The following is a 57671-nucleotide window of genomic DNA, read 5'->3' as shown; positions in this document are numbered from 1 at the left end:
CGTGATCGCCAAGAAAGACGGCAGCGTCGTCGAAGTGAACATGGGCGAAGACGAAGGCGACCCCGTGTTCTGCGTCACCGACCTGCTGGTGCACCTGGCCCAGGACCAGCTGCAGAAGAAGGCCTCCGAGGTGATCGAAGGCGAAAACCTCGACATCCTTGCGGGCAGCCGTCCGGCGAAAGCCTCCGAAGCGGCCGAGAAAGCCGCGGACGCGCAGATCGACGAGCTGGAAAAGCTGACCGAAAAGGAGCCCGTCAAGGCGCTGCTGCTTTCGATCCTCGCCGATAAATACGACATGGAGGAAGCGGATTTCCTTTCCAGCGAGCTCGAAGTGGTTCCCGCGGGCGCGGCGCGCGACTGCGGCTTCGACCGCTCCATGGTGATCGGCTACGGCCACGACGACCGCGTGTGCGCCTACCCCAGCCTGATCGCCCAGCTCGAAGCGGGCGAGCTCGATAAGACCGGCGTATGCATCCTCGTCGACAAAGAGGAAATCGGCAGCGTCGGCGCCACCGGCATGACCTCGATGTTCTTCGAGAACACCGTCGCCGAGATCATGGACCTGGCCGGACAGGCGGGAGATTTGGCGCTGCGCCGCTGCCTAGCCAACTCCAGCATGCTCTCCAGCGACGTGTCCGCAGGCTTCGACCCGTCTTACGCGAGCGCCTTCGAGACCAAGAACGCCGCGTATCTGGGCCGCGGCGTGGTGTTCAACAAGTTCACGGGCAGCCGCGGCAAGAGCGGCTCCAACGACGCCAACGCCGAATACATGGCCAAGATCCGCGCCGTCATGGAGAAGGGCGAGGCGGCGTTCCAGACCGCAGAGCTGGGCAAGGTCGACATCGGAGGCGGCGGCACCATCGCCTACATCCTGGCCAAGTACGGCATGAACGTCATCGACTGCGGCGTCGCCGTGCTCAACATGCACGCGCCGTGGGAGGTCATCGACAAGGCCGACCTCTACGAGACGCTCAAGGCCTACCGCGCATTCTTGAAATACGCGTAAGCGACGCACGGCTGAAGCGTTCACGATCGCGTTCGGGGCGGAATTCGCACATGCGGGTTTCGCCCCTTTCTCATTCGCCGCACCGCGAAACGCGAACGAGCCTGCCGCCCTATCATGATTTCCCGATAAACCCCGCGACGCGCGCATGCGCAGAAAGGAACGTCGTGTCCACCATCCCCTCCCGCAAGCCGGGCGAACCCGCCAATCCTTCCGTCTCGGGCGGACAGGTGTTCAAGAAATTCATCGGCTATTACAGCAAGTACAAGTTCCTGTTCTGGTTCGATCTGGTATGCGCCACGCTTCTCGCCTGCATCGACCTGGCATTTCCCCAGCTGCTCAACTTCTTCACGCGCGATTTCTTCCTGCAGCCCGCACCCGTGGTGATGGGCGCGCTCGGCCTGATCTGCATCGGCATGATCGCCCTGTATCTGCTGCGTACGGGCTGCCAGTGGTTCATCGCCCGCTGGGGCCATGTCATGGGCGCGCGCATGGAGGCCGATATGCGTTCCGACCTGTTCGACCAGTACCAGCGCCTCAGCTTCTCGTATTACGATAAGAACAACACCGGCGAAATGATGAGCCGCCTGGTCACCGACCTGTTCGACGTATCGGAGCTCGCCCATCACGGCCCTGAGAACATCTTCATCTGCTCGCTGAAGATCGTCGGCTCGTTCGTGCTGCTGTTCTTCATAAACGTGCCGCTCACGCTGATCATGCTGGCCTGCACCGTGGTCATGGCGGCCTACGCCGCATGGACCAACTACCGCAAGCGCGTCATCTTCACCGAGAACCGCCGCACTATGGCAGGCGTCAATTCACGCATCCAGGACGCCCTGGGCGGCATGCGCGTGGTGAAATCGTTCGGCAACGAGATGCTCGAGGCCGAGAAATTCGCGCGCACCAACCGGATGTTCGTGGACACCAAAGAGCGCTCCTATAAGTTCATGGGTCGTTTTCATGCCGTGAACTCCCTGTTCACGGGCCTGCTGTATACCATCGTGGTGGTCGGCGGCGGCTACTTCATGGTGCAGGGGCAGATCCAGCCCACCGACCTGGCGATCTATGCCCTCTACATCGGCATCTTCCTCTCGCCGATCGAGCAGCTGATCAACTTCGCCGAGCAGTTCCAGAAAGGCTACGCTGGATTTCGCCGCTTCGCCGAAATCATGGCAATCGAGCCGGCCGTGCAAGACAGGCCCGAAGCGGTCGACCTGGAGAAGGCGGCAGACGCGGGCGTGCGCGGAGATATCCGCTATGACGACGTGACGTTTTCCTACGACGGCACGACCGACGTGCTAGACGGCTTCACCCTGCATGCGCCCGCAGGCAAGACCACGGCGCTCGTCGGCCCGAGCGGAGGCGGCAAAACCACCACGTGCTCTTTGCTGCCCCGCTTCTACGACGCATGCGGCGGGCGCGTGACGATCGACGGCGCCGACGTGCGCGACGTCACGTTGGCATCGCTGCGACGCACCGTGGGCATCGTTCAGCAGGACGTGTACTTGTTCGACGGCACCATTCGCGACAACATCCTCTACGGCAACCCTGCAGCGAGCGACGCCGAGGTGATCGAAGCGGCCAAACGGGCGAACATCCACGACGCTATCATGGAATTCGAAAACGGATACGATACCTACGTGGGCGAACGCGGCGCGCGTTTGTCGGGCGGACAGAAGCAGCGCATCTCGATCGCGCGCGTATTCCTGAAAAACCCGCCGATCCTGATCTTGGACGAAGCGACGAGCGCCCTCGACAACGAAAGCGAACGCCACGTGCAGGAATCGCTGGCGGAACTTTCGAAGGGCCGCACGACGCTCGTGATCGCGCACCGGCTTTCCACCATCCGCGGCGCCGACAAAATCGCCGTCGTAGACGACGGACGCGTAGTCGAAGAAGGCACGCATGACGAGTTGATCGCCCTCGGCGGCACCTACGCCCGCTACTGCGCAATGCAGTTCGGGGTGTAATCCGTTCCGAAAACCCGATGCTCCTGCACTGACAAGGCCCGGCATGCCGGGCCTTTCTCATACATGGACATGGAAGACCAGCGCTACCGGCGCGCTTCCTTGAGCGCGAACATGCGCAAGGCGCCCGGCTCGACGCTCAACGCAACAGGCAGCCGAGGGCCCTCGTCTCCGTCCACGCCGCACGATAGCTCGGCGTCCAGACAGGTTATTTCGAACGATTTCGCATGCAGATACAGCACCTCGCGGCTCTTTTCGAGCGTGCGGGCAAGGGCGTGCGGCGCCAGCGAGAACAATGCGGGAAGCGATGCGCTTTTCAGCGCGATCAAATGCAGCAGGCCGTCATCGAGACGCGTCGGCACGGAGGATGTGAATTCGTTGGCCAGCGCATTCGCCGAGAACGCGACGAACGACCCGATGTCTTCGACCGTCTCTTCGCCATCCGCCACGATACGCAAGCGATAGCGACGGTCGTTGCCCACGCGCAGCAGCTCGCTGACGACATAGGCCGACAACCCGAACCGCGTCTTGAAATCGGAAGACACCTGGCGAATGCCCTCGGGCAATGTGCCGCCCGTCACGGTATGGGCGAACGACGAGCCGTTGACGAATGCGGCGTCGAGGGCGACCGTTTTCGCGAAATCGAAAGCCTCGACCGCCTGCACGGGGTCGGAAGGAATCCCCAGCGTACGAACGAATCCGTTGCCGGTTCCCGCAGGAATCGGATTGAACGTCGGCATGCGGCCATAACGCCTCCGTCCCTCGAACAGGCCTTTCATTCCCAATCCGACGGTACCGTCGCCGCCCATGACGAACAGCGCATCGACGTGCGCGCATGATTCGCAAGACCAGGATTCGACGTCGGAAGCGCGGCGGGATATGCGGCATTCGACGCGATCGAACGCCTCTTCGAGAACGGGAAGGATGCGCCGGGCGGAAACGGCCCCATCGCGGCGGCCCGAGTCGGGATTCACTATCAGCAAAGCCTCCCCCATGCGCGCCCTCCCTTCCGCACGTCGAACCGCTCCTCGGCATACGGGTGCGGCGCTCGCGAATTTCCGTCATTGCGACCTTATCCGCTTCCGATGCCCGCAAGCAAGAAGAATCGGCCGAGGGAATCGAACGGAAACCGTTTCGACACCGATTTGACACCTCGCAAGCGAAAACCAGGGCGCGGATACGAAAAAGGCCCGTCGTTCGACGAGCCTTTCCCCAAAGCGAGCTTCAGCCTAGCAGCCGCATCCGCAGCTATTGCCGTGTCCGTAATCATGGCCGCAGCCGCAAGAAGCGGACGCGTTCTCCTGCGCGACGTTACCCGACGCTGCAAGCGCCGCCGCCACAGCGCGCTCCTCGTCGGTGGTCACCACATCGTAGGGCCATTCGGCAAGGCCGCCCGCATCGTAGACGTTCACGTAGCCGATAGCCTCCATATGCTCCGTCGCGCGGGCGCTGCGATCCCCGTTGTCGCAATACAGCACGATCGCCGAAGCGTCGTCGGAAAGCTCCATGCCGCGCACGTTGGCGATGGCGTCGAGGCCGCGCTCGCCGAGCGCCTCGTCATAGAGGCAATCGCAGATGTCCTCCGCGGCCATGCAGCCTGCACCGGGAATATGGCCGGCATCGTATTCTTCCTTCGAGCGCACATCGACCAGCAGCATATGCGGGTCGTTGGCGATTATCTCCTGCACTTCGGCAGCATCGAGTTTCATAAGGACTCCTTCGTTCATTCGTTTCGTAGAAACGCATTTTCGCTCGAAAGGCGCGGCTAACCGTGCATCAGCTCGACCAGGCGCGCACCTTGCACCGCGCCGTCTGCGATCGAGATCTTCGCCACGCTCGGCGCCGAACCGCCGCGCGGACGCGACACCGAACCGGGACACACCAGAAGGCTCGCAGGAAATGCCGCCTTCCCTTTCAGGATGCGCGGCACATGCGTATGGCCGTGCACGGCCACTTGAGGAATCGGATCGCCCGGCCGAAGCGCCGATGTGCACCCGCGCAACGCGCGCTGCAAGTCGTCGGGCGTATGCGTCACCAGAAAACGCACGCCCCCGATAACGGGCGTAGCGAACCGGTCGACCGACCGCCCGTATTCGCGGCAGTCGTTATTTCCCAGCACCGCCGTCACCGGCGCGAGCGTTTCGAGCTCGGCCAGGATACCGGGGCCGCAGATGTCGCCCGCATGCACGATGAAATCGCAATCGGCCAGCTCGGCGAAGGCGGCCGAGGGCAGCACGCCATGCGTATCGGACAAGACGCCCACGAGCATGCCTATTCCTCCTCGTCTTCCTCGTCGGACGCATCGATGATCGACGCAGGCGACAGCCAATCGATATACGGACGGCACAGCAAGCGCGCGTCCCGGTAGGCCTGCGCCATGGTGACGATGGTCTGCCCCTGGTAGTTGCCCGATTTCTGCAGCTCGACCACGAGCGCCACGTCAGGAGCGGGCGAATCGGTCAGAATCAACGGCAGCAGCAGGTTCATGCTGTTCGTGCGCGGGTAGTATGCGGGAACGGCGGTCTTGTAATTCCAGCGCACCTGGCGCTTGGCCACGTCGATCGCCGCGTTGATGCTCGTGCTCAGACGATTGAACAGACGCGTATCGTTCTCGATCACGGCGCGCAGCTTCTCGAAGCGCTCGCCGCGCGCGCCGTCGGAAAGCTCCTCGATGCCAGCCAGAATGCCCAGGCATTCCTGAGACGACGCCAACTCGTCGCGCAAGAAGTTCACCGGCAGCCTATGCACGTTGTCGACCACGATATGATGCACATCGCACACCACCTCGCGATCAAGGTCGAACAGCAGGTCCTCTTTGCGCTCGAGATAGCTGGCGGGCTGCGGAAGCGGATTGAGTTCGCGCACCAGGCGCTTGCCAAGCCTGCCCGTACCCGCCGTGCAGAAACCCGAGAACGACCACGGATAGCGCGCCTCTTCGGGCTTTTCGGGGTCGGACGGCTCGAAGCATGCGTAGATATCCTCGTAGTGCTTATCCACCAGACCCGTGTTGAATACGGCGAAATCCTCATCGGAAGAAAAGCCCACTTTGTCCTCGAGCGTCAGACGATAGAAGGTGTAGCGGATGTAGTTGTGCAGGATGTCGAACTTGCGCGTATTGGCGTCGAGTCCGGCACCGCTGAAGTCCCACGGCTCATCGAGGGCCAAGTCGGCCAGCGTCGCCAGAAATTCCTGCCACGTTCCCAGGTAGCCGAAGCGCTCGAGCGCCTTGCCGGGAATGACGCGGCGGGTGCGCCGGGCGTCAGGGCGAGACGAGGCGCTGGATTGGGCCTGCGCCGCTCTGCTTGTCGACACGGCCTTCGAAGAACGGCGACGCGACGAGGGCTGCGCGGCATCCTGCTTCTTGTCGTCCTTTTCCTCGGAAGACGCAGACGCCTTGCGGTCGGACTCGGCCGCCTTGGCGGCGGGAGTCTTTTTCGCCTGGTCGGAGGCGTTTGCCTTAGCGTTTTGCGAAGCGTCGTCGGCCGCTGCATCCTGGTCGTGATTGCCGCAGCCGCGCCCGGGCCTCGGCGCGCTGCCCGTCTGAGCGGAACGACGCACCGAGGTCTTGCCCGGCTTCTGCTCCTCGGCCTTTTCAGGCTGCTCATCTTTCGCCTGGTCAATATTAGTATCTATTTGATTGTTAGTACTATTTTTATCTTTATCTTTCTTATTCGCTTCTGCTTTATTTTTCTTATCTTGTTTCTTTTCAGCGTCAGCAGGCTCTTTTATATCGGCTTTCTTCGATTCACTATCGTTACCATTTGAATCATTAGTATCTTTTTGATTGTTAGATTTCTTTTTTTCTACTTGGCTATTTTGCAGCGCCTTATCCTTTTTAGAAACCCCATTCGTAGAATGGAAGGGGTCCTCGGACGGAGCCTGGCGGGCAGGCTCTTCGCCCTCCTCGCTTTCGGCAGACGCCGCTTCGTCGACGGCAGGCGCCTCGCTTTCGTACTCTTCGAGCTCGTGCAGGCAGAACATCGACTGGGATACGCCGCCGATTTCCTTGGTGGACAGGCTCACGAAATCGGACATCTCTTCGAGCATGGGCTTCAGCTTCAAAAAGCCGTAGTCCTCTCGGTTGATACCCTCGCGCACGAAGCACCACCCCAGGCTTGCCAGCGGATAGTCTTCGTCGAAATCGAACTTCTTCTTCAGCGCACGGTAGATGAACCGACGGTCGTCGTCGGACATGTGCGGCTTGGCAGATTTGCGGGCCATGCGGCCTCCTATCGTATGGAATGAACGGCGAAGCGCTCGCTCCGCCGGAATCGGACATGCGGCCATCATACGGAAAACGCGCGTCCCCGTTCGTCGATGCATCGAAAAAGCGGAGAGCCGTGCAACGGGCCCGCAACGAACAAGGCGCCGCGCATAGACATGCACGGCGCCTTGGCGGAAACATTCGTCGAGCGCGGCTATTTGTGATAGGGCTCGCCACGGCTGATCTTGAACGCTCGATATATCTGTTCGAGCAGCACGACGCGCGCGAGATTGTGCGGGAGCGTTATCTTGCCGAACGACAGGCATTCGTCGGCGAAGTCGTGCACGCTGCGGCTCACGCCGCCCGATCCGCCCACCACGAAGGTGATGTCGCTTATGCCCGAAAGCATCAGCGCATCCATACGTGCGGCGATTCCTTCGCTGGAAAGCTGCTTGCCGCCCACGTCGAGCAGGATGACATGCGAATGCTCAGGCAGCGCCTCGAGGATGCCCTTGCCTTCGGTTTTACGCGCGCCCTCTTCACCTCCGCATTTAGCAGGGTCGCGATCGGGAATCTCCTCGATGGTCACCTTGGCGTACGCCTTCAAGCGCTTCATATACTCGGCGCATGCCTCGACCCAGAATTTCTCTTTCAGCTTGCCAACGGCGATTACGTGGATTTTCACGACCCGGCCTCTCCTTTCGTGTTCGTGCGCACGATTCTATCCGATAGGCATGCGCTCCACAACGAGGAACGCCATGGTGTAGGGCGTCACGCGCGGCCAGCCGCTCAACGCCTCGTCGCGGCGAGGGTCGCCCTCGCGCAGGAGCTCCAGACGCAGACGGGCGCCGCGATAGCGCTCGGCCTTCGAGGCGCCCCGAGCGTCCACCTCCTCGTAGACGAGCACGCATTCGCCCGTGCGCTCGATGTTCTCGCGCGTCCGATTGGGCGCGAGCGTCATGACCACATGGTCGTCGTCGGCCATCATGGGAACGAACACGGCGGCATTGGGCGTGCCGTCCTCGTTCACCGTGGCCACCACGGCGGCGCCTGCCACGGCCGCCATCGAGTCGGCGAGACATTTGCCTTCGAGCGTGGTGAACTTGTCCGTTGCGGCATAGTGCTGAGACATGGCTGCCTTCCTTCCTACAATGCGTCGCGCAAAGCGGCGAGTTTCGCACGGACCGACGGGTCGAGCCGCTCGCCGACCGTGTTCTTCACGGCCACGCGGGGATGCTCGTCCAGGTCGTATTCGTGATGGTTCACTTCGACGGCGTGGCTGAAGCCGTTCGCGCTCATGCGGTCGACGCCGAAGCCGAACACGGTGTTCTGGATGGTGGCGTCGCTGGTCACCACCATGGTCTCGATACCGCGTTCGCGGGCATCGCGGCTCAGCTTCTCGATCACCTTGTCGGCGGAATCGCCCGCGCGCGAGAACATGATCCTCACGCCGCCGATTTTTTCGCAGGAGCCGTCGGAGAATTCGTTGCGGGCGCCGTCGAACACGATGACCGCCTCGCAATCGCGGCCGGCATAGGCCACCACATCGTCGATCAACGCCTCGCGCGCACGGTTGAACGCATCGTCGGCGTAGTCGGGATTCGGTCCCGCATCGCGCAGATGGCGGTAGCGGGAGCCGCTGCGCAGCACGTTGTAGCCGTCGACGATCAGCAGTTTCCTTCTCTGTTTTGCCATTTGTATACCTGGTTTCTTTTTGATACCTGGTATTTTTACGCCTGTGCCTTCACGTGGCACTGACGCATCCACTCGTACATGACGGCGGTCGCGGCCTGAGCCACGTTGAGCGAGCCGACCTTGCCCTCCTGGGGAAGCTTGGTCAAGAAGTCGCAGCTCTCCTGCGTCAGGCGCGACAGACCCTCGCCTTCGTTGCCCATGACCAGGACGATCTTGCCGTGCAGCGGCGCTTCCCACACCGTGTAGTGCGCCTGCTCGCTGGCGCCCGCGACCCAGAAGCCCGCTTCTTTGAGCTTCTCGAGCGTGGAGGCGATATTGGGAACCTGGGCGCACGGGATGTGGTTGATAGCGCCGGCGGAGCTCTTGTACGTGGCGGCCGTCACGTGCGCGCTGCGCTTGTTGGGGATGATCAGGCCCGACGCGCCGACGATTTCGACGGAGCGCGCGATGGCGCCCAGATTGCCGGCGTCGGTGATGTGGTCGAGCACCACGACGAGCGCGTTGCCGTCATGCTCTTCGGCATGCTGCTCGGCGGCGCGCAGGATGTCCTTGAAGCCCGCGTAGCGATACGGACGGGCCTCGGCCATGACGCCTTGGTGACTTCCGCGCGCGCTCAGCTCGTCGAGCTTGCGGCGCGTCACCGTTTTCACGGGCACGTCGAACTGACGGGCCTTGCGCAGAATGTCTTTGACCTGGCCGTCCTGCTGCAGGTTGTCGGCCATCAGCACGCATTTGACGGGCATCTGGGCGCGCAGCGCCTCGATGACCGGGCGTTTTCCCTCGATATAGTCTGCCATGATGTTCCTATCGCCTTATTCCCCTGAGCGGCCGGTGCGAGTTTTCGGCCGCGTATCTTTCAAGCGCCTCGAAGGACGCGAATTCGTAACGGTTGATTATCGCATGTCCCCATAAGGAAAGGGCCCGCAATGCGAACCCTTTCAAGAAACCCATGTCGAAACGCCGTGCGCGACATCGTGCGCCCGACCGCAATCGCGATCCTCCGGCCGCAATTGTCAGGCAGCGACCACGCAGTCACGAGCACGCGACCGCACAGCCGGTTAAACCGTACAACCAACCGCAGCCTTTCATCCGCGTCCATCCAGCCACGCCCGCAGCCTCCTAACCACGGCCGCCCAGCCACGCCCGCAGCCTTCCGGCCGCTACCGCCCGGCTTTACCGGGCGGAAACGAAATCACGCAGCAGACGCGCCGCGGCACGATAGAACACCCGCGACGAGATGCGCTCCACCTCGCACGCGAAATCGCACATCCACATCGCCGGGTGCTCGTCGAAAAACAGTTCGAACGCCGTCGCTGGCGAACCGCCGGGAAGATCGGCCAGGGCAACGCCGCATGATGCCGCGTCCACCGCCCCCGATTCCACGCTCGCAAGAAACTGCAGCAGCTCAAGCTCGGACGAAACATGGTCGAGCGATTCGTTCGTGCCCTGAGGACGACCCAGGCCGCATGCGGCGCAAAAGCGCTCGACGGCGATGGCGGGGGGGCTGACGAAAAGCAGCGGGGCCGCATGGGTGCGCGCCGCCGCCCAGACGCTTTCGTACGGACTTGCCGCAGGCGTCGGCGGACCGACGAACAGCCGCGTCGCCTCCTGGCGCAGCGCATGCAAAACGGCCTCGGGACCTTCGCCTGAATCCGCCCGCGTCAGCTCGCCGCACTCCGCATCGGCGGCAAACCCCCACGCACGGCGCAGCTCGTCCAGCGCATCGGCCCATTCGCCCGACGCGATCGGCATCACGGCGCCGCGATCGGGATAGCGAAATGAAAACGCAAGAAACTCGCAGGTCGTGGCAACAAGGCCCCAATCCGTCACAACATCATGCGACCCTGCGGCCCCACAAGAAACGCTTTGCATGTGTTTACCCCTTTCCCCCGTCATCGCTTCGACACAACGGCCTTCATCTTCGGCGCGAACAAGACGACATGTACCAAAGCAAGCGCCATGAACAACTGCGCCGAAAACGCATGGACAGGCGCCCAGAAGAAAAACCCTCCGGCATACAGGCCGAACGTCGGCAGCACGGCACCCGACACCATCAGGCCCGAAACCGCGCAAACCGCCAGATCGACGAAGATCGCCGCATTCAACACGAACGAAAAAGCCTTGCCCGCACGGCGTTTGCGAAATCCGTTCTGGAACAGCCTGGCGCCTTCCTCGTGGCGCGCCGCCACATGGACGATCACCGCAACCGCGAACACAAGCCCCGCCCATTCATGCACGCCATAGCCAGTCGAATCGGGAAACATCAGCGCGATCGCGCCCGCGGCAAGCACGACGTCGAAAACGAATGATCGCATACTCATCGATGTCACCTCGACTTTCTTACCATGACGATGGCGATGCACGCGAACATGGCGGGCACCAGAAGCCACACCATGAGGCTGACGCCCGATGCCCGGCGGTAGCCGTCGGAAAGGGCACTCCACGCGTGGCAATCGACTGACGCGCAGCCATCTTCCGGGCACTTCATCTCATGGATGCCGTCGGGTGCGGGCACGTTATCGAACCCGTGGCATTGCCCGGTGGCGCACCCCTGCACGACAGGGCATTCCGATTCGGCCGTAATGCCCGCAGGTGCGCTCACGGCGTCGAGCGCGACATCGGCCGCGAAAAACGACAGCAGGCACGCCGCCGCGAAAAGAGCCGCGTAAGCGAAGATTCGCCTCATCGCGCCATCACCTTCCCTTCAGACAGCCGAAATACAACCGACGAACCCGCGCGTCGCATGCGCTCACACAAAACGACACGCGGGTCTTTTCGCCTATTCGGCCGACTTCAACGGAAGATGCTTGATGCCCAGAAGCAGCATCAAAACGCCCAGGGCGAACACGCCGGCGACGACGCCGAATTCGATCGGCGCAGGCGCATACACGCTATTCGCATACAGGCTCGCAAACGAGCCGTACGCATCGTAGCCGCCAAGCGCCGCATGATCGGTCAAAACGGTGGGCATGTCGAGATTAGGAACCTGGAACCCGCCTACGATAAGCTGCACGCGCTTGCAGAAGATGCCGACGATGGCCAGCACGGACGCCACGATGAGCAGCGCATTGGAGCGCAGCTTAGGCGTGAAGCACACGACGGCACACGCGATGCACCCGATAACCTCGACCCAGAAAAAGGGGGCGAGCACGCCGCTCGTGAGCATCTCCACGATGCCCACGCCGCCTTCGGAAAGCGGATAACCCGTAGTCAGAAGGTCGCATCCGAAGAAATACAGGTCCACGCACACGAACGCGCCCAGAAGCTTCGCCATCTTGACGAGGTTGTCGTCGGCCACGTCGAAATAGCCCGCCGCACGCAGCGCGATGACGACGGCCAGCACCAGGGCGGTTCCGCACACCAGGGCGGAGCTCACGAACCACGGGGCCAGAAGGGCGGTATGCCAGAACTCGTGGGAGATGTTCAGTCCCAGAATCCAAGCCGTCACCGAATGGACCAACACCGCCACCACAAGCGCGACCACGCTGATGACGCGCAGGGCCACCGCGCGCATCTTGCCTTGCTCGAAGCGGATCTGCGCCCACAGATAGAAAAGCGAAAGCACCAGATACGTTCCGATGACCAGCACGTCCCACATCAGCGGACTGGTCAGGTTGGAGTACACGAACAGCTCCCACAGACGGATCGGCTGGCCGAGGTCGACCACCACCAGGCCGATCGCGCACACGGTGCAGCAGATCGAGGTCCACACGGCGACCTTGCTGATGCCGCCGAAGCCCTTGATGCCGAACGCCTTCGGCATGGAGCTGATGATCAGGCCGCCCGCGGACAGGCCGACGAAGAACATGAAGGACATGATGTAGAGACCCCACGAATCAAGGTCGCGCATGCCCGTCTGGATCATGCCGCCCGAAAGCTGGACCATCCACAGCGCGATGCCGGCGACAGTGATGACGGCGGACACGGCAATGGCAATATTGAGGGCCTTGCCCGCTTTGCAAGGCGCCCAGGTCTTGGCGGCGGATGCCGCCTGCTTGTTGTCAGACATTCTTTCCCCTCGCTTACACCAGGTAATACACGGACGGAGAGGTTCCGCTATCGGGAAGGAGCTGCATGTATTCGCGCTCCCTGATAAGCTTGGACACCTCGGAATCGGGATCGTCGAAATCGCCGAAATAGCGCACGCGTGCGGGGCACACCTCGATGCACGCGGGCTGGAGCCCCTGCGCAAGGCGATGCCAGCACATGGTGCATTTCTCCACCGTGTGCTTCTGATGCTTGGCAACGCTCACATCGCCCATATCCTGGCCGATCGCATACACGGGCTCTTCCCAGTTGAAGCTGCGCACGCCCGTGTAAGGGCAGGCGGCCATGCACATGCGGCAGCCGATGCACTTGTCGTAATCCTGGCGAACGGCGCCCGTGGCCTCGTCTTTATACGTCGCGCCCACAGGGCACACCTTCACACATGCGGGGTTGTCGCAATGCTGGCACGAAACGGCGATGTTTCCCATGGAAAGGTTGGGATAGGTTCCCTTCGGGGTGTCGCGGTTCTCGCCGCCTTCGGTCAGGATGCGATTCCACCACACGCCGTCGGGCAGGTTGTTCTCCACCTTGCATGCAACGGCGCACGCGTGGCAGCCGATGCACGACTTCTTATCGATGACATATCCGAGACGCATCGCTATTCACCCTCTTCGTTCCACACGCGGACCTCGCAAAGCACGTCCATGAAATTGTTGTTCACGCCGAACACGTCGTATTCGGTGGAGCTGAGCTCAGACCAGCCGCCCGCCTTGTGCTGGTAGCGCTGCCATCCCTTGGGATAGACCAGCGTGCCGGGACGAATGGCGTCGGAGAAGACCGCCCTGGCAACCGCCGTTCCGCGGTCGTTGTAACATTCCACGTAATCGCCGTCAGCGATACCGCGCGCAGCCGCATCAGCGGGGTTGATCCGCACGAACGGCTCGGAATCGAGCTCGCGCAGAAGCGGCGTGCTGTACCACTGGGAATGCACGCGATAGCGAGGACGCTCGCTCATGAGCACCAGCGGATACTTCTTGTACAAGTCGTTTTCGGGCCATGCCTCCAAAGGCGGGAACCAACGCGCCATGCGGTCGCGTTCCACCTCTTCGGGCGTCGGGGTCTTGCTGGAAAGCGCGCGCACCATGGGCATTTCGCGATAGAACTCGAAGCGGCCCGAAGCCGTGCCGAAGACGCCGTCCTTGTAGGCGATATGGGGCTCTTTTTCGGCGTCGCCCTCGATGAAGCGAATCTGCTTCTTCTCGCGCAGCGCATCCATGCTCACGCCGACCATCGCGCACGTGTCGCAGTCGAAAAGCTCCTCGAGGATTTCCTCGTTGGACAGGGTGAAAAATTCGCCCAGGCCGAGCTTTTCGGCCAGTTCGGTGATAATCTGGGTGTCGGGCTTGCTCTCGTACAAAGGTTCGATCGCCTTCTCGCTGTAGTTCAGCGAGAAGCACTGGCCTGCGTTGGCCACCTCTTCGAGCTCGAACCACTGCGCCACGGGAAGCACCATGTCGGCATAGCGGGCCGAATCGGTCATGACGGAATCGGCCACCACCACGTAATCGAGCGACGGGATGATGCCGTCGGTCCATGCGTGCGTGTCGGTGTGGGTGTTCAAGGGGTTGGCCGAATACATCCACAGCATCTTGATCTTGGCATCCTGGCCTGCAAATTTGCCGGTCTTGGCAACGTTGGCGAAATCGACGCTGGGAATGCTCAGGCCCGTGCTCGCGCCGGTCGGCGCCTTATAGGCGGCGTTGTCGCCCATGTGGATGCCCCAGTACGAACCGTACGAAGCGCCGGGCTTGCCGAGGTTGCCGACAAGCGCGCAAAGCGTCAGGCCCGCCATGGTGGTGTGGCCGCCGTTGTTGTATGCCTGCGGGCCGTAGCCCTCGTAATGAAACACCGGGCCGTCGATGCAGACGTCGGCCAGATACTCGATGTCTTCGACGGAAACCTCGCACAGCTCGCTCGCCTCTTCGAGGCTATGCGACATGATTTCTTCCTTCAACAGCTCGTATGCCGTGCGGCATGCCACGCCGCCAAGGTCGTACGAACCCTCGATCGCCACGTGCGTCGGATCGGACTCCGTCAAGGGAACGAGCGCGCCGTCGACGAGCACCATATAGGGGTCGTCCATGACCTCCTGGCCGGTCGTCGGGTCGATCACGCCGGTTGCAACGGGGGCGATGCCGGTGTCGCTGCGACGGACGAACATGCCCGTGTCGCTGCGCACCAAAAACGGCGCCACCGTATGGTCGCGAAGATAGACCTCATCCTGCGCGCCGCGCTCCACGATCACGCGCATGATGGCGTACTTCAAAAGCGTGTCGCTTCCCGGACGGACGGGAATCCACTTGTCGGATTTCGATGCGATCTGCGTGTACGTGGGATCGATGACGACGAGCTTGGTGCCGCCCTCCATCGCCTCTTTGATGTGATGCCAGTTCTGGACCTGCGCATCGGTGATGTTGGCGCCCCACACCATGATGGTCTTGGCGTTTTTGGCATCGGTGGGCTCGTTGCCCTCCCACATGGCCAGGCCCATCAACGGAGTGATGTAGAGGCCGGCAACCGCCTGCATGCCGTAGAAGCTGCCCATGTCCAAGCACGGCGCGATGCTGCTGGCATTGAGGATGTTCTGCAAACGGCCGTAGGCGCCCGTGATGCCCGCCGACTGATTGCCCGAAGCGGTCAAAAACGCGAGCGCGCCTTCGCCGTATTCGGCCTGGGTCTTCTTGATGTTCTCGGCGATTTCGGTCAGAGCCTCATCCCAGCTGATGCGCTCCCACTGACCCGCACCGCGCTCGGTTCCCTGCACGCGACGCATGGGATACTGAACACGCTCGGGGTCGTAGATGCGATGCACGTGCGAAAGGCCGCGCTGGCAGATGCGGCTGTAGCAATCCTCGTTGTACGGCGCGCGAGACGTCTTGACCACCTTGCCGTCGCGCACATGCACGTTCAGATGGCAGAAGCCGAAACAGTTCGGCCTGCATACTCCTCGAAAGATCGTTTCGCCCTCGTTGTTCGGCTGTCCCGCAACGAATTCCCCTGCAACCTGCGGCAGCCCCGGCTGCGATTGAGCGCATGACGTAAGCGAGACGGTCGCCGTCGTTCCGGCGGCAACCGCGGCCGTCGTCTTCAGAAAGCTTCTACGCGTGATTGTGCGAGAGCCCGCATTCTGTTCCGCTGCCAATGTTCCCCCTAACAAAAGATTCGAACCGTCCGCTTCAAAGGCGTTGCGTTGCGCATCGCGACGACCTTTCCCCTGCGGACGTCCTCCCTCACGCAAGCGGCGCTTGCGTCCTTGACAAGAACCAGCTGATTCTTTTGTCATAGGTTGTCATACATACAGGGGATATTCAAGGATTGAATAGGGCAATATATGACAATGATTATTCTATTTTGAGTATGATCGACGAAAAAACGCCTGAAGAAACGCGTCTTATCCTATTTCTTCGCGCCGTCGCCCACGAATCCGTCGGCAAAACTGCTCGGAAGCACGAGCGTGCCGCCCGATTCCTCCATGCCCTCGCACGCAAGATGCATGGTACGCAGGCGCATCGCAACGTCGTTGGCGTCGTAGCTTTCGGAGGCGTCGGCGAGCATGGCGGATATATCCTGCTCGGCCTCGGCCAGCACGATGCGTGCATTGCGTTTGCGCTCGGCAACGGCCTCGGCGGCCATGGCCTTTTGCAGCTCCTTCGGAATGACGATGTCGCGCACCTCCACGTCGATGATGTCGATGCCCCAAGGGGAAAGCTTCTGTTCGATGCGGTCTTTCAACTCGTCGTCGAGCTGCTCGCGCCGCGTTGCCAGCTCCGCGACGGAAATGCGGCCGATGGCCTCCCTCATCGAGGTCTGGGCCACCCACGAAACCGCCGTCACGTAGTCCTCCACCTCCACGGCCGCCTTCTCGGGGTCGAAGACCATCCAGAACAGGACCGCGTCGACATTCACCGGCACCAGGTCTTTCGTGAGCGTTTCCTCGGCGCCGAAATACACCGACGCCACGCGCTGGTCGATGCGCACCGTATAGAACTCGACGATGGGAATGGTGAACACGATGCCCGGCCCCGCAACCCTGTTGAACCGGCCGAAGCGCATGACCACGGCCTTCTCCCATTCCAAAACGATATGGATGGAATTAGACGCGAGAAGGCCCACGAAGCACGCAACGAGCAGCGCCGCCAGGCCGATGCGCCCCGCCACCAGCGCCCATGCCGACGCCACGATCGCGAAGGCGAGCGCGAAAACCGCGATGGAAAACACCGTTGCGCCATTGCGGGTGGTTCTCCTGCGTTCGATCTGCGGCATGGACGGCGTGCCGTCGAAACGAAGGGGGCCGCAAGCGCCCTTCTGCCTTGATTCCTTCTGCTTGCGAGCTTTTTTGCCCATCGTCTCCCCTATCCCCGCCTGATCGGCATGTTCAATACGGCATTGCCATTCGTTCGAGCGATCACGCGCCACGCGACGCATGGCCGCAGTCTGCGTCGTCGAAGCGGACGAACCGCACGCCTCCCTTGGCAGGTTCACCGCCTGCTTGCGCGTCCCGTTGCTCCTTGATGGTTTTCAGAATCTGCCGCTCGGCGTCGTCAAGCGTCATGCCCACCTCGAGGCAGCGCTTGAGGTATTCGCGCGCCAACCCTTCGGACACCGCAGAAACGGACACGTCGCAGCGTTCGCTCACATCGGCGACGAAGGCCCCTTGCCGGCGCTTCGACACGATATAGCCGTCCTCTTCGAGGCTGCCGTACACCTTGCTGACCGTGTTGTAGTTCACGCCCACCTCGGCCGCCAGGCCTCGCACCGTGGGAAGCTGGTCGTCCGTTTTATAGTATCCAGAAGTAATCAAGTATATGAAACGATTTTTCAGCTGCAGCCATACGGGAAGGCTGCTCTTCTCATTGACCTCGAAAAGCGCCATCTTCTGTCATTCCAATCGAATCCGAACCAAACGCCGACGCGTTTCCACGCGCATCTTCCTGCGGATACGCAAGCTGCATATCCTGCCATTGGGCGGCTTCCACGATGGACCATCTCAGGCACCATCCGCCGAGCAAAATCAAAACCCCCACGAAAACACAGGCAAGAGAACCTTCGAACCGAAGCGAGGGGAATCGCGACGCAAAGACCTCGCATGCAAAGGGAATCGCCAGCCCGCACACGACAAATCCCGCCCACCAGGCAGCACAGACGCTCCCATCCGCGAACAGAGACGCACACAGCTGCCACCACGGCCCGTCTTTTCCCGCAAGAGCATCGACGATGAAAAGACCCGCGAAAAGCGTCTCGCACGCGATGGCGCCCAGGTCGATGAGAAGCAGCCTGCGCACGAAGGGCCGCACGAACGCCGATTCGCCGACCACGGTGGCAACCACAAGGATGACGGCGCATCCGCACGATGCCGACGAGAAGAGAAACAGCGCAAGTATCCACCAGGAATGCCACAACTCGATCGCGGGGCCGACGCTCACAAGCAGCGCGCCCGTGTAGACCATGACGAACAACGCCGCGACCATCGTGACCGTTTCAAGAAGACGGATGGCTTTCCGAGGCCATGCCATACCGTCGAAAAACGCCGCGAAGCACAGCAGCGCACCCGACGCGAGTAAGACGGCCAACGAGAAAACCCCGAACGTGATAAACGATGCCGAAGGGGTGAAGAACAGCAAGGCCAAGCGGTCGATGCGCCCCAGGTCGAACACGAGGCAGGCCACGCCGAAAGCGACAAGGCCCTCCCCCGCAAGGAGGGAAAACGCCTTAACGCGGCGCAGCGAATCGCGCGCATTCGCAGCACTCGGCAAGCCTGCGTGACCCGCAAGAACATGGCCTTTCGCAAACACGTCAAGAAACGACACGAGGGAAAGCACCCCCGCGCCCGCGCCGCCGAAGAAAAGATATGCCACCACAAGATCGCTGAACAAAGAAACCCCGCAAACAGGAGCCGGACGCACTTCAACCCGGCCATCGACAGAGGCAGCATAGTACACAAAGCCGATTCCGACAACGTACGAGGAGAGGGCCCGAAAACGAGCCCTCCCAAGAAAACCTCTGTCGAAACACCGCGCGCGATGCCGTGCGACCGACAGCGATTGTAATCCTCCTGCCGCAGTTGACTGGCAGCGGCTACGCAGTCACGAGCACGCGACCGACCGCAACCTCTCGGCCACAACCACCCGGCCACGACCGCAAATCTCGGCCACGGCCTCCCGGCTACCGCCCAGCCACCGCTGCACGGCTTACCGAGCGGAAACGCTACGCGCGCTTGATGCGGGCGCCTGCGTTGGTATCCTCGACCACCAGGCCCAGATCATTCAGGCGATCGCGGATGGCGTCGGCCTTGGCCCAATCCTTCGCGGCACGGGCTTCGGCGCGGGCGGAAAGCAGCGCCTCGGCGGCGGCTGCGATGTCGTCGCCCTCGAATCCGACCAACTCGGCGGCAAGGCCCGTCAGTTCGGCGGGAAGGTCGAGCTCCCTTCGAAGGGGAACCTCGATGCCCAGAATGGCGAACGCGCCCATGATGGAAGCGGCGCACACCACGGCAGCCTCCTCGTCGACGGCGCCCGCCGCCTGTTCGAGGTAGGTATTGGCCTCGGTGACCAGATTGAAGTAGGCGGCCAGGGCGCCGGCCGTGTTGAAATCGTCGTTCATCTGCGCCTCGAACTCGGCCGATGCGGCCTCGGTAGAGGCGATGAGCTTTTGCGCGGCGTCGGCGTCGACTACGGCGCCTTCCTCGACGTGATTCGCGGCCCAACGCAGGTTCTCCACGGCTGTGGCGATGCGGGCCAGCGAATTCTCGGCGCCCTCGAGACGCTCGTAAGAGAAATCGAGCGGCGAACGATAATGCGTCTGCAGCATGAGCAGGCGCAGCGCAGGTGCGGAATGCTCGTCGAGCACTTCTTTGAGCGTGTAGAAATTGCCGAGCGACTTGCTCATCTTCTCGCCGTCGACGCGCAGCATGCCCGTATGCATCCACGTGTTGACGAAGGGGACGTGCCAGCAGCACGTGGCCTGTGCGCATTCGTTCTCATGATGCGGAAACGCCAGGTCGCCGCCGCCGCCGTGAATGTCGATCGGGGTGCCCAAGTAGCGATGGACCATGGCCGCGCATTCGGTATGCCAGCCGGGACGACCCTCGCCCCACGGGGACGGCCAGCTCGGCTCGCCGGGCTTGGCGGCCTTCCACAGCGCGAAGTCGAGCGGGTCGCGCTTGTCTTCGTTCTCCTCGATGCGGGCGCCCACCATGAGGTCGTCGATCTTGCGACCGGAAACCTCGCCGTAGTTCTCGTCGCTGCGCACCGCGAAGTACACGTCGCCGTTATCGACGGCGTAGGCGTGGCCCTGTTCGATCAGGCTCTTGATCATGGCGATCATGGGGCCGATTTCCTTCGTCGCACGCGGGCGGATATCGGGGTCCATCACATTGAAGCGGCGCATCTGCTCGATAAACGCGTCAGAGAACTCGGCCGCCACTTCCTCGGACGTGCGGCCCTGCTCGTTGGCGCGGTTGATGATCTTGTCATCGACGTCGGTCAGATTCTGGGCGAACGTGACCTCGTAGCCGCTCGCGATGAGCCAACGGCGAATGACGTCGAACGAAAGGAAGGTGCGAGCGTTGCCGATGTGAATCTGGTCATACACCGTAGGGCCGCACACATACATACGGACCTTGCCCTCTTCGATCGGCACGAACTCGCGCTTCTCGCGCACCTGGCTGTTATAGATACGAATCATAATTCCTCCCGGAAATAACGTGACGAGCATGCGTCATGCTCAAGCAGTCCTGAGCTCGCACGCTCGGCATAACCATGCCGAGCGGCTCGTGCGGAACTGCGCGTGACACATGCCCGTCGCGTCCAGAATCCACATGGCCCTCAATAAACGCATTCGGGCAGCCAATGCATTCCACACCTGCGCCCAACCAACGTAAACACCCGCACATTGTAGCAAGTTCGCCTCGATGCAAGACGATCGAAGACTCGGCAAGCCGACCTTCATCGCAAAGGCACGCGAAGGAGCGAACGCCGCTTGCAACGCCCCGACCCCGCAGGGCCGAGATGCGCCTTGCTACAGCGCCCGAAAGCTTGCAACGGATCAGGTGCGTATCCTACGCGCAGTTCCGCATAAGTCTAAAGCCGCATCAAGCGGCTTTAGACTTATGCGGAACTGTTTGAGCATGGGATATGCGCCCGACCATCCGGAAAATCTAACATCGCTGCAGCAAAGCGACGGCTTGCGCCGAAATACCTTCTTCGCGGCCTTCGAATCCAAGATGCTCGGTCGTGGTGGCCTTCACGCCCACCGAATCGAGAGGAACCCCCATGGCGCGGGCCAGATTCTCGCGCATCGCGTCGCGATGCGGAGAAAGCTTGGGCGCCTGGGCCGAGATGACGCTGTCCACGTCGACGATTTCGAAGCCGAGCGAGCGCACATGCTCGGCCACCTTGGACAGCAGCACGAGCGAATCGGCGCCCGCATACGCGGGGTCGGTATCGGGGAACAGCTTGCCGATATCGCCCGCACGCGCCGCGCCGAGCAGCGCGTCGGAAATGGCATGCGCCAGCACGTCGGCGTCGGAATGGCCCAAGAGACCCTGATGATGCGGAATATCGACGCCGCCCAGAATGAGCTTGCGGTCGGGCGCGAACGCATGGACGTCGAAGCCCAGGCCGATACGCGTTTGGGAAACGTTCGTCACGATGGTCCTCTCTTAGAAGGCGGAAGCCTACTTGCCGATAGCGAGGCCGGCCGAATCGACGGCGGCCGAAAGCATCCTGTAGTCTTCAGGAACGGTGAGCTTGATGTTGTCGCGCTTGCCTTCCACCACGAGGACCTTGCCGCCCAGACGCTCGATCAACGACGAGTCGTCGGTGCCCACGAATCCGTCTCGCAACGCGGAGGCGTGGGCGCGGCGATACACGCCGCTGCGGAACACCTGCGGCGTCTGCGCGTTCCAGAACACGCGGCGATCGGGCGTTCCCACGATGCACCCGCCTTCGACCACCTTCAAGGTATCGACGGCGGGCGTAGCCACGATGGCGCCGTCGGCATCGACCATGCCTTTCAGGGTATTGATAGTATGAGAGATCAGGTCGGGAGACACGAGCGGACGGGCGCCGTCGTGCAGGATGACGTACTCGTATTCCTCAGGCACCAGCTCGAGGCCCGAGAATGCGCTCTCCTGGCGCGAACCGCCCGAAGGGGCAAGAACGAGCGGCGTGACGAACGAGAACGGGTCGATCGCACGCTCCCGGTATTCGTCGGCGCGATCCGAAGGACACACTACCACGATCAACCCGATGTCCTCGACGGCGTCGAATGCCGCCACCGACCAGGCCAAAATGGGACGGCCTGCAATCTCGACGAGCTGCTTGCCGCCCTCATGGCCGAAGCGCTCGCCCGAGCCGCCGGCCAGGATGATAGCCGCCGTCTTGGGGCTTTTGCCCACCGTGCCGGCATAGCGCGAGGCGGAAGCCTCGGATGCATCGCCGCCGAGCGTCATGGCCGACGCGATGTCGACCAGAACGGAAGGCAGAAAGACCGGGTCTTCGGGATATGCCTTGCTATCGTTGAAATCGCCCATGATTCCCCTTCCGTGAAAACACGCGGGGCGCCCTGCAGACAGACGCCCCGCGCACGGGCCCGAGCCCGTATTGCTTTGGTTGACTAGTCGGCTGCTCCGCCGCTCGATACGCCGCCGGAACCGCCGACGCCTGCATGGCCCAGATCGAACTGCGGAAGCAGCGATTCTGCTTCTCGTGCAATACTATCACGCTTTCGCGGCGCGGGAATCTCTCCCTCGCCGGGCGCGAACACGAGCTCGCCGTCCACCAGGTCCACGTCGATGACCGAACCCGCATGCCATTTGCCTTCCAGGATCTGCTCGGCGATCGGGTCTTCGAGCAGGCGCTGGATAGCGCGACGCAACGGGCGGGCGCCCATGGAGGTGTCCGTGCCTTCGTCGGCCACGTGTTCGCGGGCGGCCGGCGTCAGGTTGATGGTCATGTCCATGGCGATCAGGCGGTCGCGCAGGTCGGCCACCATAAGTTCGACGATCTGTCCGATCTGCTCGCGCGTCAGGCTCTTGAACACGATGATCTCATCGAGGCGGTTCAAGAACTCGGGACGGAAGAGCTTCTTCATCTCGCTCATCACGCGGCTCTTGATTTCCTTGTCCGACAGGCCGGTCTGCGAGTCGGGCGTGAATCCGAGCGGCGCGCTCTGGGCGATTTCGCGAGCGCCCACGTTGGACGTCATGATGATCACCGTGTTGCGGAAGTCCACCGAACGGCCCTGGGCGTCGGTCAGGCGACCCTCTTCGAGAATCTGCAGCAGGATATTGAACACATCGGGATGCGCCTTCTCGATTTCGTCGAACAGCACCACCGAATACGGGCGCTGACGCACCGCCTTGGTGAGCTGGCCGCCTTCGTCGAAGCCCACGTAGCCCGGAGGCGAACCCACCAGGCGGCTGACGCTGTGCTTCTCCATGTACTCGGACATGTCGAAGGTGATGAGCGCGTCTTCGGAGTTGAAGAGGAACTCGGCGAGTGCCTTGGAAAGCTCGGTCTTGCCCACGCCCGAGGGGCCGAGGAAAATGAACGAGCCGGCGGGACGCTTCGGGTCCTTCAAGCCGCTGCGGCTGCGGCGAATCGCCTTCGACAGCGCCGTGACCGCTTCTTCCTGGCCGATGATGCGCTCATGCAGCACGCCTTCCATGCGCAGAAGCTTCTCGGTCTCGGCCTCGGTGAGGTTGCTCACCGGCACGCCCGTGGACATGCTTACCACATCGGCGATTTCGGCCTCGGTGACCTCGGAGAGCGTGCGGTCGGCTTCTTCGGAGAACTTCTTCTCGGCCTCTTCGCGGCGCGCGACGATGTCTTTCTCCTGGTCGCGCAGCGCGGCGGCGCGCTCGAAGTCCTGACCGGAGATGGCCTCTTCCTTCTCGGTGCGCACGCGGCGCAGCTCGTCGTCGATATCGCGAATCTCGTCAGGCGGCAGCACGCGATTGCGGATGCGCATGCGCGCGCCCGCCTCGTCGAGCACGTCGATCGCCTTGTCGGGCAGGAAGCGGTCCTGGATATAGCGGTTCGACAGCGAAACCGCAGCGTGCAGGGCCTCGTCGGAGAAACGCACGTGGTGATGGGCCTCGTAGCGGTCGCGCAGGCCGTCGAGGATGCGCATGGACTGCTCTTCGTTGGGCTCGTTCACCATGATGGTCTGGAAGCGGCGCGCGAGGGCGGAATCTTTTTCCAGATGCTTGCGGTACTCCTCCACCGTGGTGGCGCCGATCACCTGGATTTCGCCGCGCGACAGGGGCGGCTTCAGGATGGCGGCCGCATCGATCGAGCCTTCGGCCGAACCTGCGCCGATGATGGTGTGCATCTCATCGATGAACAGGATGACGTCGCCTTCCTTGACGACCTCCTTGACAACCTTCTTCAGACGCTCCTCGAATTCGCCGCGATACTTGGAGCCCGCGACCAGGGCGGACACATCGAGCGTCACCAGACGCTTGCCGCGGATGATGTCGGGGACCTGATCGGCCACGATCAGCTGCGCCAAACCCTCGGCCACGGCCGTTTTGCCGACGCCCGGCTCGCCGATGAGCAGCGGGTTGTTCTTCTGACGACGCGAAAGCACCTGCATCACACGCTCGATTTCGGCGGCGCGGCCGATCACGGGATCGAGCTTGCCGTCACGCGCCTTGGCGGTGAGGTCGGTACCGAACTCTTCGAGCATGCTGGTATCGGACTGCTGCTGGTCGCCGCCGAAGAACGGCAGGCCCGCCGCCACGGGCGTGGGCTGGCCGACGAGGTCGTTCAGAGCGCCGCGCACCTTGTCGGTGGACACGCCCATCTTCTTCAGCGCGTCGATCGCTCCGCCCTCTTCTTCGCGCATGATGCCGAGCAGCAGGTGCTCGGTGGAAATGTAGCTCTGGCCCATCTGCATGGCCTCGCGCAGCGAGGTCTCGAGAATGCGCTTCACGCGCGGGCTGAAAGACAGATGCGCCGTGGGCTCTTCCGCCTTCGTCGCCTCGTTGAGCGCACGAACGGCTTCGAGGGCGCCCTCGTAGGTCACGCCGACGTGCTCGAGCGCCTGGGCGGCCATGCCTTCGGGCTCTTTCGCAAGGCCGAGCAGCAAATGCTCGCTACCCACGTGAGGCTGGCTCAAGGCACGCGCCTCTTCCTGGGCAAGCACGAGCACATGGCGCGCCTTGTCGGTGAATTTTTCGAATGCCATAAACGGCCCCGTTTCTCAAAGGTGACGACGCCCCGCAGCGCGAAAAGCTCGTGCCGCGCGGACGCGCCGGTCTTACAAACAGTACTCCATTGTATTTTCCGAACAATCCTAGCACTCATGCAAAATGAGTGCCAAGACATGAGGCCCCCGGTGCCGTTTCGTTACATCGCATCCACACGCTTCACGCATCGGACCCATACGAAAAGGGCCCGACCCAAAGAGTCGGACCCTTAGAAAGCGAGCCGTGCTGTGACCGGAAGCCGCAGCGACCCGGCGGATACAGCCGCCGCTCCCCCCAGGTCGCCGCAACGCAGGCGAGGGCGAAGCCGACGGAGCGAATCGCCGCGAACGAGCAGCGCCGCGTACTTCGGTACGCAAGCGACGAGTGAACGGCGAGACGCCCGTCCGATTCGCCCACAGCCGGACGACCCATCGTGTCGGCTGTCAAGCCGACACGACCTAATACAGCTTGGCGCCTGAGGGAATCGCGGAATCGAGCATGAGCAGGTTCAGGCGCTCCTCGCCCGCTTCCTCGTGGATGGCGGAAAGCAGCATGCCGCAGGAAGCGACACCCATCATCTTGCGCGGAGGCAGGTTGGTGATGGCCACGAGCGTCTTGCCCACCAGGTCTTCGGGCTCGTAGTACGGATGGATGCCGGAAAGGATCGTGCGGTCTTCGCCGGTGCCGTCATCGAGCGTGAACTGCAGCAGCTTCTTGCTCTTCGGAACGGCGATGCATTCCTTCACCTTCACCGCGCGGAAGTCGGACTTGCTGAACGTCTCGAAGTCGACCTCGTCGGCGAACAGCGGCTCGACGGCCACCTTGGAGAAGTCGATCGTCGGAACCTTGTTGGGGGCATAGATGCCGGCAGCGGCCTGCTCGTCGGACGCGACCTGGCCGTCCTGCCGGGCGCCGAGCTTCTTCTTGCCCTCGGGGCGCATGTGCGGGAACAGCAGCACGTCGCGGATGCTCGCAGAGTTCGTCAGCAGCATGACCACGCGGTCGATGCCGATGCCGATGCCGCCCGCGGGAGGCATGCCGTACTCGAGGGCGCGCACGTAGTCCTCGTCGTATTCCATGGCCTCGTCGTCGCCTTCGGCCTTCTCCTCCATCTGGCGGGCGAAGCGCTCGGCCTGGTCGACCGGGTCGTTGAGCTCGGAGAACGCATTGGCGTACTCATGGCCGGCGATGACCAGCTCGAAACGATGCGTCAGGCGCGGGTCTTCTTCGTTGCGCTTGGCCAGCGGAGAAACCTCCACCGGGTAGTCGCAGACGAAGGTCGGGTTCACGATGGAGTCCTCGCCGATTTCGTCGTAGATCTCGGCGATGATCTTGCCGGGGCCCCAGTCTTCCTTGACCTCGATGCCGTGCTTCTTGGCATGGGCGGCAAGCTCTTCGACCGGCGTATCCATGGTGACCGTCTCGCCCAAGACATCGGAGACGATTTCGGTCATGGGGCGGCTCGGCCATGCGCCGAACAGGTCGATTTCCTGATCCTGATACAGGATGGCGCCCTCCAGGCCCACGGCGCGCGCGGCCGCCTTGATGACGCCCTCGGCCAGCTCCTTCATGCCCTCGAGGTCGGAATAGGCGCGATACGCCTCCATGGTGGTGAACTCGGGGTTGTGCGTGAGGTCCATGCCCTCGTTACGGAAGATGCGGCCGATTTCGAACACGCGCTCGAAGCCGCCGACCAGCAGGCGCTTCAGATGCAGCTCGGTGGCGATGCGCAGATAGCATTCCTGGTCGAGCGCGTTGAAGTGCGTGATGAACGGCTTCGCGGTAGCGCCGCCCTGGATGGTCTGCAGGATGGGCGTCTCGACCTCCATGTAGCCGTCGTCTTCCATGTAGCGACGGAAAGCCGACAGGATGGCGGAACGCTTGCGGAAGGTGTCGCGGACGTCTTCGTTGACGATCAGGTCGACATAACGCTGACGATAGCGCGTTTCTTTGTCGGACAGGCCGTGGAACTTCTCGGGCAGCGGACGGACCGCCTTGGAGAGCAGCACGATTTCGCGCGGAGCGATGGACAGCTGGCCGCGCTGGGTGCGCACTACGACGCCCTCGACATTGACGATGTCGCCCAGGTCGAGACGGCCGAGCAGATCCCAATCGGACTCGGACGTGTCGTTGATGCGGCAAAACAGCTGGATATCGGCGGAGGGGTCGCGCAGGACCACGAAGACGATCTTGCCCTGACCGCGCTTCGCGATGACGCGGCCGCCGATCTTCACGACGTCTTCGGTATTCTCCCCGGCGGCCAGATCGGCGTAGTTCGCCTCGATATCGGCCGCGTAATGGGTGATTTCGGAGTGCTCCGGATACGGATTGGTGCCGGCATCGATATACGCCACGCGGGTGGCGAGGCGGCGGGCGCGCTCGTCGTTAAGCGTGCCGTCGTCTACAATGGCCTGCTCTTTTTCGGAAGTGGTTTCGCTCATCTGACATCCTTTATCGACAGAGTACAAAACGGTTCGTTCGAACATCAATGGGATTCTAACGTATAACGCCGCGCTTTCAGGATAGGCGGCGCATTATCGCAAATACGGCAAGAGCCAGCCGTCCTCCCGTGCCTGCCGCGAAGCGGAAGACGGGAAAGCGGCTGGCTCGCTACGATGCAAAAGCGATCGGGCTGTTACTGCTCGATCTTGACGATGGTCATCTCGACCTCGCGACCGGTGGGGCCGGTGGCAGTGATGACGTCGTCCTTCTTGTGGCCGAGAAGCGCGGCGCCCACGGGGCTCTCGTTGGAAATCTTGCCGGAGGCGACGTCGGCCTCGGCGGCGCCCACGATAGTGAAGGTGCGCTCGCGACCGCCCATGTTCACGACGACGGTGCTGCCGACGTTGACGCGGGAAGAACGCTTGGGAGCGGCGACGACGGTGGCCTCGGACAGGATCTGGTTGATCTCGGCGATGCGGGCCTCGACCATGCCCTGTTCGTTCTTGGCATCGTCGTACTCGGAGTTCTCGGAGATATCGCCGAACTCGCGGGCGACTTTGATGCGCTCGCCGACCTCGGCACGCTTTTCATTCTCGAGATAGTGGAGCTCCTTCTCGAGCTTCTCTTTTCCTTCAGGAGTAAGGATGTACTCGTTCGCCATCGTGCAACACCTAACCTAGAATTCGTGCGCCCATCGGCGCGCATTGCTGACTGAAACTAAAAAACGGTATGCCGACAACCGCAGGCATACCGTTCGAGTGCAAGATTCTTCGAGGTTACTCCTCGTCGGAATCGGCCGTGTTCGCAGTGGTCTTCTTCGCGGAAGAAGCAACCTTCTTTTTGCGAACGGACTTTTCTTCGACCTCTTCCTCTTCGTCGTCGAGGTCTTCGATTTCCTTCTTCGCACCGCCGCCCATGCCGTCACGCAGGTTCTTGACCGTACGGCCAAGCGCGCTACCGAGCTTAGGAAGGTTCTTCGGTCCGAAGATGAGAAGGGCAACAGCAAGGATGATAAGGAGTTCGGGCACGCCGAGTCCGAAAATTTTCATGTGTTTCCTCCATGGTATCGCCCGTAGAAACAACCGGGCATTCGATTGCGTTTGCAAAAAAGATGGTCGGGACGACAGGATTTGAACCTGCGGCCTCTGCGTCCCGAACGCAGCGCTCTACCAAGCTGAGCCACGTCCCGACATATCGCAAACAGCGCGCTTTATCTTAGCACACTTCCTAAAAAAGCAAAGAGGTTTTTTCGATCTTCTTGAAGAAAGATTCCTCGACCGCCCCTTGAACCGGAAGCATGATGAAAACGGGCGCGCCAAGGCGCGGCCGCACGAGCATCGAAGGCCCTACCAACGCAGAGCGCAATAGAACTGCTGGTAAGACGAATAGCACACCACCTGGCCGGGCTGCGGCGCATGGATGTAGCTTCCTCCGCCTGCGGCTGCGCAGATGCCGACGTGTCCGCCCGTGTACAGGACGTCGCCCGGCTGCGCCTGGCTCAGAGGCATCACATAACGTGCGGAGCCGTACTGGGCGCCCGTGGTACGACCGATGCTGTAGCCGGTGGCACTGTAGCAGTAGCTGGTCAGTCCGGAGCAATCCAGGCCGACGCCAGGCGTGGAGCCGCCCCAGACATACGGGACGCCGAGCTGCGTCTGGGCGACGCCGAGCGCCGCCGTATTGGGAACGCCGCCGCCGGAGGAAGACCCACCGCCGGAGTTGCCGCCCGACGAAGACCCACCGGAGGAAGACCCGCCGCCGGAAGAGGAGCCGCCGGAGGAAGACCCGCCGCCGGAGTTGCCGCCCGAAGAGGAGCCGCCGGAAGCATTGCTGCCGCCATTGGACGAACCGCCATTGGACGAACCGCCGGAGTTACCGCCCGAAGAGGAGCCGGCCTGCTGTTCGGTACGCTGCTGCGCCTGGAACTTAGCCGCTTCTTCGGCGGCCTTGGCCTCGGCCGCGGCTTCCTGTTCCTGCTTGACCAGGGCGGCCACTTCCGCATCGAGGGAATCGACCTCTGCCTGATACTGCGCGACAAGCGCCTCGGCCTCGGTCTTGATCGCCGACGCCTCGTCCATCTTGCGCTTCGCCGTATCGGCCTGCGCGGCGTACTCGACGCGCTGGGCCTCGTTGTCTTCGCGCAGCGTCTTGGTTTCGGAAACGAGCTTCGCATCGTTGTCGTTAAGCGTTTCGAGCGAATCCCAGTTCTTCAGGAAGTCGTCGAACGACGCCGAGCCGAGCAAGATGTCGAGAAACGTGGTCTGTCCGTTTCGGTACATGCTGCGAGCACGATCCCCGAGACGGCCCTGCAGCTCTCCGATGCGGACGTTGTTCTCATCGATCTTGGTCTGCGCGTCGTCCATCTTCGTTTTAGCGGTATCGTGCTCTTCAAGAGCGGTGTAATAATCGTCGGAAGCCTTGGAAAGCTTCGACTGCATATCGTCAAGCTTGACACGCACGGCGTCGGCCTCGGCCTGCTTGTCGGCAGACGTAGGCTCGGCGAATGCAATGCTCGGCACGGCCAGGGAAACGGCGCCGAAAGCGGCAGCGCCTCCCACGAACGCGCGCCTCGTCAGATGCATTTTCTGCTCAGCCATACAAGCTCCTTCTGGTAGATCGATCCTTTTCTAAAGGTCGCATAAAGCGTAACCATAGCAAAAAATCCCGTATGCGATGCTTCGAAAAGCGTTCGCGCACACATGGGCATCATAAGGCTTCCACATCGAGAAAGAAAAATCGCGGTCGTAAAACTATCTAGGAAAACGCCATGCAGAACGCATCGAGCAGCTGAATAGCGTCATGATGCGCCATACGGTCGATCTCCTCGGCGGCTGCGTCGCTTTTCGCAACGCCCGAAAGCTCGAGCGCGATGCGCAAAGGCGCCCCCTCCCCCGACTTCGCACGAGCAGCGTCGACGGCGGCGGAAATGCGCTTCGCAAGAGCCGAAGCGTCATCGCACAAAACGCGCGGAACCGATGCGTCCGTTTTATCGTCGGGACCCACGATATGCGCAAGCAGCATGTCGGCGTCGGGCGGAACCAGGAGCGTCTCGGCACTGACCATCTTGGAACGCGGATTGGTGGCCATGGCGAGATTCGACATGTACGACGCCACTTTGCGCGTGAACCCTTCGGTGCCGAACAGGCAGACCGCATGGTGCTCCAGTACGTCGGCGGCGCGGGCGAAGCCCATGTAAGCGCGTTCTTCGACCTGCGGCTTGTCCATCCAGGCGTTATGAAGATTGCGAAGGATCGCATAGGTGTTCACGCCGGCGATGCCGTCGGGAACCAGGCCCATGTTCAGCTGGAACTTGCGCAGCGCTCCTTCGGTGTAGGCGCCGAAAGTCCCGCTGACGCCGCCGCATGCGAATCCGAGGGCGCCGAGGGCCGTCTGCAGCTCCTCGACGTCTTTGCCGGTGAAGTTAGGGGTGCGCAGATACAGCAGGCGCTCGCCCAGCTCGAACTGCTCGCCTTCCTTATCCTGCCTATGGATGGTCTCAGAAATCATCGTTCGCTCACGCTTTCTACTTCAGGCGGTTCACGAAATAATCCGCCATGGAAATCAGCAGGTCACGCGCAGGGCTTGCCTCGAGCATGTCCATCAGGCGAACCTTCGAGACGCTCGTCAGGCTTTCCGCGTAGCTGCGCGCATACTCGATCGAACCGCATTCGCGCATGATGTCGACCGCTTCGGCGAGGACGGCCTTATCGGTCGTCTTGCTGGAAAGGATTTCGATCAGCCGGTCGCGCTTCGAAGAAGCCTGCAAGGCATGCACCACCATGAGCGTGCGCTTGCCCTCGGTGATATCGCTGCAGTAATCCTTGCCCACCACGTCGGCATCGCCTTCGATGTTGAGCAGGTCGTCTTGGATTTGGAATGCCAGGCCCGTGTCGAGGCCGTAATTGCGCAAAGCCTCGATTTCGGCCTCGGAACCTCCGCCGATGATCGCGCCGATGGCCAAGGGAACCGCGCCGGAGTAATGGGCGGTCTTATGCGTCGCCATGACCAGGTAATCCTCGGGAGTGATGTCGTAGCGCTCATCGCGCGCCCAGCCCAGGTCGAGCGCCTGGCCTTCGACCGTACGGCGAGTCATCTCGATGAGCTCGCTCACTACGCGAACTTTCACGGAGTCGCTCAGCGCGGGATCTTTGATAACGCTGCCGTTGACCAGGGACAAAGCAAGGTCGCCTGCGTTGATGGCGATGCCGAGGCCCTGCGTCAGGTGCAGGCAGGGCTCGCCGCGGCGCAACGTGGCCTCGTCGGCGATATCGTCATGAATCAAAGCCGCAGTATGGAAATGCTCGATCGCCGATGCGGCGGAAACCGCGAGGCGCACATCGCCGCCCACGGCGAGGCACGCGGCGAAGCAAATCAAGGGACGATGGCGCTTGCCGCCATTCTGGCTGTAAACGAACAGAGGGTCGTAAAGATACTTGTCCATATCGGCATGGGTGCCGCGGGGAATATAGGTGTTCACCAGCTCGCCGACCACGCCCGCATAGGAATCGAGATACTCCTCGAACGTCGTCGGAGGGTTCTCGATAGCCTCGAAAAGCTGCTCCATGCTTGCATTCCTCAATTCGGCTGCCGTCATAGCTCGCAACCCTTTCCATCGTCTGTCCTGCATCGCCCGCCCCGAATGGGATGCGGGCCCGCGCCGTGCAAGGCTGCGTTCCTCGCGGAAAAGACGACCCTTCCGCGAACAAGCAGCGCTGCACGCGCCTATATCGAACCTTCGCCGTCGGACGAAGGCCCTCGAATCGATTCCGTGCAAATCGTTCGGTCGCTTTGGTAGGAGCGGTGGGATTCGAACCCACAAGACCGAAGTCGGAAGATTTTAAGTCTCCTGCGTATGCCATTTCGCCACGCTCCCGTATGCACGACCATGCGCTCGGCGCACAGGTTTTCATGATAGCAAAAGCGGTTTTTGCTCGCGCGAAGCCATGAAACGAACTTATTCGGCCGATCCGCGGGCGGCGTCGAGCACGATGCCCATCAGGATATCGCTTTCGCTTGCCGTGAAAGCCTCGACGCCCGCAAGGTCCATGACCGCATCCAGAATGAGAGCGCCAGCGGGAAACACCCCGGCCCGTTTGGGCTGGATGCCCGGAACCTGCATACGGTCGGCGAGCGCCATGCGGCTGAGACGTGTTCTGACGTCATCGAACTGCTGCCTGCTGACCAGGGCCTTATGCACCTTCGAAGAATCGTAAGGCACGAGCGCGTCCCGTACGGCCACCACCGACGTCGGCGTGCCCGCAACGACGACAAGACGGTCGACATGCAAATCCGCATCGGCGAAGAAAGGAGCGAGCTCTTCGGCCGCCCAGGCGCGAGCCTCGGCGTATTCCGCATCGCTCGGCGGATCGCCATGCAAGAAACGCTCCGTCATGCGACGGCAGCCCACATTGAACGAACGGAACGAACGCATCGAAACCTCAGGTACCAGAGCGCCCGCAGGAGCATCGGCGCGGCCGAGGGCGAGCTCGGTGGAGCCCCCGCCGATATCGGCGAACAAAAGGTTCTCGCCGCGAAAATCATTCGAGGCGCCGAGAAACGACAGCTCGGCTTCGCGATTGCCCGGGATCACCGACAGATCGACGCCGACGGCATGCAGGCGACCGACGAACTCATCGGCATTTTCCGCATCGCGGCTCGCGCTCGTGGCCAACGCCGTCACGCGGTCGACGGGCGTTTGCGCGTCGCATTCATCGATGAGCTTTTTATACGAGCCGACCGCATCGACGGTGCGCTCGATCGCCTCGGCGGCAAGACGGCCCGTGGCGTCGACGCCGACGCCCAAGTCGGTGATCGTACTGCGGCGAAGCACCGTTTGCACGCCCGCAGCGTTCACATCGGCAACCAGAAGACGGCTCGTTACCGTTCCGATATCGATGGCGGCGATACGCATGGCGAATTCCTCTCTTAGAAACCTACGACGCTGCGGCGCCGTCCGTTGACGGCTGCTCGGCGGCGACATCGCTCACGTTCGACATATCGGTGTTCTCGGGCATGACTTTGGCGGGGTCGACATAGCCGAACAACACGTCGAGCATCGGAGAATACCAGGTTTCCGGGGCGGGAACGCTGCCGCTTTTCACCTGGGCGATCAGCTCGTCTTGCGCGGTGCCTTTCTCGTCGCCCAAGCCGCGAACGACGCCCGCCACCTGGCCGTCGTAAACCCATCCGAGCTCTTTATGCGCGGCGTCTTCGATGCCTTCGTCGGTCTTGAGATATTCGAGCTGGCTTTCGATGGCCTCGTTGCGCGCCGAAAGGGCGTCGTACTCGGCCTGCAGGCGCGATTGCTCGCGAGTTTCCAGGTAATAAGTCTGCGCCGCGGGATAGAGCAGAACCAAAGCGAATACGAGGCATGCGGCGATGCCCGCAAAAACGGCGAGCGGCGACGTGGATGTGCGCGGCGTCTTGGCGCTGCGCGCCGACGAGCGACGAGCGTCCGAAGACGAGACGACGCGACCCGATTCCAAATCGGAGAACGCACGCTTATGGGCCTTCCCCATTTCGCCTTTGTACACCGCCGCACGGGATGCGTGCGGCGAAGGCGCAGGATCGTCGGACCCGAATTGCTTGAAAAACAGGCGGTCTGCCTTCTGTTTGGCCTTGGCCCTGCGCTTGTCGTAAGAGCGCTGCGTGCGCGACGGCGTACCCGACGTCCGCTCGTCGGCCCCTTCGTACACTTCGACCGCAGGACGCGAAGCGCGCGGACGGTCGACGTCGAACGAGTCGGACGGATCGCCCGATGGTACCGAAGAAAACCCGCGATCCCCACGCGACGGAATGCCGCCGAGGCGGATATCGCGAGACGAACGGGGCAACGACGGCAGGGCAGGCGAAGCCGCGCGAACGCCGTACGAAGAAGACGCGTAACCGCCCATGCCCGTCAAAGGACGCGAAGGAGCCGCGACATCGAGGGAGGCATAGCGCCTCGAACCATCGCCGTATGCATCCCCCACTGCACGAGCCGTCTCGACGATGGCAGGACGAGAAGAACGCGTCGACGCCATGCGCCGTGCGTCATCGAAGGGAATGATGTTGGCGTTGCCGCTTCTTGCCATGAAGAATTGCGCTCCTTGGGGCAGGGATAATGCGTTTCCGTCGGTCGATTCACGATGCGCTATGAAAGCTGTTGGCATAGTATCACAACGGCCGGGGTCGCTTTCATGCAAGGGCGGTCTCGTCACGACGACACCACGCATGAGAAAACCCGCCGGAGCGGGCTCTCTCGAACGATTATCGAATTAGGGTCGGGGCCGTGTCGCCGGCCGTTTAAATCACGCTGATCTGACCGGTGAAGATCATGACGAGGCTCACGACGAAGAAGATCACGATCGCAGCAGCGACGACCTTGTCGACGGTCTTCGGCAAGATGGCCTGGCCGCGTTCCTTCTGGCCGTACAGATACAGCAGGATGCCGGGAGCGAACAGGATCGTGGTGATCATAAGGCCCGTCAAGCCACCCGCATAGATCAGGAACAGGCTGTAGAAGAAGCCGACGAATCCGATGACTCGATAGAACCACACGGTCTTGGCGCTCTGGCCCGCGAAGCCGTCCTTCTTCACCGCGCAAACGAACAGATAGAAGGTGCTGAAGAAGTACGGAATCAAGATCATGGACACCGACACGCCGTAGAAGAACTGGTAGGTCTGCTCGGAGAACAGGATGATCACCAAGAAGGCCTGGACGATCAGGCAGGTGATGGTGCAGGTGACGATAGGCGCGCCGTTCTTGTTCTTCTTAGCGAAGATCTTCGGGAACACGCCCTGCTCGGCGGCTTCATGCGGGCACTCGGACGCGATGATGGTGTAGCCCAGCATGGCTCCCAAAAGCGAAAGCGCGACGCCGAGATTCACCAATGCGGCGCCCCAGGGACCGACGACGGCTTCGAGCACGCCGGCCATGGACGGATTGGGCAACGCGGCAAGCTCGGCACGCGGCATGACGCCCATGGAAAGAATGGATACGATCAGGTAGATGGCAAGAATGCCGCAGAACGCGATGATGGTGGCGCGACCGACGTCTTTGCTGTGCTTCGCGCGGCCGGAGATGGCCACGGCGCCTTCGATGCCGAGGAAAATCCAGATGCTCACGCCGACAGTGCCGACGATCTGGTCCCACAAGGCGGGGCCGTCAGGCTCGCCCCAGAAGTTCTCCATGAAGATGGCGGGATCGAAATTCATCGAGAAGATGATCGCCACGATGGCCACGAACAGCGGAACGAGCTTGGCGATCGTAGTGATGATATTGATGCTCGCGGCCTCTTTCACGCCGCGGCAGACCAGCGCCCAACACACCCAGACGATCAACGAGGCGCCGATCACCGATACGAGGTTGTTGCCCTCGCCGAACACGGGGAAGAAAAACGACAGGCTGGCGAACAAGAGCGTGGTGTAGGAGACCGTCGCCAGAAGGGCGCTGATCCAGTAGCCGTACGCCGAGTTGAAGCCCATGAATTCGCCGAAGCCGGCACGGGCATAGCTGTAAATGCCGCCGGTAAGCTCAGGCTTGAACTTGTTCAAAGCGTAGAAGCACATCATCAGGCAGAACACGCCGATGCCGCACACGAGCCAGCCGATGAGCACTGCGCCCGTGTTAGCTCCTGCCGCCGCCATATCGCCCGCCATCGTGAAGACGCCGCCGCCAATGACGGCCGTGATCACCGCTGCGATAAGGTGAGGAAGTGAGAGTCCGTTTGGGTCGTTGACCTGGTCGGTGCGGCCCGATGCGAGGTTCGACATGGCAACCTGCTTTCTTCTGGGAACCCATAGCCGCGGGAAACGGCCCCGCGACGTTCCTAAACAGGATACCCCCAAAACGTCTCCAAATGTTCAACACAATGTCGGCGCCCGATTCATTTTCGTGCAAACGTGATGATTATTTTTTAAAACTTCCTGTTCATTGATGCCGAATGCGAACAAAAAATAATTTTTTACAAAATGGCTTCAAAAGGAAGGAGGGCGCCGCCGAGCCCTCCTTCCTCGCCATTACAGCGCGAAACGCGAGCGAGACGTCGCCCGTTCGCCGCTCGCCTTGCTCTTGCGGCGATGCTCCTCCATCAGATACAGCACGCAGTCGGTGCGGTTGCACGAACGCAGCAATTCGATCTGCTCGTCGAACGATTCGTCATCGATGAATCCCGCCGCCAGCAGCGCCGCCACCTCGTCGCGCTCCCCGTCGCGGGCAACGCGCATGCGCGCCTCGGATGCGCGCTCTTTCAGTCGTTCGACCAGCGCATTGCGCACCGCTGTCGACGGAACATGCGGATCGGCGATACGATGGATGATCGCGCCCAGACGGTCGGGCAAGTTCTTGCCAGACAACAGCAACTCGTCATAGGCGTCGTAGTCGAAGGGAACTTCCCCGCTTCCGGACGCGTCGATGAAGCAGCTCAGGAGCTGGTCGGCCGACACATGGACGACCGAGCCCGTGCTCTCGAGACGGCATGTCGCGTACTCGAAGCACCCCTCGCCGATGCTCGTTACGCTGCGCGGAATCGACACGGGCGTGGAAAACAAGCGGGAACAGAAGCAATGCGCGCCGATCGCATGCAGCCCTTCGGGCAGAACGAGGCGCTCGGTGCCGCGGCAGGCGTTGTCGCGCTCGATCGTACGCACCGTCGCAGGAAGCGAAAGCGTTGCGGGCGCATACGGCAACGCCCTCACGCCGATACGCACGAGCAGGCGGCCCTGCACTTCGGCGGGAAGGGAAAGGGCACGGCGCACCGGAGGCGCGGGAGCCTTGATGGCCGCGGACGGGGCCAGATCGCCCATGCCCGCATGGCGCACGGCCGCCGCTTCGGCAAAGCGTTTCGAAATGGACTTCGGCGCGGCAGGACCCGCCACCAGGACGGCGCCCTCGTCGTCGAAATCGTAGAAGCATTCGTCGTGTTCGACCACCCGCTCGCTCGCCAAACGCACGCCGCGCGCATGAAGCGGCGCGACCGCAGGGGCCTCGTCGGGGAAAATCCATACGGCATCGTCCCATTCGCGGGCGGCCACGCGCGCAAGCGACGCGGGCGCATGCACCACGTTGGGTTGCGCGCAGCCGGCGCAGAATGCCGAGCCGCCTATCTCCTCGACGCCCTCGGGCACCGTCATGCGCTCGTCATACGGCGGCGCAGCGAACACCAGGCGCGCTCCCTCGTTATCGAACAGGCTTCCATCACGCGCGCTATAGCGCCCGTTGCGCTCGTCGACGGAATACGCGCGGCTCCCCAAGCGCGGCGACACGCCCGCCAGATCGCACGGCTGCTCGCCCATGTGCTCGAGCCCGGCACCCAGATGGATGCAGCCGGCCGAAACCGCCGAGAACGCCGATGCGTCGATCCGCTTCACGGTGTCAGGCACCACCATCAGCCGCACTCCGACGCCCTGCACGAAACGACGCGCGAACGCTTCGGCGGTCACGCGCACGATCGGAACGCCTTCGACCGAGGCGGGCAGCACCGCCGTAACGTGGTCGGAGCCGATCGCTTTCGCCAAGCGCTTCAGGTCGAAGCCCACCAAGGCGTAGCCGTCGTCCTCGCGACGGACGGCCACGATGTCGCTCAGGTCGGACGCGTCGCCGCCCGATACGCGCGGGGCCAAAACGGCGCTGCTTTCGGGACGCGCCAGATCGCTTCCCGCCATGGCGCGATCGAGCACGGCATCGAGTTCTTCGCGTTCGATGCCCATGCTGCGCGCGCCCGAGTAAATCAGGCCGATTTCCTGCGCAGGCAGCATCTCGTTGGCAGGGGCGCGACCGTCGGCGCGGGCCGACGAAACCCACTCCTCGTACGGAAGAAGCTGCGGTGACCACACCTCGCCTTCGCGGGCACGCGCCGCATCGCGCACGTCGGCCTCGTCCGCGCGCAGGTGGCGCGGGCGGGCGACCGCGGCGGCGATGAGGTCTTCGACAGCGGTTTCTTCATCTTCGAAAACCAGAAAATCGCACGTCATAGGAGCTCCTTCCCCGAGCAGAATACGGCTTGGCCGCATTGTCGGCGACGGTTGTTTACCGGCGTTTCGCCCCATGCTACACTGCGCCCTGGAGTTAGGGCAAGCACGCCCCGCGACCTTCCGAGAAGCGGACGCGGCGGGCTGCTTTCAGCCCGCAAACGTCTCTCGATGGGAGCGATTATGGCAACCGAAACCGTCGACGCGCTTGCCGTCCAGGCGCTCGACCTCGCCAAAAACGCGCTGCTCGTACGACTGCGCTTCATGAACGCCGCCTTCGCCCGCCTGCGCCCCCTGCCGGTACCGGGAGCCACGCTTGCGACCGACGGCGCCTACATCCGCTTCGATTCCGCCTCGTTCGCACGCAGCTACGCCGCCGAGCCCGCATTCGCCGCCCATGCGTTTCTGCACATGACGCTGCACAACGTGTTCCTCCATCTGTATACCGACGCGCGCGTCGACGCGCTGCGCTGGGATACCGCCTGCGACATCGCCGTCGAACACGTCATGGCCCAACTGGACATCCCCGCCGCGCGTACCGAAGCCGTGGCACGCCAGCAAGCCACTATCGCTGAGATAGAAGCTAACCTGAATATCATTACAGCCGAAACTATATATAGGTATCTTGTTGATACCGTTACTGATGACGAGCGCGTCGAAGCCATGCGCAAACCGTTCCTCGTCGACGACCATGCGCCTTGGCACGTGATGGCTGCCGAAGAGGCCGAGAAATCGAAGGACCCCGAGAGCAGCCGCGTCGAAGAAAACGACACGAAGCGCACCGACGCCGCCACCGAAGCGGCCCAGGACGGCACCGACGCGGAGCTTCCCCAGGACGCCGACAAGCGCGAGAAGAGCCATTCGTCGCGTCGCGGCCTGAAACAAGAAGACATCGCGCAGAAGGAAGCGCCCGAAAACGCCGCCGAGGCGATCGGCAAGCGCTTCGCCGACACGGTGAACCTCGACCGCTCGCGCGACCAATGGAAAAACGCCGCCTACGAGATGGGCGTGCAGCTCGATACCTACGTGCAGCTCTGGGGCGTCGAGGGGTCCAACCTGTCGATGAACCTGCGGTCCGTCACACGCGAAAAGCAGGACTACCGCGAGTTCCTGCGCAAGTTCGCGCGCATGGGCGAACATATGCGCATCAACGACGACGAATTCGACTATGTGTACTACTGCTACGGCCTGTCGCGCTACGGCAACCTTCCCCTGATCGAGCCCCTCGAGTACAGCGAAGAGAAGCGTGTGCGCGATTTCGTGGTAGCGATCGATACGTCGGCATCGACGAAAGACGGGCTTGTGCGCAAGTTCATCGAGAAGACCTATTCGATCCTGTCCGACGAAACCGGGTTTTTCGCCGATATGAATGTGCTGATCATCCAATGCGATGCCGAAATCGCCGATGTCACGCACATCGGTTCGTTGTCCGACCTGGAACACTACCTCGACGACCTCGAGATCAAGGGGCTCGGCGGAACCGACTTCCGCCCCGTGTTCTCCTACGTCGATGCCGCCCTCGAACGCGGCGAATTCACCGACCTGGCAGGACTTATCTATTTCACCGACGGACAGGGCACCTACCCCTCGCGCAAGCCCGACTACGAAGCGGCGTTCGTCTTCGTAGACGACGATGCAGGCGTGACCGTGCCCGTCTGGGCCATGAAGGTCGTTCTCGAAGAGAAGGCGATCATCGACGACCCCCTTTAGAAACCGCATATGGGCGATACATACGATCGTCCGCCGACCAAAACCGCATGAGGCCGCATCGCCCATAGAGCGCCCCGGCCTCACGAAGGAGGACCCATGAACATCAGCCAAGCGAAGAAGCAGATCGAACGCTCCATGAGGGCGTATTTCGCCAAAGACGAATTCGGCGATTACCGCCTGCCCGTCAACCGCCAGCGTCCGGTGTTTCTGATCGGCGCCCCCGGCATCGGCAAGACCGCGATCATGGAGCAGATCGCCCAGGAGCTCGAGGTAGGCTTCGTCTCGTATTCCATGACGCATCATACCCGTCAAAGCGCGCTGGGCCTGCCGTTCATCGCGCGCAAGACCTACGGCGGCGTCGAATACGACGTGTCCGAATACACCATGAGCGAAATCATCGCATCGGTCTACGACTCCATGGAAGCCACGGGCAAAAGCGAGGGCATCCTGTTCTTGGACGAAATCAACTGCGTGTCCGAGACGCTGACGCCCGCGATGCTGCAGTTCCTGCAGTACAAGGTATTCGGCCGCCACCGCATTCCCGACGGCTGGATCGTGGTCACCGCAGGCAACCCGCCCGAATACAACCGCACCGTGCATGATTTCGACATGGCGACCTGGGACCGCCTCAAGCGCATCGACGTCGAGCCCGATTACCAAGCGTGGCGCGACTATGCCGTGCAGACCGGCGTGCACCCCGCCGTGCTCACCTACCTCGACATCGAGCGCGGCAACTTCTACCGCGTCGAGACCACCGTCGACGGCATGTCGTTCGTCACGGCGCGCGGATGGGACGACCTGTCCTCGATCATCAAATTGTATGAAGAAGAGGGGCTGCCCGTCGACGACCTGCTCATCGGCCAATATGTGCAAAACCCCGAAGTGGCCAAGCACTTCTCGGTATATTACGAGCTGTTCTCCAAGTACCGTTCCGATTACCGCATCGACGATATCGTCGACGGCAAGGCCGACGAATCCATTCTCGAGCGCGCACGCAAAGCGGCATTCGACGAGCGCGTCTCGCTTATGGGCCTGATCGTAGACGCGCTGATCGCTCGCGTACGCGAGGCCGCCTGTGAAGAACGCGCGGCAAGCTTCGTGCACGACCAGCTGGCGGCGCTACGCGACGAACTGGAAACGGCAGGCGTCGTCGATGCTGCCGAGAAGGCGGGCGAATGCGCAGCGGCCATCCGCGCCAAACTCGCCGCAGAAAAGGAAGCCGGGCTGCTCACCGATGAAAAGCGTTTGTCCTACGAACGCGCCGCCACGTTGCTCGAAGACGCGGTGCGTGCGGCAGGCGGCGAGGCGCTGACGTTCGACGACCTTAAAGAGCGCTTCGGTTCGCTGCTCGATGCCCTCGATATCCTCATCGATGCCGCGGCCGCCGCGCTCGACGCCGTGTTCCGCTTCGTCGAAGACGCCTTCGGCGACGGCCAGGAAATGCTGCTGCTGATCACCGACCTGTCGGTCAACCGCCACAGCATGGCCTTCATCAACGATCACGGCTGCGACCGCTACTTCGCGCACAATGAGAAGCTGCTGTTCCACGAGCGCGGCGGCGACCTTGCCGAACGCATCGGCAGGCTGAATCTCGACGAAGAATAGACGCGCGCGTTTCCCTGCATGAGAAAGGCTCCCCATGGGGAGCCTTTCTCATATTCGCGTCGCAAACAGACATCGAAACGCGGAGATGCCCGCCGAAACGACGGGCATCCGGAGTCACGCGCTTGTTATGCGCGGTCGATATTGTAGAACGCGTCCATGCCCGCATAGCGGCCGGACTCGCACAGCTCCTCCTCGATGCGGATGAGCTGATTGTACTTGGCGATGCGGTCGGAACGGCAGGGAGCGCCGGTCTTGATCTGGCCGGCGTTGCAGGCCACGGACAGGTCGGCGATCGTGGTGTCCTCGGATTCGCCGGAACGGTGGCTCATGACGCACGCGTAACCGGCCTGCTTGGCCATCTGGATAGCCTCCATGGCCTCGGTCAGGCTGCCGATCTGGTTCACCTTCACCAGGATGGCGTTGGCGACGCCCAGCTCGATGCCCTTCTTCAGGCGCTCGGAGTTGGTGACGAACAGGTCGTCGCCGACCAGCTGCACGCGCTTGCCGATACGGTCGGTCAGAAGCTTCCAACCGCCCCAGTCCTCCTCGGCCATGCCGTCCTCGATGGAGATGATCGGGTACTTGTCGACGAGCTTCTCCCAGTAGTCGACCATTTCCTCGCTGGTGTACTCGACGCCCTCGCCGGCGAGAACGTACACGCCGCGCTCGGCGTCGTAGTACTCGGTGGAAGCCGGATCCATGGCGAACATGATGTCGGAACCGGGCTTGTAGCCTGCCTTCTCGCACGCCTCGGCGATGTATTTCAGCGGCTCCTCGTTGGTCTTAAGGTTCGGAGCGAAGCCGCCCTCGTCTCCCACGCCGCCGCCGAGGCCCGCGTCATGCAGGACCTTCTTAAGCGTGTGGTAGATTTCGGCACACCAGCGCAGACCCTCGGCGAAAGAGGGGGCGCCCACGGGCATGATCATGAACTCCTGGAAGTCGACGTTGTTGTCGGCATGCACGCCGCCGTTGAGAATGTTCATCATGGGCGTGGGAAGCAGGTTCGCGTTCACACCGCCGACGTAGCGGTACAGCGGCATCTCGACAGACTCGGCTGCGGCGCGGGCAGCGGCCAGAGAAACGCCCAGGATAGCGTTGGCGCCCAGACGGCCCTTGTTCGGGGTGCCGTCGAGGTCGATCATCTCGGCATCGAGAGCGCGCTGGTCGAGCGCGTTCATGCCGATCACGGCATCGGCGATTTCCTCGTTGACGTTGGCAACGGCCTTCGTCACGCCCTTGCCGAGGTAGCGGTCGGCGTCGCCGTCGCGCAGCTCTACGGCCTCGAAAGCGCCCGTAGAGGCACCCGAGGGCACGATAGCGCGAGCGAAGGACCCGTCGTCAAGCGTGACTTCCACTTCCACGGTCGGATTGCCACGGGAATCCAGGACTTCGCGGCCGTACACGTCGAAGATGATGCTCATGAAGATTGCCTCCTCGGTCGGTTTCACGCGGCATGTTCGCATTCATGCCGCAACGAAGACGGCGCGGGCGCGCCGTATAAACAGGGTGATTGTACCGGGTTGTGCGTATAACGAAGGCAAGCGGCTGGCAAGCGTGGCAGGAGCCGCTTCGACCGGCATGGTTTGCGCGCCGCTCCGCGCCGCGAGACGGCCCGACCGCCGCGATGCCGGCCGAAGAACGCCCTACAGAAAGACCGCCACGGCCATGCAGGCCAACGAAACGGCCGCCGCCGCAAGCACGTCCGTCGCGCACAGTCGCTCGTCGCCATGCAGACTCGTGCGACGGGCTCCCCCGCCGTAACAGCGGGCTTCCATGGCCTGAGCCAGCACCCCTGCGCGATGGAACAGCCCCACCAGAATCGGAACCAGAACGCTTCCCCAGCATTTCACACGCTCGACCACGCCGCCTTCGTCAAGCGCTGCGCCGCGGGCGCGCTGGGCATTCGAAACGCGCTGGAACTCATCGAGACTTACGGGAATAAACCTGATGGCGATCGAAAACATGGTCGCGATGTCATCCACAGGAACGCGCACAGAGCGCAACGGCGCAAGAAACGACGCGAATGCGCGCACGAGCCGCGTATCGTCGTAGGAAAACGCCACGCACAACGTGGCCAATGCCAGCAGCAGGATGCGCAGCGCGTAATAGAAGCCTTCGCCTATTCCCTGCGGAATATGGGCGAGTACCGTGAAAGCCAGTATGACGAGCAACGGTACGATACCTTTGAGCATCAAGACCACATTCACACGAGCGAGCGCCAAGACCGCCGCAAGACCCGCAGCAAGCACGCCCATGGCAAACCAGGACCGGGCCACGAAAAGCGCGATCGAATAAAAGAGCACCGCGACGATAGCCATGCGCGCATCGATTCGCATATGGCGAGCAGCCACGCGACCAGTTCGGATATGTTGAGATTCAGACATGCGTTCCAGTATAAAAGAAAGGGGCATACCGCCCCTTTCTTATCATGCGTTCTCTACGATGCCGCAAGCGAACTATTCTTCGACAGCCGCCTCCTCGGCGGAATCCTTCTTGGCAATGCGCTCGACGGTCGCCTTCGCGGCCTCGGCCGCACGATCGCCCATCTCCTTAGTCAGTTCGACCGACCTGTCGGCGATCTGGGACGTGGCGTCCATGACATGCTCGGCGACCTCTTTGCGAGTTTCCATGGCGCGATCGGCGGCGGCCTTCGCTTCGTCGATCAGCACGGGAATATTCTCGCGCGTTGCGTTCGCCATTTCCTCGCGCTTCGCACGCGCGCTCTCCACTACGGCCGGCGTCTGCTCCTGAATGACGTCGATGACTTTATCGCCCGCTTCCTTCATTTCGCTCGCCAGTTCCTGAGCCTTATCGATGGCATCATTGATCAGCTTTCCGATCTCGGACATGACGCCCTCCTCTCCGCATCGAGGCGCACGCCCTGAGCGCACCGCCCTCCTTTTCCAAGGACGGCTCCATCGTATCACGTCGAACGCCTGCGCGGCAGCCGCAGGCACCCTTTGCAACCGAGACGAAACCAGCCCCGACCCGCGCTTTTCGACGAGCGAACAGCACTGCGGCGGGGCGAATACGAGAGTAGACGAACTCGCTCGGAAACGAAGAAAGGACGCCGAAGCGTCCTTTCTTAAAAGCATTGTATGGGAAAAAGGCTACTCGGCCTTCTTCTCCTCGGCCTCGGCGGTCTCCTCGGCCTGAGCCTCGGCGACAGCCTCGGTCTCTTCAGCCTTCTCGACCTTCTTCGGAGCAGCCTTGGGGGCCTTCTCCTCCTTCTTGGCCACGGGCTCGGTCACGAGCTCCATGATGACCATAGGAGCATTGTCGCCCTTGCGGGGGCCGAGCTTCAGGATGCGGGTGTAACCGCCCTGACGATCGGCGAACATGCCCTGAGCAACCTTCTCGAAGATCTCGCGAACGAGCTCTTTGTCGTTGCCGAGAGCGGCGATGGCGAGACGACGGGAATGCAGGTCGCCCTTCTTCGCCCAGGTGATGATACGGTCGACATCGGGGCGGATTTCCTTCGCGCGAGACTCGATGGTCTTGATGCGGTCGTTCAGGAACAGCGCCTGCACCAGCGACCTCTTCATGGCCTTAGTGTGGGCGGCATCGGTGCCCAGCTTGCGACCCTTCTTGTAATGCCTCATCGTGTATCTCCTATTATTGCTTCAAGTTGAGGTCCATCGAGATCAGTTTATCCTTGACCTCTTCGATGGACTTCGCGCCAAAGTTACGGATGTTGAGCAGGTCGTTCTCGGAGAACTCGACCAGCTGACGCACGGAATGGATACCGGCGCGCTTCAAGCAGTTGTAGGAGCGGACGGACAGGTCCAGATCCTCGATCTGCTTATCGAGCTCAGCATTGGCCTCCTGGCCCTCCGGAGCGAAGATGGACGGAATTTCGCCCTCTTCCTCGTCGGCGATATCGGCCAGGGTCAAAAACGCCCCCATGTACTGGTTGATGATATTGGCCGCGCGGCACACCGCCTCATTCGGGACGATAGAGCCGTCGGTCTCGACCTCAAGAACCAGCTTGTCGTAGTCGGTACGCTGGCCCACGCGCGTGTCGCTGACCGCGAGGGTGCAACGACGCACGGGAGAGAACAGGCTATCCACATGGATGATACCGATGGGATCCTCGGTACGCTTGTTGCGCTCGGCCGAAACATAGCCACGGCCGACACCGATGCGGATATTCATGTTCAACGTACCGCCATCGGCCACAGTGGCGATGACATGGTCGGGGTTAACAAGCGTGAACTCGGCAGGAACTTTGATGTCAGCGCCGGTCACCGTGCACGGACCCTCGACGGAAATCGTCGCGACTGCCTCGGTGTAGTCCTCGGAAAGAGCCGCGAAAACGAGGCCCTTCACGTTGAGGACGATATCGGTGACATCTTCGATCACGCCTTCTGCGGTCGTGAACTCATGCTGCACGCCCTCGATCTGGATAGCGGTCGCTTTCGCGCCATCCAGGGAGGAAAGCAACACGCGACGCATGCAGTTGCCCAGCGTATATCCGAAACCACGCTCGAGCGGCTCTACGATGAAGCGAGCGACGGTATCGTTCACTTCTTCGGTAGTGACGGTTGGCCTCATGAACTCTGCCATAGTTTGTAAGCCTCCTAATCAGCCGCTGGTTATTACTTAGAGTAGAGCTCGACGATAAGCTGCTCGTTGATATCCAGGTCGATCTGATCGCGGTTCGGAAGGGAGAGCACGCTGCCCTGCAGTTTCTCGATGTCGACTTCGAGCCATGCGGGAACCTGCATGCGCTCGTTGGACACGAGAGCGCTCTTGATGACGAGCATTTCCTTGGCCTTGGGAGCCACGGAAACCAGGTCGCCGGGGCGCACGCGGTAGGACGGGATGTCCACGCGGCGGCCATTCACCAGAATGTGGCCGTGGGTCACGGTCTGGCGGGCTTCCTTGCGGGTGCGGGCGAAGCCCAGGCGGAAGACGACATTGTCGAGACGGGACTCGAGAATGCGCATCAGGTTCTCGCCGGTGATGCCCTGCTGACGCTTAGCCTTCATGAAGTAGCCGCGGAACTGCTTCTCCAGAACGCCGTAGATGAACTTGGCCTTCTGCTTCTCGCGCAGCTGCATGCCGTATTCGCTTTCCTTGCGACGGCGCTTGGGCTGACGGATGGATTCTTTCTTGCTGCTGTAGCCCAGCACAACCGGATCAATACCGAGCTGGCGGCAGCGCTTAAGAACCGGAGTCCTATTGATTGCCATAATGATTCGATCCTTTCTGAACTACACGCGACGACGCTTGCACGGACGGCAGCCGTTGTGCGGGATGGGGGTGCAATCCTGGATGCTCGCCACTTCGAGGCCGGCGGCCTGAAGGGAGCGGATAGCGGTCTCGCGACCAGAGCCGGGGCCCTTCACGAAGACGCTGACCTTCTTGAGGCCGTGCTCCATAGCGGTCTTGGCGGCCTGCTCGGCAGCCATCTGCGCGGCGAACGGGGTGGACTTACGAGAGCCCTTGAAGCCCACGGTACCGGCAGAGTTCCAGGAAATCACGTTACCCTGAGGATCGGTGATGGAAACGATGGTGTTGTTGAAGGTGCTCTTGATATGAGCCTGACCGACCGCAATATTCTTGCGCTCGGAGCGCTTGATGCGCGTGCGAACGTTCTTCTTAGCCATGTGTTAAAACCCCTACTTCTTCTTGCCGCCGATTTGACGCTTGGGACCCTTGCGGGTGCGAGCGTTGGTGTGGGTGCGCTGACCGCGAACGGGGAGACCCTTGCGGTGACGCAGGCCACGGTAGCAGCCGATTTCCATAAGGCGCTTAACGTTCTGAGAAACCTCGCGGTGCAGGTCGCCCTCGACCGTCAGGTTCTCGCTGATGTATTCGCGGATCTTCTGAAGATCGTCTTCAGAGATGTCCTTGACGCGGATGTCCGGGTTGACGCCGGTTTCCGCGACGATCTTCTTGGCGGTGGTGTTGCCGATGCCGTAAATGTAAGTCAAGCCGATCTCAATGCGCTTCTCGCGAGGGAGGTCGACACCGAAAAGACGTGCCATAGTTTAGCTAGCCTTCCTCTCTTTAACCCTGACGCTGCTTATGACGAGGATTCTCGCAGATCACGAGCACCTTGCCATGACGTCGAATGATTTTGCACTTGTCGCACATCTTCTTGACCGAAGGACGGACCTTCATGTTTGTCTCCTTTGAATGTGCGGCTTCCCTTTGGCCGACGGTTCAACCTCTGGGGAACCCTACTGTCTTTTACTCTATGCAACACGCCCAGCCGCAGGCGATGGTTGTCATGTCGTGCGTTGTTACGGACACGCGGCCGCTGCTTTTAAGCGCAGAAATGCACCCTGTATGTTTCGACGAGGAGTCGGAGCAGAGCGGGTGCTTATTTAAAGCGATAGGTAATACGGCCGCGAGACAGGTCGTAGACCGACAGCTCGACGGTTACCTTGTCGCCCGGCAGGATTTTGATGTAGTGCATGCGCATTTTGCCGGAAATATGCGCCAGAATCTGATGGCCGTTCTCGAGTTCGACCTTGAACATCGCGTTCGGAAGGGCCTCGAGGACCGTGCCTTCAAGTTCGATGACGTCTTCTTTTGCCAAGAATCTTCCTTCTTCACTCATCGTTTGCTTAAGCAACAGCCGAAAATTATACCAAAATTTTCTTTCGTATGCACGAAATTCATTTTGGCATCACAAAAGACAGCGCCTGAGCAGCTGCCTCGACGCATTCTAGCACGTCTGACGTAATTTTTGCCGATCGACCTGCGGTATTTTCATTTTCATGACCATTTATCTTTAACGTTTGATTACCGAAAATCTTTTAGTTTCTTTTAGTATGTTTAACTAATTTGGCAACAATAGACCGCTGAAAAGATGCAGCGATTCCTGCGCACGCTTCAGGCACCCGCACGACCGATCGCGCCCTTCCCCCCCTTCCTGTCATGCCGTCCGATGCCGCGCTTCGCGGGCAGCGCGCGGCGATCTTATAATCTGAGCAGTCAGCAAAGATGCGACGACGCGTTCGCCGCCGATCGAAAGGCATTCCATGCACAGCTTCCGCAACGATTATATGGAAGGGGCCCACCCGTGCGTCCTCGACGCTCTGGTCCGCACCAACGGGGAGCAACATCCCGGCTACACCGAAGACACATGGTGCGATGCTGCGCGCAATCGCATTCGCCAGGCCATCGTACGAAGCGATGCGCACGATGCACTCGAGCGCGCAAGCGTCGACCCCGAGAACCTGCAGGTCGAATTCGTCGCAGGCGGCACCATGGCCAATCTGGTCTCGATCGCCGCATGCCTGCGTCCGCACGAATGTGTCATCGCCGCACCCGACGGCCATATCAACGTGCATGAAACAGGAGCGATCGAGGCCTGCGGCCATAAGGTGCTCGTCACTGCCGACGCCGACGGCCTCCTGAGCATCGCAGGCATCGACGCCGTCATGAGAGAACATGAATACGGCGGCAACTTCCATATGGTCAAGCCGCGCCTTCTGTACATGTCGCTCGCTACCGAAACCGGCCTGGTATGCACCGCCGCAGAACTCGCCTCGCTGCGAGCGTATGCGGACGAACACGACCTTCTGCTGTTCATCGACGGCGCAAGGCTCGCCTGCGGCCTCGCTTCGCCGCGCTGCGACGCCACGCTGGCCGACGTCTGCGCCGCCGCGGACGTGTTCACCATCGGCGGCACCAAAAACGGCGCGCTTTTCGGCGAGGCCATCGTGATCCGCAACGCCGCCGTAGCACGCGAGTTCCGCTACATCATGAAGCAGAAGGGCGCCGTCTGCGCCAAGGGAAGGCTTCTGGGCGTGCAGTTCGATACGCTGTTCTCCGTCACGGGCGCGCAGGCGGGCGTGACCGAAGCGCAAGGCGACGAGCCGCTCTACCTTTCGCTCGGTCGCCACTCCGTCGCTGCGGCCCTGAAATTGCGCGAAGTGCTGGCAGCGCACGGGTTCGACGCCTTCGAAAGCGACTCTTCCACCAACCAGCAATTCCTCAGGCTCGACAACCCGACGGCCGATGCGTTCGTCCACGCCTTCGATGCCGATGTCATCGCGCGCCCCGATGCAGACTCGACCATCGTACGCATGACCTGCTCGTGGGCTACCGCCGAAGACGACATCGCAGCCGTCGACGCCGAACTTTCGCGCATGCAGACGAACGCTTAGCCACACAGCGTAACGAAAGGGCAACGCGCAGGGTGCGAATCGCCGGAACAGGCGCTTTAGAACAATCGAGTGATAGAATGGAATCGTCCTTGAATCCAAGGACGATCCAAGGTCAGGAGCTGTCATGACGAAGAAGTACAATCGCATTTTCGCTGCGCTCGACGGCGGGAAAACCCAGGACATGGTCGTCGACCGCGCTATCGAGCTTGCCGAAGGCGCCAATGCCTCGCTGATGTTCGGCCACGTCGTCGATTCGGTCCCCTACGAAGCGGCAGGCACCGATTTCGCCGCCCTCGCGGCCGATATGAAAGCCAAGCTCGAGGAATCGATCGCGGACAAGCTCGAAGCCGCCCGCAACAACCCCGACATTCCCGAGGTGCAGGTGGTCGTGAAGGCCGGCCGCATCACCGAAACGCTGAGCGAGCAGATCATCGAGCCGTACGATCCCGACCTGGTCATCTGCGGCGAGCGCGGCCTGTCGAACATCAAATACGTGTTCGTCGGCAGCGTTTCCACCTACCTGATCCGCAATCTGCGCTGCGACGTGCTGGTGGTCAAGGAAGACTAACGCGGCGCTGCAGCGAAGCCGCCACGTGAACACATACGCAAGAAGGGCTCGGCCGTGTGCGGCCGAGCCCTTCTTGTCTGCCTACGATTCGAGCGCCGCAGCGAGAGCCTGCGCGCGCGGACCCGTCGCCGTCACGCCGATCGCACGCGTGCCGTCGGGACGCACGGCGAAATCGAGCAACACGTAATCGTCAGGCGCAGCCTCGTCGAACTTATCGCCCCATTCCACCAGAGACACGCCGTCGCCTTCGGTGATGCCGTAGTAATCGATGTCGTCCAATTCGTCGGCGTTCTCCAGGCGATACAAGTCGAAGTGATACAACGGCAATCGCCCACCGCAGTATTCGCACACCAGGTTGAACGTCGGGCTCGTCGGCACGTCGGCAAGATCGAGGCCGCGCGCGAAGCCTTGCGTGAAGTGGGTTTTTCCCGCCCCCAGGTCGCCGACGAGAAGAATGACGTCTCCCGCCTCGGCTCGACGGGCCATACGCTCGGCATATTCCTGCGTCTGCTCAACCGATGTGCTGATGATCTCCATCGATATCCTTTCATACTGTTAGTTACTCTTAGTAATTAGAGCTCTAATAATCTCTAGCTTTATTCTTATCTTTAGATATCAAATATGGAATTAGATTCTTAATGCTGGTAGATATCCAATAGCATGCAGTCACTAATTCGATATCTACCATCTTCTGCAAATTAAGCATCCTGAAGATATTTGCATTCTGCAGGATGCTTAAGCTATAAATAGATATTAGTTTCTAAAAAATACTCTGTTTCTCCGACAGCTTACAGCGCGAATCCATAGGCCTCGAGAACATGCTTGGGAACCATGAAGCGCACCGTCTTCTCGGGGTCGACCATCTGGCACACCTCGACGTTGCCGCACAGACTGAACAGCATAACCAGTTCGGCGGGGTCTTTGCCCGTGCGGTCGGCCGCCAGGTCGACCATGCGATGCACCGCGCCGTCGGCAGCGGCATCGAGCGTCTCAGCCGAGTAGATCACGCCGAATTCGGTCTCGCTCTCAAGCAGAGGCGTATCGATAGACAGCTCGGGAAGCGCGGTCAAGGTGACCGTAGCATGGCCCGCCGCCTCGGCGCCGGAAACGCTCACTTCGCCATCGCCCATCACGGCATGCATGTCGCCGCAGCCGAACAGCGCGCCGTCGACGGCCACCGGGAAATACAGCGTGGCTCCAGGAGCGATTTTGGTGTTGTCCATGTTGCCGCCGTGGGCGCCCGGCGTTCCGCAATTGACGGGCTCGCCCGCAGGAGCGACGCCGATCACGCCGATCATCGGGGTCAGCGGCAGACGAACCTGCTCGTCCCACACCAGCTCATCGCCTTCGATACGGCACAGTCGCGTGCTCCAGCACTCCAGTTTGTCGCCGTAAACGCCTTCGTCTTTGCCGGTGCAGCTAGCGGTCTGGCCGTCGAACTCGATCGCATCGATGCTCACCTTGAGCGCTCCGCCCGCCACGGCACCCTCCACATACACCGGACCGGTCGCAGGGTTGATCGCGTCCCAATCGATCGAATCCAGCTCGTCTTCGGGCGTGCGAACCTGATTGCCGAAACAGTCTTTCGTACGAATGCGCACCGTATCGCCCGATTTCACCGTGAGCACGGGCTCGAGGTCCTTCGAAAACGCGTAGAGAACCTTGTCGTCGGAAAGCTCGATCATAGGGCCTGCCTCCATTCCGTCGTGAAAACACTTTCGCCCATCATACCTGCAAAGCACAGCGACGCAACACGGCGCGCCCGCGCGAGGCACCTGCGCCGCCGGACAAAGACGGCGACCCCGCCTTTTATGGACGCTCCCCGGAAAAATGACCTAAAATCAGGTGTTCCGCGCGACATCGAAACGCGCGTCCCCCGTCTCATCCGCGCCGTCGGGCGCGCTACGAAAGCAGGAATGCCATGCTCCATCGCGACACACGTCCCGCCGACGCCGACGCGAAGGCCGCCGCCTTCTCGAACCGGCTTTCGCTCGTCGTGAGAAACGTCTCGCTCACCTTGCTCGCGTGCTGCGTTCTGGCGGTCGTCTTCGTGGCGCCGTTCGTGCAGTACGCCTCGAAACACTACTACCTGGTCGAATGGAACTTGATCTTGGTCCCCGCGGCGCTCGTCGCGATCGCCGGCATCGCCTTCGTCATAAGGCGATGGCCCGCAAGCGCGCAGCCGCATCGCTCGCGTATCTTCGAAACCTTCGTCGCAGCCGCGACCGCGACGACCCTCGTCCTGCAGGGACTCATCGTGTCGGGCGCATGGTTCGTCACCGACTGGGATTGCGGCACGATCGCGATGAACGATCCCGCGGACATCGTGGACTACCTGTCCGTCTATCCCAACCAGCTTTTCCTCGTGGGCCTCTTCTCATGGATGCGTCAGGCGGCTGCGCTGTTCGGCATCGAACCTTACCTGGTCATGGTGTACGGCGGATGCATCAGCGTGACCGTCTCGGCATGCCTTGCGTCCTTCGTCGCCCGCAAGCTCTTCGGCAAACGCGCGGCGATCGTCGCGAGCACGGTGCTGTTCGTATTCTGCGGGCTTTCCCCGTGGATCCTGGTGCCTTACTCCGACACCTACGGAATGCTCGCGCCCACGGCGATCCTGTTCGCGTACGTCTGCATGAAAGACGCGCGCACGAAAACGGCCGTGATCGCCGCCGCGTTCGGCATCGGCTACTGCATCAAGCCCACGACGATTTTCGCCGTGCTGGCGATCCTTTGCATCGAGGGATGCCGCCTCATCCACAGGCTCGCCACGGACCGCGCGTCGCTGAGCTTGAAACGCGGCATCATGGGCGTCGGCGCCGCGGCACTCGGCGGCTTGCTAGCATTTAGCCTGGTCGCGGCTGCGGAAAAGGACCTTCCCGAACTCGACGAGAACAGGGCGTACAGCGCGGCCCACTACCTCATGCTCGGCCTGAACGCGCAAACCTACGGCGTCTGGTCGCAAAGCGACGTCGAATACTCCTCGTCGCTCGCCACGCCCGAAGAGCGACGCGCAGGCAATATCGAGGAGTGGAAGAACCGCGTGCACGAGCTGGGCATCGACGGCGCTGCGAAGCTCTACGCCAAGAAGGTGATCCGCTCGTATTCCGACGGCGCGTTCGCCTGGGAGGAAGCGGGCACGTTCTATGCCGACGTGCGCGGCGAAAACGACGTGATGAAAGCCTGGTGGGGCATCGGCGACAAGGGCGACAACGTCGCTTTTCGCGTGGCGTCTCAGATCGTATGGTTCGCCGTGCTGATCGGCATGGTGCTGCTGCTTTCGTCCAGAAAATCGACGCGCGCGGAGGCGGTCATGGCGTTCGCCCTGGTCATGCTGACGTGCTTCCTCGCCGTTTTCGAATGCAACGCCCGCTATCTGTTCTTGTACCTGCCCTACTACATCGTGCTGGCATCGGGCGGATGGCTCGCTGCTTCGCGCCTCCTGCCCCGCAAGGACGCGAAGCGCCGCTAGGCTTCGGGCGCGTCCGACGCGTCGTCGAAGCCTGCGTGCTGCGACACAATGAAGCGCGGGCGGTGCTTGGTTTCGAGGTAGGTCTTGCCGACATACTCGCCGATCACGCCGATGCTGAGAAGCTGCACGCCGCTCAGCAGGCACAGCACGCACACTAAGCTCGCCCACCCCGCGACGGAATTGCCCATCAAAGCCGTGACGATCGCCCAGATGACGCCGATGAAGCTGACGATCGATACCGTGATGCCGAGCAACGTGATCAAACGGATGGGCTTCACGGAAAGGCTCGTGATGCCGTCCACCGCAAGCGCGACCATCTTGCGAAGCGGATAGTGGCTCTCGCCCGCCACGCGTTCGTGGCGCTCGTAATAGACGCTCGTCGAATTGAACCCGACCAGCGGCACCATGCCGCGCAAAAACAAGTTCACTTCCTCGAACTGCGAAAGGGCGTCGAGCACCTTGTTGCTGAGCAGGCGGTAATCGGCATGGTTGTACACCGTTTCGGCGCCCATGCTGGAAAGCAGCTTGTAGAACGCCTGAGCGCTGCCGCGCTTGAACGCGGTATCGGTCTTGCGGCTCGAACGGACGCCGTAGACCACCTCGGCGCCTGCGCGGTAGGCCTCGACCATCTTGTTCATGGCGTCGATGTCATCCTGGCCGTCGCAGTCGATGCTGATGGAGATATCGCACTTCCCGCGCACTTCCATCAGGCCCGCCAGCAGCGCGTTCTGGTGGCCGCGGTTGCGTGAAAGCTTGATGCCGCGTAACACTCCTCCGTCGGCCGCCAGGCCCTCGATCACGCTCCACGTGGCATCGGAGCTTCCGTCGTCGACGAACAGCACGTAGCTTCGCGCGGAAACCATCCCCAGACCCACGAGCTCTTCGATCTTGGCCCTGAATGCCGGAGACGTGGCAGGAAGCACCTCGGCCTCGTTGAAACACGGGATGACGATCGCCAGAACGGGCGCTTGCTCCATTGACACTCCTCGAGAAAAAACATGCGGCGAAGCGTCCGCGGGCGCCCGCCGTCCGATTGCTTGGAATAGCCCGCCGCGCGGCCTTAGGGCGCGACGAGCGAACACCCCGTTACGATACCACTCTTCGAAAGCCGCGAAGCGCGGCGAGGCCGTCTCTGCCGCGCGTTGCTGCGAAATCCCGCGAACCGCTGTATGCTGTGGGCACATTGACACGACCCCGCGAAGGACCGCCGCCATGCTGCCTCGAATCGAAACGCCCCGCACGCGCCCCGCCGATACCGCCGCCGATGACAGGCCCCGCGAAGGCGGTCCGTCATGGATGGCGAGCAACGCAGGGCTTCTGGCAACGCATCTCGCCGTGCTGCTGTTCGGCCTCGTGGGCCTGTTCGCCAAGGTGGTCGCGCTGCCCGCCATCATCCTGGTGCTGGGACGAACGTTTTTCTCGTCGGCGTTTCTCGGCGCCTGGCTCGCTTTCAAAAAACAGAGTTTCGCCCTGAAGACCCGCGGAGACTACGCGCTGATCGCGGTCGCAGGCATCATCCTGGCCGTGCACTGGACCAGCTTCATGCAATCCATCCAGGTATCAACCGTGGCCGCGGGAACGCTGACGCTCGCCACGTTCCCGCTTTTCAGCGCCGTGCTCGAGCCGATCCTGTTCCATGAGAAGATGCGCGTATCCGACATCGCATGCGCGCTCGTCATGCTGGCGGGCGTCGGCTTCATCGTCGACGATTTCAGCCTCGACGGCACCATGGCCCAAGGAGTGCTGTGGGGGCTGCTCAGCGCGTTCACCTACGCGTTGCTCTCGCTTGCGAACAGGCGCTTTTCAAACGGATACCCGGCCTCGCTCGTGTCGTTCTACGAGCAGGCCACAGCCACGGTCGTGCTGCTTCCCGCCCTGTTCGTGTTCAAGCCCGCGCTTTCCGCCTTCGACATCGGCATGCTCGCCGTCATGGGCGTCGTGTTCACGGCGATCGCCCATACGCTGTTCATCAGCGGCCTGCGCACGGCGAAGGTGCGCACGGCAGGCATCATCACCGGGCTCGAATCGGTCTACGGCGTGGCGGCCGCCATGCTGTTCCTCGGCGAAATCCCCGGCATCCGCGAAATCATCGGCGGCTGCATCATCCTGGCGGTGGCGCTGTATTCGACCCTCGCATCCACGCGCAGCAATTAACCGGACGGCACGCATACGAAGAAGGGCCCCTTGCGGAGCCCTTCGGGAATAGACGATGCGTTATGCGAACGCGATGCCTACAGCGCGAAATCCTCTTCGCCGTTGAACACCTTGAGCGCACGGTCGACGTCGTAGTCGGCCAGCGTGATGGCGCTGATGGCCTTGGTCAGGCGCACCGCCTCGTCGAGGCTGCGCTGATGGATGTTGCGGCCCGTGGCGTTGCCGCATGCGCCGCCGATGTGGATCTGGTCATGCAGCTGCGTGAGGAAGGTCTGCGCATCCACGGTGGAACCGCCCGCGCACACCAGGCCCGTGCGGCCCGCGGCGGTAGCGGCGATCTTGAGGCTTTCGGCGGACGTGGCCTCATCGGTGGCCTTCGGCGGGTTCACCTTGACGAAGTCGGCGCCCAGGCACAGCGCGACGCCTGCGGCGCCTGCGATCAGGGCAGGAGCCTTCTCGTCGGCGACGGCCTTGCCGCGCGGATAGATCCACAGCACCACGATCAGGCCGGCCTCGTGGGCCTCGGCAATCAGCTGGCCCGCCTCGGCGAGCATGGTGGATTCGTATTCGCTGCCCAGGTACAGGGTGTAGCCCAGACCCACGATGTTCACGCCTTCTTCGCGCATGGCCAAAACAGCCTGAAGGTCATGCAGCTGGGGGCTGTAGGGGTCGTCCTGGGCGGTCTTGACCAGGTTGGTCTTGGAGTTCATCTTCACCAGGTAGTTGACCTCGGGATAATCGGCCGCATAGCGAGCGATCAGGCCGCGCTGGCCCGCCAGCACGCCGCACACGCCCTCGGAACCGATCTTGAAGAGATGCTCGGGATCGAGGTCGGAAGGATCGATGCCTTCGCCGTAGAAGTCGCCGTTGAGATGCTCGACCTTCTGGTCGCATGCGAACAGCATCAGTCGGCCCGTGCCGCGCGTCGCAGCCATGTAATTGTCGATGTAGGTCTCGCGGGCGTCGCGGGGCACATCGACAGGCACCTTCACCTGATCGCGATCGATCTTAGGCATGATGTTCCTCCTATATAAAGGTTGCTTTATGACGTCGCCTGCGTACAGGGCACGCGACGACTCCTCAGTTTAATTGAAATGAAAGCGCGGCTTTTCATCGTTCACGGAAACGGCTCAGGGACGGATGCGGACGGCGGGCTGCGTGCCGAAAACCCGGGATGCAGACCCGTTGAAAAGGAAACGGAGTTTCATCGAATCGATCGGGCCTCCATGCCGACCCGGTAGAATCGCATCGAGAGACGAGGAGGAAGCCATGTCAGAATCCGCAACCGCGAAGCCGACCGCGCCCGAAGCCGTCGAGGCGGCCGGCGAGCACGCGAACGACGCCGAAGCAGCCGTCGACCCGACCTACGGCATCACGCGCGAAGAAGCCGAAGAGCTTCGCATGCTCATCGCCACCGAGCGCGACGGCGGCGATATGGCCTATGCGGCGTTTCACAGCCTCTGCCCGACGGGCGAGGAATACGCCTTCGACGACAAGGCGTGCGCGATCTACCGCCTTCTGGAAAAGCGCGGCCTGAT

General features: G+C 61.9%; 54 protein-coding genes and 2 tRNA genes (2 of these 56 cut by a window edge). 9 read left to right on the top strand and 47 right to left on the bottom strand.

Translation table 11 applies throughout. From position 1 onward, the window contains the following. Positions 1-1006: the 3' portion of an aminopeptidase gene (locus Q6E04_RS02005; protein WP_303249153.1), read on the top strand. The gene continues 428 nt to the left of window position 1, outside the view; only the last 1006 of its 1434 coding nucleotides appear in the window; its start codon lies beyond the left edge, outside the window; it ends in the stop codon at positions 1004-1006. A 164-nt stretch (positions 1007-1170) separates the two neighbouring features. Further along, the gene (locus tag Q6E04_RS02000; protein ID WP_303249152.1) at positions 1171-2973 is read left to right on the top strand and encodes an ABC transporter ATP-binding protein; all 1803 of its coding nucleotides are present in this window, start codon (positions 1171-1173) and stop codon (positions 2971-2973) included. 83 nt (positions 2974-3056) lie between these two features. On the opposite strand, the gene Q6E04_RS01995 is transcribed toward Q6E04_RS02000, so the two are convergent. From Q6E04_RS01995 to Q6E04_RS01835, 33 genes are all read right to left on the bottom strand, one after another. After that, complete coding sequence (locus Q6E04_RS01995) at positions 3057-3965, bottom strand: diacylglycerol kinase family protein (protein WP_303249151.1); 909 nt, start codon at positions 3963-3965, stop codon at positions 3057-3059. A 234-nt stretch (positions 3966-4199) separates the two neighbouring features. Next, positions 4200-4679, bottom strand: coding sequence for a rhodanese-like domain-containing protein (locus Q6E04_RS01990; RefSeq protein WP_303249150.1), 480 nt, complete (start codon positions 4677-4679; stop codon positions 4200-4202). 56 nt (positions 4680-4735) lie between these two features. After that, positions 4736-5239 (bottom strand): metallophosphoesterase family protein, encoded by a 504-nt coding sequence (locus tag Q6E04_RS01985; protein WP_303249149.1) that lies wholly within the window; start codon positions 5237-5239, stop codon positions 4736-4738. A 2-nt stretch (positions 5240-5241) separates the two neighbouring features. Continuing rightward, entirely contained in the window at positions 5242-7191 is a 1950-nt protein-coding gene (locus Q6E04_RS01980; protein WP_303249148.1) for a DUF3825 domain-containing protein, read from the bottom strand. Between the two features lie 197 nt (positions 7192-7388). Further along, positions 7389-7859, bottom strand: coding sequence for a 23S rRNA (pseudouridine(1915)-N(3))-methyltransferase RlmH (gene rlmH / locus Q6E04_RS01975; RefSeq protein WP_123198208.1), 471 nt, complete (start codon positions 7857-7859; stop codon positions 7389-7391). 36 nt (positions 7860-7895) lie between these two features. Beyond that, positions 7896-8306, bottom strand: coding sequence for a pyridoxamine 5'-phosphate oxidase family protein (locus tag Q6E04_RS01970; protein ID WP_303249147.1), 411 nt, complete (start codon positions 8304-8306; stop codon positions 7896-7898). A gap of 14 nt (positions 8307-8320) precedes the next feature. Next, positions 8321-8869, bottom strand: a complete 549-nt coding sequence (locus Q6E04_RS01965) for an NYN domain-containing protein (protein WP_303249146.1) — start codon at positions 8867-8869, stop codon at positions 8321-8323. A gap of 35 nt (positions 8870-8904) precedes the next feature. Next, entirely contained in the window at positions 8905-9666 is a 762-nt protein-coding gene (gene rlmB / locus Q6E04_RS01960; protein ID WP_303249145.1) for a 23S rRNA (guanosine(2251)-2'-O)-methyltransferase RlmB, read from the bottom strand. Between the two features lie 376 nt (positions 9667-10042). Next, positions 10043-10741, bottom strand: a complete 699-nt coding sequence (locus Q6E04_RS01955) for a molecular chaperone (protein WP_303249144.1) — start codon at positions 10739-10741, stop codon at positions 10043-10045. A gap of 20 nt (positions 10742-10761) precedes the next feature. Continuing rightward, positions 10762-11190 (bottom strand): DUF4405 domain-containing protein, encoded by a 429-nt coding sequence (locus tag Q6E04_RS01950; protein ID WP_123198277.1) that lies wholly within the window; start codon positions 11188-11190, stop codon positions 10762-10764. Positions 11191-11195: 5 nt separating this feature from the next. Next, positions 11196-11555 carry a hypothetical protein gene (locus Q6E04_RS01945; protein ID WP_303249143.1) on the bottom strand — a complete coding sequence of 120 codons (360 nt, stop codon included), beginning with the start codon at positions 11553-11555 and terminating at the stop codon, positions 11196-11198. Positions 11556-11648: 93 nt separating this feature from the next. After that, positions 11649-12878 carry an NrfD/PsrC family molybdoenzyme membrane anchor subunit gene (nrfD, locus tag Q6E04_RS01940; protein ID WP_303249142.1) on the bottom strand — a complete coding sequence of 410 codons (1230 nt, stop codon included), beginning with the start codon at positions 12876-12878 and terminating at the stop codon, positions 11649-11651. Positions 12879-12891: 13 nt separating this feature from the next. Further along, the gene (locus tag Q6E04_RS01935) at positions 12892-13512 is read right to left on the bottom strand and encodes a 4Fe-4S dicluster domain-containing protein (RefSeq protein ID WP_162843077.1); all 621 of its coding nucleotides are present in this window, start codon (positions 13510-13512) and stop codon (positions 12892-12894) included. A gap of 2 nt (positions 13513-13514) precedes the next feature. Beyond that, positions 13515-16058, bottom strand: coding sequence for a molybdopterin-dependent oxidoreductase (locus tag Q6E04_RS01930; protein ID WP_303249141.1), 2544 nt, complete (start codon positions 16056-16058; stop codon positions 13515-13517). A gap of 254 nt (positions 16059-16312) precedes the next feature. After that, positions 16313-17260, bottom strand: coding sequence for a slipin family protein (locus Q6E04_RS01925; protein ID WP_123198217.1), 948 nt, complete (start codon positions 17258-17260; stop codon positions 16313-16315). A 61-nt stretch (positions 17261-17321) separates the two neighbouring features. After that, complete coding sequence (locus tag Q6E04_RS01920) at positions 17322-17789, bottom strand: GntR family transcriptional regulator (RefSeq protein WP_123198218.1); 468 nt, start codon at positions 17787-17789, stop codon at positions 17322-17324. After that, positions 17767-18789 carry an NrfD/PsrC family molybdoenzyme membrane anchor subunit gene (gene nrfD, locus Q6E04_RS01915; RefSeq protein WP_303249140.1) on the bottom strand — a complete coding sequence of 341 codons (1023 nt, stop codon included), beginning with the start codon at positions 18787-18789 and terminating at the stop codon, positions 17767-17769. The genes Q6E04_RS01920 and nrfD (Q6E04_RS01915) overlap by 23 nt, the downstream gene beginning before the upstream one ends. Before the next feature lie 331 nt (positions 18790-19120). Next, positions 19121-20599 carry a cysteine--tRNA ligase gene (gene cysS / locus Q6E04_RS01910; RefSeq protein WP_303249139.1) on the bottom strand — a complete coding sequence of 493 codons (1479 nt, stop codon included), beginning with the start codon at positions 20597-20599 and terminating at the stop codon, positions 19121-19123. Between the two features lie 472 nt (positions 20600-21071). Then, the gene (ispF, locus tag Q6E04_RS01905) at positions 21072-21563 is read right to left on the bottom strand and encodes a 2-C-methyl-D-erythritol 2,4-cyclodiphosphate synthase (RefSeq protein WP_303249138.1); all 492 of its coding nucleotides are present in this window, start codon (positions 21561-21563) and stop codon (positions 21072-21074) included. 27 nt (positions 21564-21590) lie between these two features. Next, positions 21591-22448 (bottom strand): 2-C-methyl-D-erythritol 4-phosphate cytidylyltransferase, encoded by an 858-nt coding sequence (gene ispD / locus Q6E04_RS01900; protein ID WP_303249137.1) that lies wholly within the window; start codon positions 22446-22448, stop codon positions 21591-21593. Positions 22449-22531: 83 nt separating this feature from the next. Beyond that, complete coding sequence (locus Q6E04_RS01895) at positions 22532-25108, bottom strand: ATP-dependent Clp protease ATP-binding subunit (RefSeq protein WP_303249136.1); 2577 nt, start codon at positions 25106-25108, stop codon at positions 22532-22534. Between the two features lie 459 nt (positions 25109-25567). Continuing rightward, complete coding sequence (gene lysS / locus Q6E04_RS01890) at positions 25568-27550, bottom strand: lysine--tRNA ligase (protein WP_303249135.1); 1983 nt, start codon at positions 27548-27550, stop codon at positions 25568-25570. Between the two features lie 194 nt (positions 27551-27744). Continuing rightward, positions 27745-28212, bottom strand: a complete 468-nt coding sequence (gene greA, locus Q6E04_RS01885) for a transcription elongation factor GreA (protein ID WP_303249134.1) — start codon at positions 28210-28212, stop codon at positions 27745-27747. Positions 28213-28327: 115 nt separating this feature from the next. Next, entirely contained in the window at positions 28328-28600 is a 273-nt protein-coding gene (gene tatA / locus Q6E04_RS01880) for a twin-arginine translocase TatA/TatE family subunit (RefSeq protein ID WP_303249133.1), read from the bottom strand. Positions 28601-28663: 63 nt separating this feature from the next. Next, positions 28664-28740 (bottom strand) — tRNA-Pro (locus Q6E04_RS01875). Positions 28741-28897: 157 nt separating this feature from the next. Then, the gene (locus tag Q6E04_RS01870) at positions 28898-30148 is read right to left on the bottom strand and encodes a C40 family peptidase (protein WP_303249132.1); all 1251 of its coding nucleotides are present in this window, start codon (positions 30146-30148) and stop codon (positions 28898-28900) included. Positions 30149-30305: 157 nt separating this feature from the next. Beyond that, positions 30306-31058, bottom strand: a complete 753-nt coding sequence (locus tag Q6E04_RS01865) for a peptidoglycan-binding protein (RefSeq protein ID WP_303249131.1) — start codon at positions 31056-31058, stop codon at positions 30306-30308. Positions 31059-31074: 16 nt separating this feature from the next. Further along, positions 31075-32115: a polyprenyl synthetase family protein gene (locus Q6E04_RS01860; RefSeq protein ID WP_303249130.1), complete on the bottom strand. Its 1041-nt coding sequence runs from the start codon at positions 32113-32115 to the stop codon at positions 31075-31077. A 225-nt stretch (positions 32116-32340) separates the two neighbouring features. Continuing rightward, positions 32341-32424: transfer RNA gene (locus tag Q6E04_RS01855), tRNA-Leu, on the bottom strand. Positions 32425-32505: 81 nt separating this feature from the next. Beyond that, entirely contained in the window at positions 32506-33462 is a 957-nt protein-coding gene (locus Q6E04_RS01850) for a Ppx/GppA family phosphatase (RefSeq protein WP_303249129.1), read from the bottom strand. A 22-nt stretch (positions 33463-33484) separates the two neighbouring features. After that, positions 33485-34624: a septum formation initiator family protein gene (locus tag Q6E04_RS01845; RefSeq protein WP_303249128.1), complete on the bottom strand. Its 1140-nt coding sequence runs from the start codon at positions 34622-34624 to the stop codon at positions 33485-33487. A 211-nt stretch (positions 34625-34835) separates the two neighbouring features. Beyond that, positions 34836-36305, bottom strand: a complete 1470-nt coding sequence (locus Q6E04_RS01840) for a basic amino acid/polyamine antiporter (protein WP_303249127.1) — start codon at positions 36303-36305, stop codon at positions 34836-34838. A gap of 246 nt (positions 36306-36551) precedes the next feature. Continuing rightward, a complete protein-coding gene (locus tag Q6E04_RS01835; RefSeq protein WP_303249126.1) occupies positions 36552-38504 on the bottom strand; it encodes a leucine-rich repeat protein in 1953 nt (650 codons plus the stop codon). 180 nt (positions 38505-38684) lie between these two features. On the opposite strand from Q6E04_RS01835, the gene Q6E04_RS01830 reads away from it, so the two are divergent. Further along, the gene (locus Q6E04_RS01830) at positions 38685-40211 is read left to right on the top strand and encodes a VWA-like domain-containing protein (RefSeq protein WP_303249125.1); all 1527 of its coding nucleotides are present in this window, start codon (positions 38685-38687) and stop codon (positions 40209-40211) included. A gap of 96 nt (positions 40212-40307) precedes the next feature. After that, positions 40308-41816 (top strand): ATP-binding protein, encoded by a 1509-nt coding sequence (locus tag Q6E04_RS01825; protein ID WP_303249124.1) that lies wholly within the window; start codon positions 40308-40310, stop codon positions 41814-41816. Between the two features lie 125 nt (positions 41817-41941). Here the strand turns inward: Q6E04_RS01825 and eno are convergent, their stop codons facing one another. From eno to infA, 10 genes are all read right to left on the bottom strand, one after another. Next, positions 41942-43237: a phosphopyruvate hydratase gene (eno, locus tag Q6E04_RS01820; RefSeq protein WP_303249123.1), complete on the bottom strand. Its 1296-nt coding sequence runs from the start codon at positions 43235-43237 to the stop codon at positions 41942-41944. A gap of 222 nt (positions 43238-43459) precedes the next feature. Then, positions 43460-44167 (bottom strand): energy-coupling factor transporter transmembrane protein EcfT, encoded by a 708-nt coding sequence (locus Q6E04_RS01815; protein ID WP_303249122.1) that lies wholly within the window; start codon positions 44165-44167, stop codon positions 43460-43462. Between the two features lie 105 nt (positions 44168-44272). After that, positions 44273-44665 carry a hypothetical protein gene (locus Q6E04_RS01810; RefSeq protein ID WP_303249121.1) on the bottom strand — a complete coding sequence of 131 codons (393 nt, stop codon included), beginning with the start codon at positions 44663-44665 and terminating at the stop codon, positions 44273-44275. A 261-nt stretch (positions 44666-44926) separates the two neighbouring features. Then, entirely contained in the window at positions 44927-45418 is a 492-nt protein-coding gene (gene rplQ, locus Q6E04_RS01805) for a 50S ribosomal protein L17 (RefSeq protein ID WP_303249120.1), read from the bottom strand. 13 nt (positions 45419-45431) lie between these two features. Further along, entirely contained in the window at positions 45432-46382 is a 951-nt protein-coding gene (locus Q6E04_RS01800; protein ID WP_303249119.1) for a DNA-directed RNA polymerase subunit alpha, read from the bottom strand. A 32-nt stretch (positions 46383-46414) separates the two neighbouring features. After that, entirely contained in the window at positions 46415-47011 is a 597-nt protein-coding gene (gene rpsD / locus Q6E04_RS01795) for a 30S ribosomal protein S4 (RefSeq protein WP_123198237.1), read from the bottom strand. A gap of 21 nt (positions 47012-47032) precedes the next feature. Beyond that, on the bottom strand, positions 47033-47428 hold the full coding sequence (gene rpsK / locus Q6E04_RS01790; protein ID WP_123198238.1) for a 30S ribosomal protein S11: 396 nt from the start codon (positions 47426-47428) through the stop codon (positions 47033-47035). A 12-nt stretch (positions 47429-47440) separates the two neighbouring features. Next, positions 47441-47809: a 30S ribosomal protein S13 gene (gene rpsM, locus Q6E04_RS01785; protein WP_123198239.1), complete on the bottom strand. Its 369-nt coding sequence runs from the start codon at positions 47807-47809 to the stop codon at positions 47441-47443. 22 nt (positions 47810-47831) lie between these two features. Beyond that, complete coding sequence (rpmJ, locus tag Q6E04_RS01780) at positions 47832-47945, bottom strand: 50S ribosomal protein L36 (protein WP_006363204.1); 114 nt, start codon at positions 47943-47945, stop codon at positions 47832-47834. A 202-nt stretch (positions 47946-48147) separates the two neighbouring features. Beyond that, entirely contained in the window at positions 48148-48387 is a 240-nt protein-coding gene (gene infA, locus Q6E04_RS01775; RefSeq protein WP_368656396.1) for a translation initiation factor IF-1, read from the bottom strand. 424 nt (positions 48388-48811) lie between these two features. Here infA and Q6E04_RS01770 point away from each other — a divergent pair, with 424 nt between their 5' ends. Then, positions 48812-49942, top strand: coding sequence for a low specificity L-threonine aldolase (locus Q6E04_RS01770; protein WP_303249118.1), 1131 nt, complete (start codon positions 48812-48814; stop codon positions 49940-49942). Positions 49943-50066: 124 nt separating this feature from the next. After that, positions 50067-50510 carry a universal stress protein gene (locus Q6E04_RS01765; protein WP_303249117.1) on the top strand — a complete coding sequence of 148 codons (444 nt, stop codon included), beginning with the start codon at positions 50067-50069 and terminating at the stop codon, positions 50508-50510. Positions 50511-50591: 81 nt separating this feature from the next. Here Q6E04_RS01765 and tsaE read toward each other — a convergent pair whose 3' ends face one another. Then, positions 50592-51047: a tRNA (adenosine(37)-N6)-threonylcarbamoyltransferase complex ATPase subunit type 1 TsaE gene (gene tsaE / locus Q6E04_RS01760; protein ID WP_303249116.1), complete on the bottom strand. Its 456-nt coding sequence runs from the start codon at positions 51045-51047 to the stop codon at positions 50592-50594. 251 nt (positions 51048-51298) lie between these two features. Next, a complete protein-coding gene (locus tag Q6E04_RS01755) occupies positions 51299-52195 on the bottom strand; it encodes an acetamidase/formamidase family protein (RefSeq protein ID WP_303249115.1) in 897 nt (298 codons plus the stop codon). 236 nt (positions 52196-52431) lie between these two features. On the opposite strand from Q6E04_RS01755, the gene Q6E04_RS01750 reads away from it, so the two are divergent. Then, a complete protein-coding gene (locus Q6E04_RS01750) occupies positions 52432-53979 on the top strand; it encodes a hypothetical protein (protein WP_303249114.1) in 1548 nt (515 codons plus the stop codon). Here the strand turns inward: Q6E04_RS01750 and Q6E04_RS01745 are convergent. Continuing rightward, a complete protein-coding gene (locus Q6E04_RS01745; RefSeq protein ID WP_303249113.1) occupies positions 53976-54956 on the bottom strand; it encodes a glycosyltransferase family 2 protein in 981 nt (326 codons plus the stop codon). The two genes, Q6E04_RS01750 and Q6E04_RS01745, sit on opposite strands and share 4 nt — an antisense overlap. A gap of 235 nt (positions 54957-55191) precedes the next feature. On the opposite strand from Q6E04_RS01745, the gene Q6E04_RS01740 reads away from it, so the two are divergent. Beyond that, entirely contained in the window at positions 55192-56133 is a 942-nt protein-coding gene (locus tag Q6E04_RS01740; RefSeq protein WP_303249112.1) for a DMT family transporter, read from the top strand. Between the two features lie 77 nt (positions 56134-56210). Here Q6E04_RS01740 and Q6E04_RS01735 read toward each other — a convergent pair whose 3' ends face one another. Further along, complete coding sequence (locus tag Q6E04_RS01735) at positions 56211-57149, bottom strand: aldolase (RefSeq protein ID WP_303249111.1); 939 nt, start codon at positions 57147-57149, stop codon at positions 56211-56213. 253 nt (positions 57150-57402) lie between these two features. Here Q6E04_RS01735 and Q6E04_RS01730 point away from each other — a divergent pair, with 253 nt between their 5' ends. Then, on the top strand, positions 57403-57671 hold the 5' portion of the coding sequence (locus tag Q6E04_RS01730) for a hypothetical protein (RefSeq protein WP_303249110.1). Its footprint extends 244 nt past the window's final position; only the first 269 of its 513 coding nucleotides appear in the window; its start codon is at positions 57403-57405; the stop codon falls past the right edge of the window.

Source organism: uncultured Slackia sp. (genome assembly GCF_959608125.1).
In the GTDB taxonomy this organism is placed as follows: Bacteria; Actinomycetota; Coriobacteriia; order Coriobacteriales; family Eggerthellaceae; genus Slackia.
The sequence above is the reverse complement of the archived record's forward strand: the minus strand, read 5'-3'. Positions and strand labels throughout refer to the sequence as shown.

Bases quoted from the DNA above. Each gene is read 5' to 3' on its own strand.
- Q6E04_RS01870 (WP_303249132.1), bottom strand. From the start codon at position 30,148: ATGGCTGAGCAGAAAATGCATCTGACGAGGCGCGCGTTCGTGGGAGGC.
- Q6E04_RS01845 (WP_303249128.1), bottom strand. From the start codon at position 34,624: ATGGCAAGAAGCGGCAACGCCAACATCATTCCCTTCGATGACGCACGG.
- Q6E04_RS01950 (WP_123198277.1), bottom strand. From the start codon at position 11,190: ATGAGTATGCGATCATTCGTTTTCGACGTCGTGCTTGCCGCGGGCGCG.
- Q6E04_RS01735 (WP_303249111.1), bottom strand. From the start codon at position 57,149: ATGCCTAAGATCGATCGCGATCAGGTGAAGGTGCCTGTCGATGTGCCC.
- lysS (WP_303249135.1), bottom strand. From the start codon at position 27,550: ATGAGCGAAACCACTTCCGAAAAAGAGCAGGCCATTGTAGACGACGGC.
- Q6E04_RS01925 (WP_123198217.1), bottom strand. From the start codon at position 17,260: ATGGGCAAAAAAGCTCGCAAGCAGAAGGAATCAAGGCAGAAGGGCGCT.
- Q6E04_RS01995 (WP_303249151.1), bottom strand. From the start codon at position 3,965: ATGGGGGAGGCTTTGCTGATAGTGAATCCCGACTCGGGCCGCCGCGAT.
- tsaE (WP_303249116.1), bottom strand. From the start codon at position 51,047: ATGGAGATCATCAGCACATCGGTTGAGCAGACGCAGGAATATGCCGAG.
- Q6E04_RS01770 (WP_303249118.1), top strand. From the start codon at position 48,812: ATGCACAGCTTCCGCAACGATTATATGGAAGGGGCCCACCCGTGCGTC.
- Q6E04_RS01980 (WP_303249148.1), bottom strand. From the start codon at position 7,191: ATGGCCCGCAAATCTGCCAAGCCGCACATGTCCGACGACGACCGTCGG.
- Q6E04_RS01750 (WP_303249114.1), top strand. From the start codon at position 52,432: ATGCTCCATCGCGACACACGTCCCGCCGACGCCGACGCGAAGGCCGCC.
- greA (WP_303249134.1), bottom strand. From the start codon at position 28,212: ATGGCGAACGAGTACATCCTTACTCCTGAAGGAAAAGAGAAGCTCGAG.
- Q6E04_RS01945 (WP_303249143.1), bottom strand. From the start codon at position 11,555: ATGAGGCGAATCTTCGCTTACGCGGCTCTTTTCGCGGCGGCGTGCCTG.
- rpsM (WP_123198239.1), bottom strand. From the start codon at position 47,809: ATGGCACGTCTTTTCGGTGTCGACCTCCCTCGCGAGAAGCGCATTGAG.
- Q6E04_RS01835 (WP_303249126.1), bottom strand. From the start codon at position 38,504: ATGACGTGCGATTTTCTGGTTTTCGAAGATGAAGAAACCGCTGTCGAA.
- Q6E04_RS01935 (WP_162843077.1), bottom strand. From the start codon at position 13,512: ATGCGTCTCGGATATGTCATCGATAAGAAGTCGTGCATCGGCTGCCAC.
- rpmJ (WP_006363204.1), bottom strand. From the start codon at position 47,945: ATGAAGGTCCGTCCTTCGGTCAAGAAGATGTGCGACAAGTGCAAAATC.
- Q6E04_RS01755 (WP_303249115.1), bottom strand. From the start codon at position 52,195: ATGATCGAGCTTTCCGACGACAAGGTTCTCTACGCGTTTTCGAAGGAC.
- Q6E04_RS01970 (WP_303249147.1), bottom strand. From the start codon at position 8,306: ATGTCTCAGCACTATGCCGCAACGGACAAGTTCACCACGCTCGAAGGC.
- rpsK (WP_123198238.1), bottom strand. From the start codon at position 47,428: ATGGCTAAGAAGAACGTTCGCACGCGCATCAAGCGCTCCGAGCGCAAG.
- Q6E04_RS01860 (WP_303249130.1), bottom strand. From the start codon at position 32,115: ATGGAGCAGCTTTTCGAGGCTATCGAGAACCCTCCGACGACGTTCGAG.
- Q6E04_RS01840 (WP_303249127.1), bottom strand. From the start codon at position 36,305: ATGTCGAACCTCGCATCGGGCCGCACCGACCAGGTCAACGACCCAAAC.
- Q6E04_RS01765 (WP_303249117.1), top strand. From the start codon at position 50,067: ATGACGAAGAAGTACAATCGCATTTTCGCTGCGCTCGACGGCGGGAAA.
- Q6E04_RS01990 (WP_303249150.1), bottom strand. From the start codon at position 4,679: ATGAAACTCGATGCTGCCGAAGTGCAGGAGATAATCGCCAACGACCCG.
- Q6E04_RS01810 (WP_303249121.1), bottom strand. From the start codon at position 44,665: ATGTCCGAGATCGGAAAGCTGATCAATGATGCCATCGATAAGGCTCAG.
- Q6E04_RS01800 (WP_303249119.1), bottom strand. From the start codon at position 46,382: ATGGCAGAGTTCATGAGGCCAACCGTCACTACCGAAGAAGTGAACGAT.
- nrfD (WP_303249142.1), bottom strand. From the start codon at position 12,878: ATGTCTGACAACAAGCAGGCGGCATCCGCCGCCAAGACCTGGGCGCCT.
- Q6E04_RS01895 (WP_303249136.1), bottom strand. From the start codon at position 25,108: ATGGCATTCGAAAAATTCACCGACAAGGCGCGCCATGTGCTCGTGCTT.
- rlmB (WP_303249145.1), bottom strand. From the start codon at position 9,666: ATGGCAGACTATATCGAGGGAAAACGCCCGGTCATCGAGGCGCTGCGC.
- Q6E04_RS01745 (WP_303249113.1), bottom strand. From the start codon at position 54,956: ATGGAGCAAGCGCCCGTTCTGGCGATCGTCATCCCGTGTTTCAACGAG.
- rplQ (WP_303249120.1), bottom strand. From the start codon at position 45,418: ATGAGGCATTACAAGAAGGGTCGCAAGCTGGGCACCGATGCCGCCCAC.
- eno (WP_303249123.1), bottom strand. From the start codon at position 43,237: ATGAGCATCATCTTCGACGTGTACGGCCGCGAAGTCCTGGATTCCCGT.
- Q6E04_RS01955 (WP_303249144.1), bottom strand. From the start codon at position 10,741: ATGCAAAGCGTTTCTTGTGGGGCCGCAGGGTCGCATGATGTTGTGACG.
- infA (WP_368656396.1), bottom strand. From the start codon at position 48,387: ATGAGTGAAGAAGGAAGATTCTTGGCAAAAGAAGACGTCATCGAACTT.
- Q6E04_RS01920 (WP_123198218.1), bottom strand. From the start codon at position 17,789: ATGGCGCTTTTCGAGGTCAATGAGAAGAGCAGCCTTCCCGTATGGCTG.
- cysS (WP_303249139.1), bottom strand. From the start codon at position 20,599: ATGATTCGTATCTATAACAGCCAGGTGCGCGAGAAGCGCGAGTTCGTG.
- rpsD (WP_123198237.1), bottom strand. From the start codon at position 47,011: ATGGCAATCAATAGGACTCCGGTTCTTAAGCGCTGCCGCCAGCTCGGT.
- Q6E04_RS01830 (WP_303249125.1), top strand. From the start codon at position 38,685: ATGGCAACCGAAACCGTCGACGCGCTTGCCGTCCAGGCGCTCGACCTC.
- Q6E04_RS01865 (WP_303249131.1), bottom strand. From the start codon at position 31,058: ATGATTTCTGAGACCATCCATAGGCAGGATAAGGAAGGCGAGCAGTTC.
- Q6E04_RS01965 (WP_303249146.1), bottom strand. From the start codon at position 8,869: ATGGCAAAACAGAGAAGGAAACTGCTGATCGTCGACGGCTACAACGTG.
- Q6E04_RS01850 (WP_303249129.1), bottom strand. From the start codon at position 33,462: ATGCGTATCGCCGCCATCGATATCGGAACGGTAACGAGCCGTCTTCTG.
- Q6E04_RS01985 (WP_303249149.1), bottom strand. From the start codon at position 5,239: ATGCTCGTGGGCGTCTTGTCCGATACGCATGGCGTGCTGCCCTCGGCC.
- Q6E04_RS01825 (WP_303249124.1), top strand. From the start codon at position 40,308: ATGAACATCAGCCAAGCGAAGAAGCAGATCGAACGCTCCATGAGGGCG.
- tatA (WP_303249133.1), bottom strand. From the start codon at position 28,600: ATGAAAATTTTCGGACTCGGCGTGCCCGAACTCCTTATCATCCTTGCT.
- ispD (WP_303249137.1), bottom strand. From the start codon at position 22,448: ATGGGCGATTTCAACGATAGCAAGGCATATCCCGAAGACCCGGTCTTT.
- Q6E04_RS01740 (WP_303249112.1), top strand. From the start codon at position 55,192: ATGCTGCCTCGAATCGAAACGCCCCGCACGCGCCCCGCCGATACCGCC.